The sequence below is a fragment of the Actinomadura barringtoniae genome, from assembly GCF_017573505.1.
Classification (GTDB): Bacteria; Actinomycetota; Actinomycetes; order Streptosporangiales; family Streptosporangiaceae; genus Spirillospora; species Spirillospora barringtoniae.
The window spans coordinates 340,516-398,186 of the sequence record NZ_JAGEOJ010000012.1; the positions used below are offsets into that span (position 1 = coordinate 340,516).

Annotated in this window: 48 protein-coding genes and 1 pseudogene (2 of these 49 only partly in view); 21 read left to right on the forward strand and 28 right to left on the reverse strand. The window is 71.4% G+C overall.

All coding sequences use genetic code 11. The features are described 5' to 3' along the window. Positions 1-621: the 3' portion of a lysophospholipid acyltransferase family protein gene (locus J4573_RS29525; RefSeq protein WP_208259146.1), read on the forward strand. It extends 54 nt beyond the left edge of the window; only the last 621 of its 675 coding nucleotides appear in the window; its start codon lies beyond the left edge, outside the window; its stop codon occupies positions 619-621. A gap of 96 nt (positions 622-717) precedes the next feature. Next, a complete protein-coding gene (locus J4573_RS56735; RefSeq protein ID WP_208259147.1) occupies positions 718-1,602 on the forward strand; it encodes an ATP-binding protein in 885 nt (294 codons plus the stop codon). A gap of 17 nt (positions 1,603-1,619) precedes the next feature. Here J4573_RS56735 and J4573_RS29535 read toward each other — a convergent pair whose 3' ends face one another. Beyond that, positions 1,620-3,077 (reverse strand): MFS transporter, encoded by a 1,458-nt coding sequence (locus J4573_RS29535; protein ID WP_243773731.1) that lies wholly within the window; start codon positions 3,075-3,077, stop codon positions 1,620-1,622. Positions 3,078-3,190: 113 nt separating this feature from the next. On the opposite strand from J4573_RS29535, the gene J4573_RS29540 reads away from it, so the two are divergent. Both J4573_RS29540 and J4573_RS29545 read left to right on the forward strand, forming a co-directional pair. Beyond that, entirely contained in the window at positions 3,191-3,772 is a 582-nt protein-coding gene (locus J4573_RS29540) for a TetR-like C-terminal domain-containing protein (protein WP_208259148.1), read from the forward strand. 100 nt (positions 3,773-3,872) lie between these two features. Continuing rightward, positions 3,873-5,198 (forward strand): alpha/beta hydrolase family protein, encoded by a 1,326-nt coding sequence (locus J4573_RS29545; protein ID WP_243773732.1) that lies wholly within the window; start codon positions 3,873-3,875, stop codon positions 5,196-5,198. 71 nt (positions 5,199-5,269) lie between these two features. On the opposite strand, the gene J4573_RS29550 is transcribed toward J4573_RS29545, so the two are convergent. Further along, positions 5,270-6,346 (reverse strand): mechanosensitive ion channel family protein, encoded by a 1,077-nt coding sequence (locus J4573_RS29550; protein WP_208259149.1) that lies wholly within the window; start codon positions 6,344-6,346, stop codon positions 5,270-5,272. Positions 6,347-6,501: 155 nt separating this feature from the next. On the opposite strand from J4573_RS29550, the gene J4573_RS29555 reads away from it, so the two are divergent. The 3 genes from J4573_RS29555 to J4573_RS29565 all read left to right on the forward strand — a co-directional run bounded on the left by J4573_RS29555 (position 6,502) and on the right by J4573_RS29565 (position 7,563). Further along, positions 6,502-6,876 carry a DUF2255 family protein gene (locus tag J4573_RS29555; RefSeq protein WP_208259150.1) on the forward strand — a complete coding sequence of 125 codons (375 nt, stop codon included), beginning with the start codon at positions 6,502-6,504 and terminating at the stop codon, positions 6,874-6,876. A gap of 241 nt (positions 6,877-7,117) precedes the next feature. Then, positions 7,118-7,264 carry a hypothetical protein gene (locus J4573_RS29560; RefSeq protein WP_208259151.1) on the forward strand — a complete coding sequence of 49 codons (147 nt, stop codon included), beginning with the start codon at positions 7,118-7,120 and terminating at the stop codon, positions 7,262-7,264. Continuing rightward, positions 7,261-7,563, forward strand: a complete 303-nt coding sequence (locus J4573_RS29565; RefSeq protein ID WP_208259152.1) for a hypothetical protein — start codon at positions 7,261-7,263, stop codon at positions 7,561-7,563. Before J4573_RS29560 ends, J4573_RS29565 begins: the two co-directional genes overlap by 4 nt. 135 nt (positions 7,564-7,698) lie before the next feature. On the opposite strand, the gene J4573_RS29570 is transcribed toward J4573_RS29565, so the two are convergent. Next, positions 7,699-8,301: an RICIN domain-containing protein gene (locus J4573_RS29570; RefSeq protein ID WP_208259153.1), complete on the reverse strand. Its 603-nt coding sequence runs from the start codon at positions 8,299-8,301 to the stop codon at positions 7,699-7,701. 97 nt (positions 8,302-8,398) lie between these two features. Between J4573_RS29570 and J4573_RS29575 the strand changes: the two genes are divergently transcribed. Then, positions 8,399-9,442 (forward strand): permease, encoded by a 1,044-nt coding sequence (locus tag J4573_RS29575; RefSeq protein ID WP_372442911.1) that lies wholly within the window; start codon positions 8,399-8,401, stop codon positions 9,440-9,442. Continuing rightward, complete coding sequence (locus tag J4573_RS29580; RefSeq protein ID WP_208259154.1) at positions 9,439-10,155, forward strand: TIGR03943 family putative permease subunit; 717 nt, start codon at positions 9,439-9,441, stop codon at positions 10,153-10,155. Before J4573_RS29575 ends, J4573_RS29580 begins: the two co-directional genes overlap by 4 nt. 7 nt (positions 10,156-10,162) lie before the next feature. Here J4573_RS29580 and J4573_RS29585 read toward each other — a convergent pair whose 3' ends face one another. Continuing rightward, the gene (locus tag J4573_RS29585) at positions 10,163-10,951 is read right to left on the reverse strand and encodes a CPBP family intramembrane glutamic endopeptidase (RefSeq protein ID WP_208259155.1); all 789 of its coding nucleotides are present in this window, start codon (positions 10,949-10,951) and stop codon (positions 10,163-10,165) included. A 116-nt stretch (positions 10,952-11,067) separates the two neighbouring features. On the opposite strand from J4573_RS29585, the gene J4573_RS29590 reads away from it, so the two are divergent. Next, positions 11,068-11,595 (forward strand): hypothetical protein, encoded by a 528-nt coding sequence (locus J4573_RS29590; protein ID WP_208259156.1) that lies wholly within the window; start codon positions 11,068-11,070, stop codon positions 11,593-11,595. A gap of 51 nt (positions 11,596-11,646) precedes the next feature. Here J4573_RS29590 and J4573_RS29595 read toward each other — a convergent pair whose 3' ends face one another. After that, a complete protein-coding gene (locus J4573_RS29595; protein ID WP_208259157.1) occupies positions 11,647-12,192 on the reverse strand; it encodes a hypothetical protein in 546 nt (181 codons plus the stop codon). A gap of 106 nt (positions 12,193-12,298) precedes the next feature. Next, positions 12,299-12,847, reverse strand: coding sequence for a DUF1062 domain-containing protein (locus J4573_RS29600; protein ID WP_208259158.1), 549 nt, complete (start codon positions 12,845-12,847; stop codon positions 12,299-12,301). Positions 12,848-13,067: 220 nt separating this feature from the next. Here J4573_RS29600 and J4573_RS29605 point away from each other — a divergent pair, with 220 nt between their 5' ends. Beyond that, complete coding sequence (locus J4573_RS29605; RefSeq protein ID WP_307796986.1) at positions 13,068-14,711, forward strand: CocE/NonD family hydrolase; 1,644 nt, start codon at positions 13,068-13,070, stop codon at positions 14,709-14,711. Positions 14,712-14,715: 4 nt separating this feature from the next. Here J4573_RS29605 and J4573_RS29610 read toward each other — a convergent pair whose 3' ends face one another. The 3 genes from J4573_RS29610 to J4573_RS29620 all read right to left on the reverse strand — a co-directional run bounded on the left by J4573_RS29610 (position 14,716) and on the right by J4573_RS29620 (position 17,204). Further along, positions 14,716-15,168, reverse strand: coding sequence for a peroxiredoxin (locus J4573_RS29610; RefSeq protein WP_208259159.1), 453 nt, complete (start codon positions 15,166-15,168; stop codon positions 14,716-14,718). Positions 15,169-15,265: 97 nt separating this feature from the next. Next, complete coding sequence (locus J4573_RS29615) at positions 15,266-15,898, reverse strand: histone deacetylase (RefSeq protein WP_208259160.1); 633 nt, start codon at positions 15,896-15,898, stop codon at positions 15,266-15,268. Positions 15,899-15,950: 52 nt separating this feature from the next. Continuing rightward, a complete protein-coding gene (locus J4573_RS29620; protein ID WP_208259161.1) occupies positions 15,951-17,204 on the reverse strand; it encodes a serpin family protein in 1,254 nt (417 codons plus the stop codon). 161 nt (positions 17,205-17,365) lie between these two features. On the opposite strand from J4573_RS29620, the gene J4573_RS29625 reads away from it, so the two are divergent. Continuing rightward, the gene (locus tag J4573_RS29625; RefSeq protein ID WP_208259162.1) at positions 17,366-18,598 is read left to right on the forward strand and encodes a glycosyltransferase; all 1,233 of its coding nucleotides are present in this window, start codon (positions 17,366-17,368) and stop codon (positions 18,596-18,598) included. Further along, positions 18,577-21,528, forward strand: a complete 2,952-nt coding sequence (locus J4573_RS29630; protein ID WP_307796987.1) for a helix-turn-helix transcriptional regulator — start codon at positions 18,577-18,579, stop codon at positions 21,526-21,528. Before J4573_RS29625 ends, J4573_RS29630 begins: the two co-directional genes overlap by 22 nt. Before the next feature lie 6 nt (positions 21,529-21,534). Here J4573_RS29630 and J4573_RS29635 read toward each other — a convergent pair whose 3' ends face one another. From J4573_RS29635 to J4573_RS29660, 6 genes are all read right to left on the reverse strand, one after another. Next, a complete protein-coding gene (locus J4573_RS29635) occupies positions 21,535-22,560 on the reverse strand; it encodes an NADH-quinone oxidoreductase subunit B family protein (RefSeq protein ID WP_208259163.1) in 1,026 nt (341 codons plus the stop codon). Further along, the gene (locus J4573_RS56255) at positions 22,557-24,614 is read right to left on the reverse strand and encodes a PP2C family protein-serine/threonine phosphatase (RefSeq protein WP_208259164.1); all 2,058 of its coding nucleotides are present in this window, start codon (positions 24,612-24,614) and stop codon (positions 22,557-22,559) included. Before J4573_RS56255 ends, J4573_RS29635 begins: the two co-directional genes overlap by 4 nt. Positions 24,615-24,699: 85 nt before the next feature. Beyond that, complete coding sequence (locus J4573_RS54345) at positions 24,700-25,767, reverse strand: NAD(P)H-dependent amine dehydrogenase family protein (RefSeq protein WP_208259165.1); 1,068 nt, start codon at positions 25,765-25,767, stop codon at positions 24,700-24,702. Next, positions 25,764-26,552 (reverse strand): SDR family oxidoreductase, encoded by a 789-nt coding sequence (locus tag J4573_RS29650; protein ID WP_208259166.1) that lies wholly within the window; start codon positions 26,550-26,552, stop codon positions 25,764-25,766. The genes J4573_RS54345 and J4573_RS29650 overlap by 4 nt, the downstream gene beginning before the upstream one ends. 110 nt (positions 26,553-26,662) lie before the next feature. Next, positions 26,663-27,769, reverse strand: coding sequence for an LLM class flavin-dependent oxidoreductase (locus J4573_RS29655; protein WP_208259167.1), 1,107 nt, complete (start codon positions 27,767-27,769; stop codon positions 26,663-26,665). Next, positions 27,766-28,356: a TetR/AcrR family transcriptional regulator gene (locus J4573_RS29660; protein WP_208259168.1), complete on the reverse strand. Its 591-nt coding sequence runs from the start codon at positions 28,354-28,356 to the stop codon at positions 27,766-27,768. Before J4573_RS29660 ends, J4573_RS29655 begins: the two co-directional genes overlap by 4 nt. Positions 28,357-28,476: 120 nt before the next feature. Between J4573_RS29660 and J4573_RS29665 the strand changes: the two genes are divergently transcribed. The 5 genes from J4573_RS29665 to J4573_RS29685 all read left to right on the forward strand — a co-directional run bounded on the left by J4573_RS29665 (position 28,477) and on the right by J4573_RS29685 (position 35,166). Beyond that, on the forward strand, positions 28,477-28,689 hold the full coding sequence (locus tag J4573_RS29665; RefSeq protein WP_208259169.1) for a hypothetical protein: 213 nt from the start codon (positions 28,477-28,479) through the stop codon (positions 28,687-28,689). A gap of 167 nt (positions 28,690-28,856) precedes the next feature. Next, positions 28,857-31,412 carry a class III lanthionine synthetase LanKC gene (gene lanKC / locus J4573_RS29670; RefSeq protein ID WP_208259170.1) on the forward strand — a complete coding sequence of 852 codons (2,556 nt, stop codon included), beginning with the start codon at positions 28,857-28,859 and terminating at the stop codon, positions 31,410-31,412. A 7-nt stretch (positions 31,413-31,419) separates the two neighbouring features. After that, positions 31,420-31,530 (forward strand): SapB/AmfS family lanthipeptide, encoded by a 111-nt coding sequence (locus tag J4573_RS56740; RefSeq protein ID WP_089315262.1) that lies wholly within the window; start codon positions 31,420-31,422, stop codon positions 31,528-31,530. Positions 31,531-31,612: 82 nt separating this feature from the next. Then, the gene (locus J4573_RS29680; RefSeq protein WP_208259171.1) at positions 31,613-33,280 is read left to right on the forward strand and encodes an ABC transporter ATP-binding protein; all 1,668 of its coding nucleotides are present in this window, start codon (positions 31,613-31,615) and stop codon (positions 33,278-33,280) included. Beyond that, positions 33,277-35,166 (forward strand): ATP-binding cassette domain-containing protein, encoded by a 1,890-nt coding sequence (locus J4573_RS29685; RefSeq protein WP_243773734.1) that lies wholly within the window; start codon positions 33,277-33,279, stop codon positions 35,164-35,166. The genes J4573_RS29680 and J4573_RS29685 overlap by 4 nt, the downstream gene beginning before the upstream one ends. On the opposite strand, the pseudogene J4573_RS29690 reads toward J4573_RS29685, so the two are convergent. The 7 genes and pseudogenes from J4573_RS29690 to J4573_RS29720 all read right to left on the reverse strand — a co-directional run. After that, positions 35,098-35,835: pseudogene (locus tag J4573_RS29690) on the reverse strand (response regulator transcription factor); the annotation flags it as partial. The gene J4573_RS29685 and the pseudogene J4573_RS29690 overlap by 69 nt on opposite strands. Before the next feature lie 218 nt (positions 35,836-36,053). Then, positions 36,054-36,806 carry an SRPBCC family protein gene (locus J4573_RS29695; RefSeq protein WP_208259173.1) on the reverse strand — a complete coding sequence of 251 codons (753 nt, stop codon included), beginning with the start codon at positions 36,804-36,806 and terminating at the stop codon, positions 36,054-36,056. A gap of 70 nt (positions 36,807-36,876) precedes the next feature. Continuing rightward, complete coding sequence (locus tag J4573_RS29700) at positions 36,877-37,347, reverse strand: DUF6069 family protein (RefSeq protein WP_208259174.1); 471 nt, start codon at positions 37,345-37,347, stop codon at positions 36,877-36,879. A 1-nt stretch (position 37,348) separates the two neighbouring features. After that, on the reverse strand, positions 37,349-37,975 hold the full coding sequence (locus J4573_RS29705) for an ArsR/SmtB family transcription factor (RefSeq protein WP_208259175.1): 627 nt from the start codon (positions 37,973-37,975) through the stop codon (positions 37,349-37,351). A 106-nt stretch (positions 37,976-38,081) separates the two neighbouring features. Further along, entirely contained in the window at positions 38,082-39,035 is a 954-nt protein-coding gene (locus J4573_RS29710; protein WP_208259176.1) for an ornithine cyclodeaminase family protein, read from the reverse strand. A 45-nt stretch (positions 39,036-39,080) separates the two neighbouring features. After that, positions 39,081-40,295, reverse strand: coding sequence for a chromate efflux transporter (gene chrA, locus J4573_RS29715; RefSeq protein ID WP_208259177.1), 1,215 nt, complete (start codon positions 40,293-40,295; stop codon positions 39,081-39,083). 62 nt (positions 40,296-40,357) lie between these two features. Beyond that, positions 40,358-41,350 (reverse strand): ABC transporter ATP-binding protein, encoded by a 993-nt coding sequence (locus J4573_RS29720; RefSeq protein ID WP_208259178.1) that lies wholly within the window; start codon positions 41,348-41,350, stop codon positions 40,358-40,360. A 330-nt stretch (positions 41,351-41,680) separates the two neighbouring features. Here J4573_RS29720 and J4573_RS29725 point away from each other — a divergent pair, with 330 nt between their 5' ends. Next, a complete protein-coding gene (locus tag J4573_RS29725; RefSeq protein WP_208259179.1) occupies positions 41,681-42,763 on the forward strand; it encodes a S1 family peptidase in 1,083 nt (360 codons plus the stop codon). A 23-nt stretch (positions 42,764-42,786) separates the two neighbouring features. On the opposite strand, the gene J4573_RS29730 is transcribed toward J4573_RS29725, so the two are convergent. Beyond that, positions 42,787-43,947: an agmatine deiminase family protein gene (locus tag J4573_RS29730; protein ID WP_208259180.1), complete on the reverse strand. Its 1,161-nt coding sequence runs from the start codon at positions 43,945-43,947 to the stop codon at positions 42,787-42,789. Positions 43,948-44,109: 162 nt separating this feature from the next. Here J4573_RS29730 and J4573_RS29735 point away from each other — a divergent pair, with 162 nt between their 5' ends. Further along, positions 44,110-44,382, forward strand: a complete 273-nt coding sequence (locus J4573_RS29735) for a hypothetical protein (RefSeq protein WP_208259181.1) — start codon at positions 44,110-44,112, stop codon at positions 44,380-44,382. Positions 44,383-44,394: 12 nt separating this feature from the next. Here the strand turns inward: J4573_RS29735 and J4573_RS29740 are convergent, their stop codons facing one another. Beyond that, positions 44,395-45,132, reverse strand: coding sequence for a thioesterase II family protein (locus J4573_RS29740; RefSeq protein WP_208259182.1), 738 nt, complete (start codon positions 45,130-45,132; stop codon positions 44,395-44,397). A 146-nt stretch (positions 45,133-45,278) separates the two neighbouring features. Here J4573_RS29740 and J4573_RS29745 point away from each other — a divergent pair, with 146 nt between their 5' ends. After that, a complete protein-coding gene (locus tag J4573_RS29745; RefSeq protein ID WP_208259183.1) occupies positions 45,279-46,499 on the forward strand; it encodes an RNA-guided endonuclease InsQ/TnpB family protein in 1,221 nt (406 codons plus the stop codon). A 34-nt stretch (positions 46,500-46,533) separates the two neighbouring features. Here J4573_RS29745 and J4573_RS29750 read toward each other — a convergent pair whose 3' ends face one another. The 4 genes in view from J4573_RS29750 to J4573_RS29765 are tightly spaced (each overlapping or abutting the next) and all read right to left on the reverse strand, a layout consistent with a single transcriptional unit that may run on beyond the window. Then, complete coding sequence (locus tag J4573_RS29750) at positions 46,534-47,163, reverse strand: GNAT family N-acetyltransferase (RefSeq protein WP_307796989.1); 630 nt, start codon at positions 47,161-47,163, stop codon at positions 46,534-46,536. Next, entirely contained in the window at positions 47,156-47,365 is a 210-nt protein-coding gene (locus J4573_RS29755) for an MbtH family protein (RefSeq protein ID WP_208259184.1), read from the reverse strand. Before J4573_RS29755 ends, J4573_RS29750 begins: the two co-directional genes overlap by 8 nt. Then, the gene (locus J4573_RS29760; RefSeq protein ID WP_208259185.1) at positions 47,362-51,282 is read right to left on the reverse strand and encodes a non-ribosomal peptide synthetase; all 3,921 of its coding nucleotides are present in this window, start codon (positions 51,280-51,282) and stop codon (positions 47,362-47,364) included. Before J4573_RS29760 ends, J4573_RS29755 begins: the two co-directional genes overlap by 4 nt. Continuing rightward, on the reverse strand, positions 51,279-57,671 hold the 3' portion of the coding sequence (locus J4573_RS29765) for a non-ribosomal peptide synthetase (RefSeq protein WP_208259186.1). 1,227 nt of this gene lie beyond the right edge of the window; the window shows 6,393 of its 7,620 coding nt (coding positions 1,228-7,620); its start codon lies beyond the right edge, outside the window; it ends in the stop codon at positions 51,279-51,281. Before J4573_RS29765 ends, J4573_RS29760 begins: the two co-directional genes overlap by 4 nt.

The following is a 57,671-nucleotide window of genomic DNA, read 5'->3' on the forward strand; positions in this document are numbered from 1 at the left end:
GCGATGAGGGTCGCCTTCCGGCCGGAGGTGACGGGCCTGGAGAACATCCCCCGCACCGGACCGGTGATCCTGGCCCCCAATCACCTGGCGTTCATCGACTCGTTCGTGGTCCCGCTCGTCGTTCCCCGGCAGGTGTTCTTCCTGGGCAAGCACGAGTACTTCAACCGGCCGGGCCTGCCGGGACGCGTCCAGGCGGCCTTCTTCCGCGGGGTCGGGGCCATCGCCGTCGACCGTTCGGGCGGCCGGGCCGCGGTGGCGGCGCTCGCGGCGTCGGCGGACGTCCTGGAGCGCGGCGAGATGTTCGCGATCCACCCCGAGGGCACCCGTTCGCCGGACGGGCGCCTCTACCGGGGCCGCACGGGCGTCGGGCGGCTGACATTGCGCACGGGCGCCCCGGTCGTGCCGGTGGCGCTGTCGGGCACCGAACGGGTCCAGCCGCGCGGTTCCAAGCTCCCCCACCCGGTCAAGATCGGGATCCGGTTCGGCGAGCCGCTCACGTTCAGCGGCGTCGAACGCGACCGTGAGGCGGTGCGCACCGCCACCGACGAAGTGATGCGGCAGATCCAGAAACTCTCTGGTCAGGAGTACGTCGACTCCTATGCTCCGATGCGCGGCGCATGACCGATCCCGGTCCGCCGACGTTTGCCGATCGTGGCACGGGCACAGGTTAAGGAGAGCAAGGGCCAGAAATAAGCGAAGCCGTATTACGGAGATGACGTGGAGATCAGCCTTACCCTCAGGCTTCCACGAGACGCGGCCAGTGTGCCCATGGTGCGGCAGGTGCTGGACTCGTCTCTGGAAACGCTCGGCGTCGAGGAGCCGGTCCGCGACGACCTGATGCTCATTCTCAGTGAGGCCTGCGGCAATGTGATCCGGCACGCGCAGGACTGCGACGACTACTCCGTGCTGGTGGCGATCGTCGACGACGACTGCCTGATCAAGGTGCTGGACTCGGGTGACGGGTTCGGCGAGGGCCTGGACGCGGCGGAGCGGCCGCCGAGCCTCATCGCCGAGCACGGGCGCGGGATGTTGATCATGAAGGCGCTGGCCGACCAGGTCGAGTTCCGGTCCTCCCCCGAGGAGGGCGTCCTGGTCGCCATGGAGAAGCGGCTGCGGTACGGCGAGGACACCCTCGGCCACCGCCTCACCGCGGGCGAGCCCAAGCCGGTCGATGACGCCGCGTTCATGGACGACGAGGACGACGAGGACGCCGATCCCGAGCTGGAGGAGTTCGCCACCAAGCTGTTCGATCTGGCGCGCGACGGCCAGACCGAACAGCTCGTGAGCTACGTGGACGCCGGGGTCCCGGTCAACCTGACCAACGACAAGGGCGACACGCTCCTGATGCTGGCCGCCTACCACGGCCACGCCGGGACCGTTCAGGCCCTCGCCGCGCGGGCCGCCGACATCGAGCGCCCGAACGACCGGGGACAGCGGCCGCTGGCCGGCGCGGTGTTCAAGAAGGAGCCCGAGGTCGTACGGGTCCTGCTCGACGCCGGCGCCGATCCCGAGGCCGGGGAGCCGTCGGCCGCCGACACCGCCCGGATGTTCGGCCACGCCGAGTTCCTCGAGTGGTTCGAGGAGCGGCGCCCGACCGCTTAGGCCTGCCTGGGATCGGCCTAAGCCCCTGCGGGCTGCTCCTGCTTGCGCTGGGGGCGCAGCGCGACCAGCACCACCAGCAGCGCCGCGAGGGCGAAGGCCGCCCCCGAGGCGAAGACGACGTCCAGGCCGTGCACCATCACGTGCGCCGGGTCGCCGGTGGTGTGGCGCGTGGCGGCGCCGAACACCGTGACCAGCACGGCCGACCCCAGCGAGGCGCCCAGCCAGATCACCGCCTGGGCCACGCCGGAGGCCGCCCCGGCGTCCTCGGCCGGGACCTTCGCCAGGACGGTCATGTTCAGCGGCATGATCGCGATGCCGCCGCCCGCGCCCATCATCAGGAACGGGCCGAGCATCCCGGTCACGTAGCCGCTGTCGGCCGACACCCGGCTGAGCCAGAGGAGGCCGAGCCCGACCAGGATAGCGCCGGTGACGACGAACGGCCGTGCGCCGAAGCGCGGCAGGACCCTCGGCAGGATGCGCAGCACCGTGAACTGCATGCCCACCATCGGCAGGAAGGCGACGCCCGCCCGCAGCGGCCCGTACCCGAGCACCTCCTGGAGGTACTGGGTGAGGAAGAAGAACGCGCCGAACATCCCCGAGACGTACAGCGGCATGGCGAGGTAGGCGCCCGAACGGTCGCGGTCCCGGAACAGCCGCAGCGGAACGATCGGCTGCCGTACGCGGGCCTCGACGGCGACGAACGCGGCCAGCAGCACGATCGAGGCGGCGAACGCCCCGATCGTCAGGCCGTCCCGCCAGCCGTCGGACCCGGCCCGGATGAAACCGAAGACCAGCGCGGTCATGCCGAGCACGGACGTGACCGTTCCGGCGATGTCGAACCGGCCCGGCCGCCTGGGCGTCTCGGTGATGAAGCGCGGGCCGAGCACGGCCAGCGCCAGGCCGACCGGCAGGTTGATGAAGAAGACCCACCGCCAGCTGGCCGCCTCGGTGAGCACCCCGCCGACCAGCATGCCGATCGCGGCTCCGGCGCCGGTCACGCCGGAGAAGATGCTGAGGGCGCGGACCCGTGCCGCCCCCTCGAAGTTGGCCGCGATCAGCGCCATCGCGCTCGGCGCGGCCACCGCCGCCGCGACGCCCTGCAGGGCGCGCGCCGCGATCAGCATCCCGCCCGAGGTCGCCACGCCGCCGAGGAGCGAGGCCAGCGTGAAGACCACCACGCCCGCCGCGAAGACGCGGCGGCGGCCGAAGATGTCGCCGGTCCGGCCGCCGAGCAGCAGCAGGCCGCCGAATGTCAGCATGTAGGAGTTCTGAACCCAGGTCAGTCCGCTGGTAGACAGGTGGAGGGCGTCTCTGATGCCCGGAAGGGCGATGGTGACGACGGAGGTGTCGACACCGATCATGAGCTGACAGCCCACGATGACGGCGAGGGTGATGCCGGGATGAGCGATGCGGGACGGTGCGGCGGGCGAGGCCGCCACCGTTCGCTGCGCCGATGGGGTCGATGGGGTCGACAAGACAGCCTCCGAAGAGCGATGATTTAAGGAACGGAAGCGTTCACTGCAGTGAGAATGTACCGCGCATGCAACCAAAAGGGAACGGTCGCGTTCACTATTTTCCGGAGGCTCCGGTGAGTCCCGGGATTCGACGACGCGGCAGCGAGCTCGAGTCGGCCATCTTCACGGCCGTCATCGGGCAGCTCGAGGCCGTGGGCTACCGCAAGTTCACGATGGAGGGCGTGGCCGCCGCCGCGCAGACCGGCAAGGCCGCGCTCTACCGCCGCTGGGACTCCAAGGAGGAGCTCATCCGGGACGCGTTCCTGCACGTCCTGCCCTCACCCGGGGACGTTCCGGCGCACGAGGACATCCGGTCGGACCTGGTCGAGATCCTCGGGTCCTACCGGGACATGATCAACGCCACCCACGGCACGATGATCGAGGCCATCAAGGGCGAGGGCAGCGACACCACCGGCCTGCTGCACACCACGATCAAGGAGCACGTCTCCGAGCCGCTCAAGGAGCTGCTCTACCAGGCGATCCTGCGCGGCGTGGAACGCGGCGACGTGCGGCCCGCGGCGGGCACCCGCGACGTCGCCATGGTGGGCCCGGCGATGTTCACCTACAGCTGCATGACCATCCGGCCGGACATCACCGAGGAGTACGTGACGATGGTCGTCGACGAGATCCTGATGCCGCTGCTGAGCCCTCGCTGAGCCCTCGCTGAGCCCTCGCCCGGCCCCCTGCGAAAGTCGGGGGTGGCCACCGTCGTTCGGCCATGACCCGGCCCGTCCCGCGCGGGCCAGGCTGTCGATCATGCGTTCACGAACCCTCGCCCTCGCGGCGCTCGCCGTACTCCCGCTCCCCCTCGCCGCCGCCTGCGGCTCGCACGCGTCCGCGCAGCCCGCCGCAGCGCAGTCCAGCGCCGCGCTGACCTCCGGCGTACAGCCCGCCGCCGGACAGCCCGCCGCCGGACGGGCCGCCGCCGGACGGGCCGGAGCTGCGGCTCCGGTGCGGCTCAGCCTGCCCGCGCCGACCGGACGCCAGCCGATCGGCACCACCGAGCTCCACCTGATCGACCAGGGTCGTCCCGACCCGTGGGTGAAGGGCAAGACCCGCGAGCTCATGGTCAGCGTCTGGTATCCGGCGCGGCGGAACGCCCTGCCCCGCGCGCCCTACCTGCGGCCCGGCGTGGCCAAGATCACCAATGGCGCCCGCGCGTTCGACCTCATCCCGCCCGGCACCGTCGACTGGGCGGGCGCCCGCACGCACGCCGCCGAGTCGGCGCCCGTCGACGCCCGGCTCGGCGCCCGGCCCGTCGTGCTCTACTCCCCCGGCTTCGGCGTGCCTCGCGGCGTGGGCACGGAGGCGGTCGAGGAACTGGTGAGCCACGGCTACGTGGTGGTGACCATCGACCACACCTACGAGGCGTCGCTGATCGAGTTCCCGGGCGGGCGGGTCGCGACGCAGACGCTGCCGCCGCAGAGCGCCCAGCGGACCAGGACCGCCATCGACACGCGCGTCGCCGACACCCGTTTCGTTCTGGACCGCCTGAAGGCGCTGCGCAGCGGCCGCAACCCCGACGCCGAGCACCGCGCACTCCCCCGCGGGCTCGGCCGGACGCTCGACCTGTCCCGGATCGGCATGTTCGGGCACTCGGCGGGCGGCATCCAGGCCGCCGAGGCGATGCGCGTCGACCGGCGGCTGGACGCGGGCATCGACTTCGACGGAACGATGGAGTACTCCGACGGCGCCCTTGTCCCGGTCGCGCGGACGGGCCTGAACCGGCCGTTCATGCTGATGGGCGCGGCCACCGGCGGTACACCGCAGACCCATCGCACCAGCCGTTCCTGGAAGGCGTTCTGGGACCACTCCTCAGGCTGGAAGCGCGACCTGAACGTTCCGGCGGGCAGCCACTACAGCTACACCGACCTGCAGACGATCCTGCCCGCCCTGAGCAAGCCGCTCGGCCTGCCCGCCGACAAGGTGCGCGACTTCGTTGGAACGGTCGACCCCGATCGCATGACCTCGGCCCTGCGCGCGTACGTCACGGCGTTCTTCGACCGGCACCTGCGCGGCAGGACCGAACCCCTGCTGAACGGCCCCTCGCCCGCGCATCCGGACGTGCGTTTCATCCGCTAGTCGAGCGCGAGGCGAGGGCGAGGGCGAGGGCAAGGCGAGGGCGGGGGCAAGGGCGTTCGAACGACTCTCGTTCAGTCGAGCGAGGCCAGGTCGAAGTCGCCGGCGGCGTGGCCGTTGCCGTTGCCGTCCGCCCGCACGATCTGGCGGACCGGGAACGGGATGTGGATGCCCTCGGCGCGGAAGCGGCGGTGCAGGCGCTTCACGAACTCGTGCTTGATGCGGAACTGCTCGCCGAACTCGTCGATCCGCAGGATCACGGTGAAGCGGATGGCCGAGTCGGCGAAGGTGTGGAACCGCACCAGGGTCTCGGAGTCCTTCACGCCGCCCTCGACCTCGTTCATGACCTCCTCGCCGACCTCGATCACGATCTTCTCGACCCGTTCCAGGTCGGCGTCGTAGGCCACCCCGGCCTGGATCAGCAGCGACATGTCCTGGGCCGGGCGGTGGAAGTTGGTGAGGATCGTCTTGGAGAAGCTGGCGTTCGGGATGACCTCGATGTTGTCCGACAGCGTCTTGATCGAGGTGTTGCGCCAGTTGATGTCGACGACGTAGCCCTCCTGGCCGCTGCTCAGCTTGATGTAGTCGCCGGGCTCCATGGTCTTGGACGCCAGCACGTGGACGCCCGCGAACAGGTTGGCCAGCGTGTCCTGGAGGGCGAGCGCGACGGCCAGGCCGCCGATGCCCAGGGCGCCGAGCAGCGGGCTGATCGAGACCCCGATGCTCTGCAGCATGATCAGGAACCCGATCCCGATCACGATCACGCGGGTGATGTTGGTGAAGATCGTCACAGACGAGGCCACGCCCTGCCGCGCCAGCGTGACCGAGGTGACGATGCCCGCGATGAGCCGGGCCAGCGCGAACGTGACGGCCATGATGATGACGGCGGTCAGGACCTTGTCGATGGCCCCGTGGATGCGCGTCTTGGGGTCCAGGATGCCCACCGCGATGGCGCCACCGCCGGTGATCGCGACCGGGATGGCGAGATCCTGCAGGAGCTTGGCGATCAGGTCGTCCCAGGCCCATCGCGTATCCCCGGCGCGCCGGGTCAACCGCCCCGCGCCGAGCCGCAGGGCCACCGCCAAGACCAGCGCGACCGCCAAAGTGGCGCTCGCGGCGATGATCTGTTCCCATGACGGCTGGTGCTGCATGTACTGACTCTCCCTCGGGGGCGGCTAGGTCTGCCAGACCGGTATCGCCCCTTTGGCGGCGATACTTCCGGCACCGCCCGATGGTAATGAACGAAGTGCGGTCAATTCCTCGCCAAGCCCACAATCTCCGCGCATCGGCTGGGAACCATGACCACATGACCACATGGAGCAACGACGACCTCGAGCGCCTCGGCGACGCCAACGAGATCCAGATCGCACCCGAGAACGGCAACGGCGAAACGCACCGTCCGATCACGATCTGGATCGTCCGCCACGACGACGACCTGTTCGTCCGTTCGGCGCGCGGTCCCGAGGGCCGCTGGTACCGCACCGCCGGCACCACCCACCGCGGCCGCATCCACGCCGCCGGGCTGACCAGGGACGTCACGTTCGCCGACGAGACCGACCCGGCCGTCAACGACCAGATCGACGCCGCCTACCTGGCCAAGTACGGCAGCACCCCGTGGGCCGAGCCGATGACCCGGCCGGGCCCGCGCGACACCACGCTGAGGCTCACTCCCGCCGAATAGGCGATCGGCTCACGGTGTGGCTTACACTCAAGACATGCCGCACCGCTAGGGACACCACCTCATCCTGGTCACCCGTGCCGACCTTCCTTCCGGCACGCAGGCCTGCCAGCTGGTTCACGCGGCCCTCTCGTTCGCCCTCGCGTACCCCGATCTCGTACGCGACTGGCACGACGCCTCCAACGCACTGCTGATCCTCGCGGCCTCCGACGAGCTCGACCTCGGATGGCTCCGCGACGACGCCTTGGGGGCGGGCCTGCGCGTCTCCGGGTTCCACGAACCCGATCTGGGCGGCGCCCTCACGGCCGCCGCCTTCGAACCGGCCGCGTTCCGCCTGCTCTCGCGCCTGCCCCGCGCACTCACCACCACCGAAGGGAAGGTCCTGCCGTGATCGACGCCGTCCAACCAGCCGATCTCCGTACCCGGCTCGTCGAGGTCACCGCGGAGCGCGACGCGCTCCGCGACCAGCTCGACGGGGAACTCCCCCGTGCCACCCGCTGGCTCCAGCGCAAGGTCTGGCGCCAGGCCGCCGCGCTCGACGCCCTAAACCGCCGGGTCGTCTCCCAGCGCTTCGTTCTGCGCACCCTGGGCGAGCTGGGCCGATCCCTCACCGCCGTGGAGTACCGCACGGCCAGGGACCGGATCGCCGACGCGGACCTCCGCCGCCGCATCGACGAGCCGGACGCCTGACCGTGCACCATGGGATGACCGGTGCGCCGCGGCCACCGGTCATCCCGCCCGCCCCGGGGGCCCGACGGCAGGGCGACCGCCTCTAAAGCGGACCGCAGCGGGTTCGACTCCCGCCTGGGGTACTTAAGGAGGTGGCTACCAGGTCTCGTCGGTGAACGGACGGACCTGGAAGCGCTGGTTGCCGCCCCCGTACCAGGGCCACTGGATCAGCAGCGCGCCGTTGGCAGTGCTCTCGTTGTCGATCGTCAGCACCTTGCCCGAGTGCTTGGCGACGACGCGGTAGTAGTCACCGCCGACCGGGTCGCCACTGGCGCCGTCGACGTTCAGGACCTTCTCCACGTGCGCGGTCACCAGGTGCGCCCGGCCCGGCAGGTCGGTGGCGTACGCCTGCTCGGCGTCGGGAACGTGGAACTCCCAGGTCGGTGTGGCGCCGATGTTGCTGCCCCAGCGGCCCAGCACGTCTTTCATCTGGATGCCGTAGTTACCGGTCACCGTCCAGGTCCCTGCCTGGTAGGGCTGGTTGTCGCTGTAGACGTCGATGGTCTGGGACGACTGGGCGCCGGGGAACTGCCCCTCGAACTTGGTGCCGTCGGGGAAAACGATGCTGTAGTAGCTGGTCTCCCACACCCGGGCACCGTTCGGCGGAGCCTGCCAGCCGATCCCGAGCAGCGCCTTCCACCCGGCCTCCATCCACAGGTGCACGCGGATGCTGCCGTCATCCTGGCCTTCGAGCGACAACTGGCTCTTGAGCCGGAAGTCCTCACGGCCGCGATGACCCTTTGCCTGGTGGCCGTACGTAGTCCCTAGTAACCGCGACCCCGGAGGTTCCTCTGCCGTGACCATCAGCACTGAGACAGAGCCGACCCGGGACGAGCAGCCGGACATCGACGCCCCCGAGCACGAGCGGGACGCCGAAAGCTCTCCGGCTGCGGGACGAGTGGACTCGCTCCTCGTTCTGATCATGTTGCTGATCCTGCTGATGGCCATGCAGGGGCCGATCCGGCGCGGGTTGTCGGCGCCGGTGATGCAGAGCTGGATGACCGTGTTCATCGCGGTGGTCGTCCAGGCGATGCCCTTCCTCGTCCTGGGCGTGGCGCTGTCTGCGGCCATCGCGACGTTCGTACCTCCGACCTTCTTCGCTCGCGCGCTTCCGAGCCGGCCCGCGCTGGCGGTCCCGGCCGCTGGGGTGGCCGGTGCGGTGCTGCCCGGCTGCGAGTGCGCCTCCGTTCCGGTGGCGGGGGCGCTCGTACGCAGGGGCGTCACTCCTTCGGCGGCGCTGGCGTTCCTGCTGTCGGCCCCGGCGATCAACCCAATCGTGCTGACCGCCACCGCCGTCGCGTTTCCTCGCAACCCGGAGATGGTCCTGGCCCGGTTCGCCGCGAGCCTGCTGGTGGCGTGCGCGATGGGCTGGCTGTGGCAGCGGCTGGGCCGTGCGGACTGGCTGCGCCCGCCCGCGCGCCCGTCCTTCGAGGGCCAGGGCAAGGCGGCGGCGTTCTGGGGATCGGTACGGCACGACGTCATGCACGCCGGGGGTTTCCTGGTCGTCGGCGCGATGGCGGCGGCCACGCTCAAGGCGGTCGTCCCGGCGACCTGGCTGCGTACCGCGGCCGGTGATCCCGCGGCGTCGATCCTGGCGCTGGCCGTCCTGGCAGTCCTGTTGTCGATCTGCTCCGAGGCCGACGCCTTCGTCGCGGCGTCCCTGTCGCAGTTCTCGTTGACCGCGCGGCTGGCGTTCCTGGTGGTCGGGCCGATGATCGACCTCAAGCTGTTCGCCATGCAGGCCGCCACGTTCGGCCGAGGGTTCGCGCTGCGGTTCGCCCCGGCCACCTTCGCGCTCGGCGTCCTGGTCTCGGCGGCCGTCGGGGCGGTGCTCCTGTGAACCGCCAGGCGCAGGCCGTCCTGCTCTTCCTCGTCGGCGGGGTGCTGCTGCGCGCCGCCTCCAGCGGCCTCTACCTGCGGTACGTCAAGCCGGGCCTGCAGCCATTGCTAGTGGCGGCCGGTGTCGTCCTGATCGTCGCCGCCCTGGTCACCGTCTGGTACGAGACCCGCGCCCTGTGGCAAGCCCGCAAAGCCGGCCACGAGCATGGTCACGGTCACCGCGAGCCCCGAATCTCCTGGCTCCTGACGCTCCCGTTGCTAGCCATCATCCTGGTCGCCCCGCCCGCGCTCGGCTCGTACAGCGCCAACCGCGTCGGTACCGCGCTCCAACCCCCTCCAGGCTTCCCGCCCCTCCCCAGCGGCGACCCCCTCAAAATGACGGTCAACGATTACGCGGGCAGGGCGGCCTACGACCACGGACAATCGCTCGGCACCCGCCGGATCGAACTGACCGGCTTCGTCTCCCGCGACCCCAGCGGCGGCGCCTACCTGGTCCGCATGATGCTCAACTGCTGCGCCGCCGACGCCCTCCCGGTCAAGGTCCGCCTGACCGGGCAGGTTCCGCCCGTTCTACAGCCCGACACCTGGCTAGACGTCATCGGCACCTTCACCCCGGGGCAGACCAGGGACCCGGCCAACAACGGCGTCATCCCGTTCATCAACGTCACCCAGGCCCGCCCGATCTCGGCCCCGAAGGACCCCTACGAGGACTGAGACTCCGTCACGGCTTAGGCAACCAGGAGACCTTGCCCGCCAGCTCGACCGAACCGACGAACGCCACGATGTCGATGAGCGCGTGCGCGACCAGCAGCGGCATCACCCGCCCCCAGCGGCGGTACAACCGGCTGAAGATCAGCCCCATCACCATGTTGCCCGCCAGGCCGCCCAGCCCCTGGTAGAGGTGGTAGCTGCCGCGTACCGCCCCGCTCGTCACGTCAGCCCGCCAGTCGGGCCAGCCGAACTGACCAAGCCGATGCAGCAGATAACCAAGGACGATGACCTCCTCGAGCACCGCGTTCTGGATCGCCGACAGCACGAGCACCGGGATCCGCCACCACACGTTCCCCAACGTCGACGGCACAACGGTCAGGTTCGCGCCCACCCCGCGCGCCGCCAGGTAGAGCCCCAGCCCAGACCCGCCGATGACAGCCGCCACCCCCGCACCCCGCAGCAGATCCGAACGCCGCGGAACCCAATCGACCCCCAGCGTGCTCCGCATAGGCTCGCCGCCGCACCCCATCAAATGAGCGACCAGCGCCACCGGAACCAGCGCCTGAGCCAGATAGAACACCTGCCAGGAAAGCCCAAGCCACGGACGCCCCGGAGAAACATCGGTGACCAGCGCAGTCGCCTGATGACTCAGCGCCTTATGCGCAGTGGCAGAGCCGACGAACGAGATGAACGCCGACACCCCCGCCGCGCCCAGCGAGAGCGCGAAGACCAGCCAGACCTCACGGGTCAGCACATGCCGTGGTGCAAGCGTCGGAGCAGCCGCATCCTCAGTGGTCACGCCCCAGATCGTCGCACGACCACGGTCCCACCCCTAGGAGGCCCGTTCACCTCCCCGAACCAACCACCACAAAAGCCCGCACTTCCGTAAGCTCGCCAGTCAACCAAGGAGGGCGAATGCTCCGCTTGAACGTGGGATGGCCACGAGGACTCTGGATCTTCCAGCTAGGCTGCGCGTTCCCCGTGGTCATGCTCGCCGAACTGTTTCTGGTCTACGTCGCCACCATGTTCATCAGCTGGGACCAAGCCATCCTCGGCATCCTCGTCCTGGTATTCGCCGTAGCCAGCATCCCTACCTATATAGCGTTGCTGGCCTGGCGTTACGGCCAAGCGTTCTGGCTGGACGGCCGAGTCCTCATCCGCCGCTCCGTGACCGGCCGCAAGCACTACCACCTCCCAGAGGCCAAGGTGAGCGCCGAGAGCGTCGCACCCAATCTGTCGTCCAACCCGTTGCCACGCCTGGTCATCGACCAACCAGGCCGCCCGCGCGTGCGCCTATGGCTCCGAGAGCCAAACCGCAGAGGCGCCCTGCTACCCCCAGAGCAGCTGACGGCCCTAGCTCACGCGATCGACCCCACCCTCCAGCACCCCGTAGCCCGAAGACTCCACGACCTGGCCTCCGACCCCCTAGGCGGCATCTCCTAACGCGCGGAACTACCAGGGTGCCTGTCCAAACCCGGGGGTGGTCGAACGCTCTCAGTGGCGGAGGCCGAAGGGGTCGGCTGCCATCTCGCGCAGGCCTTCCGCGATGTCTCGGATTCCTTCGTCGGATCCGTCCGGACGGTTGCTGACGATGTCGGCGAGGGCGCGGAGATGATGAGCGGCGATGGGCTTGCCGTTCCGATACGGGTCACGTAGCGGAAGGACCATCGGGCGCGTGCCCGTCTCGCCGATGATGAGCCGTGGTGTCTCATCGGCGCGGATCGGCTCGGTCAGGAGGTCGCGGCGACGGTTGGAGCGAATCCGGCGCTCCACCACCGTCGTTCCATCGATCCAGTACTGGTTGCGCCCGAGATCGAGCAGCAATCCGACGATCATCACGAAATCGATGATCACACCACCGAACAAGAACACACCTACGAACGGTCCTTCACCCGAGACGATCAAACCGAGGCCGATCAGCGCGACGAAGGATCCACCCAGCAACAAGATCACCAGCAACGAGGCGATGTAGAGCATGCGTGCCCTAGTGGGGCCGGCCACGAGGAGAGCCGTTTCGCTCGTGTCGCGCTTGTCCGTCATGACCGGTCAGCGTAACCACTCTTGTCAATGGACACGGGCGCGAGCGTCAAGTTGGTGCGAAGCCGCTCAGTGGCGGCTCCGGTTGGGTGGAGCCGCCGCTGAGCGGTTAGAACTCCTGGTCGTCTTCGGGGGTCAGGGTGAAGGTGAAGGGGGTTGTTGTTGGGCGGCGTAGGGGGATGTCGCAGGTGATGTGGCGTAGGGCTTCGTTTCTGCTGAGGCCTAGGCCTTGGGCTATGAGCCAGTCGGGACGGAGGGGGACGGGGTCCTTGAAGAGGACTTGCACTGGGACCGCTTCGTCGGGGGGTGGGGAGTCGAGTTGCCAGGCTCCCGTCCAGTCCAGGGTGAAGCGGTTGCGGCGGGCTAGCTGCGGGTCGATCAGGGTGGACGCGATGAGGCCCGGGTCGTTGGCGTGGTAGCCGTCGAACGCGGGCCTGGCGACGGATCTGACCGGGGTTCGCTCGTGGACGGTGAGCTTGGTCGGGCGATCGCAGGACACGCAGTGGACGATGAGCCACACGGCCAGCCATTTGGGGTTGGCGCCTACGCGGAACCTGGCGTCGCTGGCGGTGGCCGACTCCGACTCGCAGTCTGGGCATCGCAAGGACAGGAGGGGGAGCCTGGTTCGGCGAACGACCCAGGTTGGGGTTTGTGACATGAGCTCTCTTGACCTGACGTTGGGGGCGCTCGGGGCAGCCCGACGGAGCCGATGGTTCGGCTGGAGGGTGATGTCAGGGTCAGAGAGCAGGCGGGGTCACGCGGGGTCCTTTGCGTTGGGGCTGCAGGCAATGTAGGGGAACGTGGGAGGCGGCTCAAACGGTTTTCCGGCGGTATGGGGGTGTCATGGGCTTTTGGGCGTGGCGGTTAAGATCTAGTACGTGGAAGGCCTGGGACTGGTGCGCCGGCTGGGGGTCACGGCGCTCGGACTGCAGAACGGCCCCCATCGCGTCACGGTGCGGCGCGATATCGAGGTACCCGCTGCCGACGGGGTGACGCTGCTGGCGGATCACTATGCGCCGGTGGATGTGGAACGGCCGCCGACGATCTTGGTGCGGTCGCCGTACGGGCGGCGGGGGCCGTTCGGGTTGATGTGCGGGCAGACGTTCGCGTCGCACGGTTTTCAGGCCGTGGTGCAGAGCGTCCGGGGCGGCTTCGGGTCCGGTGGGGTGTTCGAGCCGCTGGACGAGCGCGAGGACGGGCTGGCGACCGTTGAGTGGCTGAAGGCGCAGCCGTGGTTCGGTGGAACGTTCGCCATGCACGGGCCCAGCTATCTGGGGTACGTGCAGTGGGCGCTGGCCGCGGAGGCGGGGCCTGAGCTGAAGGCGTTGTCGATGCAGGTCACGGCGTCCACTTTTCGTGATGCGGTGAATGTGGGGGGCACGTTCGCCTTGGAGTCGGCGCTGATCTGGGTCGATGTCACCGCGCGGATGAAGCATCCGCTGTCGGGGCTGACGACCGGGATCATGTCACCGCGGCGGGCGCGGCGGGCGACGCTGTCGGGGCGGCCGCTGTCGGAGCTGGACTCGCTGGCGACCGGGGAGCCGCAGCGGTTCTTCCAGGAACTGCTCACCAATGGGCCGGACACGCCGTTCTGGGATCGGCGTGACTTCAGCCCGATGGTGTCGCAGGTGCAGGCGCCGGTGAACATGACCGGTGGCTGGTACGACATCTTCCTGCCTTGGCAGCTGAAGGACTACGCGGCGCTGAGGGCGGGCGGGCATCGGCCTTATCTGACGATCGGGCCGTGGTTCCACGCGGACGCGCGGATGATGCGGGGCTCGATCGGCGAGTCGCTGGCGTGGTTCCGCGCGCATCTGCAGGACGATCCGTCGGAGCTGAGAGAGCAGGCCGTACGGCTGTTCGTCACCGGGCTGGGCGAGTGGCGCGAGTTCCCCGACTGGCCGGTGCCGGGGATGCGGGAGCAGCGCTGGCATCTGCAGCCGGAGGGCGCGCTGTCGCCGGACGCGCCGCCCGAGTCCGAGCCGGACGTCTACCGGTACGACCCGGCGCATCCGACGCCGTTCCTCGGCGGGCCGACGCTGCTCGGCGACACCCATCCGCAGACCGACCAGCGGCGGCTGGAACGCCGGCGCGACGTGCTCACGTTCACCTCGGAGGAACTGACCGAGGATCTGGAGATCATCGGGCCGGTGTCGGCGGACCTGTTCGTGCGCTCGGACCGGCCGCACACCGACTTCGTCGTACGGCTGTGCGACGTCGCGCCGGACGGCGAGTCGCTCAACCTGTGCGAGGGCATGCGGCGGCTGGTCCCGGGCACGCCCGAGGAGGACGGCGACGGGGTACGGCGCGTGGCCGTGGAGCTCTGGCCCGCCGGGCACCGGTTCCTCAAGGGGCACCGGGTGCGCGTGCAGGTGTGCAGCGGCGCCTACCCGCGGATCGCGCGCAACACCGGCACCGGCGAACCGATCGGCACCGCGACCGAGATGGTGACCGCGGCGCAGGAGATCTTCCACGAGCCCGGCCGTGCATCGTCCATCGTGCTGCCCGTGATGGACGGCTGAGGGGTCAGCCTCGGTTGCGCAGGGCCTCCAGGGCCTTGTCGGCGTGCACGTTCATCCGGACCTCGCTCTTGATGATCTCCAGGACCGTGCGGTCGGTGTCGATCACGTACGTCTGCCGCTTGGTCGGAACGAGCGCGAAGCCGCGCTTCACGCCGAACTTCGCCCGCACCGCGCCGTCCTCATCCGACAGCAGCGGGTAACCGAAGTCGTGCTTGTCGGTGAACTTCTTCTGCTTGTCGACAGAGTCGGAGCTGATGCCGACGGGATGGGCTCCGAGCGCGGCCAGCTCGGTCTTCAGATCGCGGAAATGGCATGCCTCGGCAGTGCAGCCCGGGCTCAGTGCGGCCGGGTAGAAGAACAGGACGATCGGTCCGTCCTCCAACAGCGTGCTCAGCTTGCGGGGCGTCCCGGTCTCGTCGGGAAGCTCGAAGTCGTCAACCACGTCACCGACGTTCATGGAGGCGACGCTATCCGATCAGGCCCCCGATCGGCCGCGTGAGGACCGTCACTCCGCCGTCGCGTCAGCCCGGCGTCAGGCCGCCGTCGAGCCGCCGTCACCGCGCGCCCAGCAGGGCCGCGACCGAATCGGCCGTCCACGCACCCCGCGCACCTGGGCGTTCGCTCAGATAAAGGGCGGTCTGGGCCGCCGGCCAGCCGTGCGCCTCGCGGAGCCCGTTGCCGAGCATCATCAGATAAGGGGCGGTCGGCGCGTTCAATTCGGCGCGGTCGGCACCGTGCGGCGAGGTGAACGTGAGCATGGGGTGACCGCCCTCCTCCCCCACGTTGACGACCGTCTCGTAGCGTCCCGGCCCGAGTTGCCGGCGTCCGCCATGCCCGCCGTTCAGGACCTCCGACAGGTCCGGGTCCTCGCCCACCTCGCGGCGCATCTCCTGTGACATGACGTCGCAGAACTGTTCACGCGTCAGCAGGTAGGCGCGTGCGGCGGCGTGCCCCGGCAGGTCCGGGTCGTAGAACGCCATCCCGCCGCCCCACGTCAACGAGGTCAGCGCGAAGTAGATCCCGCCGGGCAGGGTGACGGCGCGTTCGGCCCGCGCCGGGCTGGCGTCCCGGCACCCGGTGTAGTGCCGCTGGCCGCCCTCGGGCGTGCCGCCGGCCAGGTAGCAGGCGAAACGCTCGGCGAACAGGTTCGACCCGTACGCCACGTACCAGAGAAGCCCGCCGCCCATGCGGGTCAGGATTTCACGCGCCCCTCACCCGCATGCGCCAGCCCTCCAAGGGTCAGGACTTCGACGGGTCGGCCACTCGGGCGGCGAAGAGCGGGACGCCGGTGGTGTTGTCACGGACGATCAGCACGTAGGGCCGGTCGAAGAAGACGTCGGTACGGGCGGGCGCGACCGCGCTGGTGGCCTCCATGCCGCTGCCCGTGGCGGCGGCGGCCTCGGTGCCCTTCTCGTCCACGCGCATCGTGGCGGCGTGCTGGACGAACTGGAGCTTGCCCGCGTCCGGCGAGATCCCGGTGAAGTCGGCCGGGCCGTTGAACGCCTTGCCCATGCCGAGGCTGGTCAGGAACGGCTTCATGTCGCCCTTGGACTTCAGGTCGACCTTGGGCAGGTGCACGTCGAGGAGCGAGGGCTGCAGCGCCCCGGTGACCTTCCGCAGGGTGGCCGCGTCCAGCGACGGGCAGCCCTGCGCCTTGCTGTCGGGCAGGAGCGCGGTGAGGCTCACCTTGTTGCCGGTGTACGGGAGGTCGACGGCGGTCCAGCCGCCGGTGTGGGCGTAGCCGATCTCGCCCGAACGGCTCATGGTGTCGGTCTTGATCTGCTTGCCGTCGCCGGTGGTGAACGGCTCGGGGTGGGTGCCGGTCTTCTTGAACTCGACGGCCCACTTGGCCTTGAGGTAGACGGCGTCGGTGAGGACCCAGCCGGTGTCGCCCTTGACCGAGCCCTGCGGCAGCAGGTCGCTGATCTTGCCCTGGGTGGACTTCTTGATCGCGTCGTTGATGGCCTTGCGGGCGCCCTCGGGGTCGCCCTGGATGTCGAGCGACTTCAGGCCCGCGTCGTAGGCGGTGGCGACCTTGTCGAGGTAGGCCGAATCGGGCTTGCGCTGCTTGTCGGCCCACACCTGGTCGCTGGTGCTGATGGTGACGTCCTTGCCGCCCAGGCCCTTCAGCGCCTGGTTGCGGGCGTGCAGCCCGGCGAGCGGGTCACCGGCGGGCAGCTTGAGCGTGCCCGCCATGGTCCTGGCCGTATCGCCCTTGGCGGCGAGGTAGACCATGCCGAGGCCGCTGGACAGGCTGCTCGGCGAGAGGACCACGTTGGACTCGGGGTCCTTGCCGCACCAGGCCTTCAGCATGTCGAGGCCGAACGCGGAGTCGGCCGCGGCATAGGGGCGGGGGTCCGCGGCGGGCACGTGCGCCACGGCGCCACGGAGCGTGACCGTCTCACCTCCCTGGGCCTTTCCCGATCCGCACGCGGTCGCGAGCGAGACGGCGGCGAGGCATCCCAGTGCAGTGCTCGTACGCAGGTAACCCATGGACTTACGACGGCATCGCCGGGGTTCCGGTTCCGAGGATCACCCGGGTTTTTTCGCGAACTTGGTTTTGACAAAGCTTGTTCTGGCTACACAATGGGACGAGCGGGTGTCTACGACGCAGATACCTCCAGGTCCCCCCTGTGCGTACCCGGAGGAGCGTCATGAACCGCCCCCTGAACATAGCCCTCGTTTCCGCGTCCACTCTGGACGGCGATGACGCCCACTCGATCCACGTCCGTGAGCTGGCCCGCGCGCTGGCCGCCCCGGACGGCGACGGGCACGAGGAGCGGCAGGTCACTCTCCACACCCGCCGCCAGGACGAGGCGGCCCGTTCGCGGACCCGCCTCGGCCCCGGCGCGACCCAGTACAACCTGAGCGCCGGCCCCGCCAGGCCGCTCTCGGAGAACGAGATGCTGCCGCACGTCAACGAACTCGCGAGCGGCCTGCGGCGCCGCTGGTCGGGCACGGCCAAGCCCGACCTCATCCACGCCCACGGCTGGATCGGCGGCCTGGCCGCCTGCGCCGCCGCCCGCGATCTCGATATCCCCCTGGTGCAGAGCTTCCACGGCCTCGGCACCGCCGACCGGCGCGCCGGCCGCCAGGTCCACCCGGCCCGGATCCGCCTGGAGACGGCCATCGGCCGCGACTCCGACGCGGTGCTGGCCGGGACGTCCGAGGAGGCCGAGAACCTGGTCCGGCTGGGCGTTCCCCGGCCGCGGATCAACATCACCCCCTACGGCGTGGACGGCGAGCAGTTCAGCCAGTCCGGCCCGGCGCTGCCGCGCGGCGACCGGGACCGCCTCGTGGTGGTCTGCCACGACCTGAACGACGACGGCGTGATCACCGCGATCCGCGCCCTGGAGCACATCCCCGGCGCCGAGCTGGCGGTCGCGGGCGGCCCGGCCCGCGAGGACCTGGAGAACGATCCGACCGTGCACCGGCTCCGAGTGCTGGCCAAGGAGCTGCACGTCGCGGACCGGGTGATCTTCCTCGGCGCGATGCCGCGCAAGACCGTTCCGCGCCTGCTGCGCACGGCCAAGCTGGCGCTGTGCCTGTCCCCGCACCACCCCTCGCCCACGGTCTCGCTCGAGGCGATGGCCTGCGGCGTGCCGGTGGTCGCGGTGCCGGCCGGCGGCAACGCCGACTGCGTGCTCGACAAGATCACCGGGATCCACGTGCCCGCCGACCGGCCGGTGGTGATCGGCCGCGCGATCCGGAACCTGCTGAACGAGGACACCACCCTGGCCGGTTACGCGATCGCCGCCGCCGACCGGGCCCACTCGCGCTATTCCTGGGACCGGATCGCGGCCGAGACCGCCCGCGCCTACGACAGGATCTTGGAGCGCGTCGCGCCGATGGAATACTCGGAGGCGTGGGAGACCGAAACGCACTGATCGGAAGGGCCGCGGAGCTGGCGCAGCTCACCGCGGCCCTCGACCGGGCCGCCGCGGGAGAGGCGGGCGTGGTTCTGGTCAGCGGCGACGCAGGGGTCGGCAAGAGCCGATTGGTCGCCGAGCTGGCCGCGAACGCCCGCGACCGCGGCGCCGCTGTTCTCATCGGACAGTGCGCCGAATTGGGCGAGGGCATGCCGTACCTGCCCCTCACCGACGCCCTGTGGACCGGCGCCCGCGATCCCGCGGCCTCCCCCGCCGAACGCGACGCCCTGCGCACCGCCCTGGACGCCCGGCCGGTGCTCGCTCGTCTCCTGCCGGACGGCGACGGAGCCCCGGCCGGGGCCGCACCCGACATCGTTCAGCAGCAGTTGCTCGGCGCGGCCCTGGGCCTGCTGGGCGAGCTGTCGGCCGAACGCCCCGTCCTGCTGGTCCTGGAGGACCTGCACTGGGCCGACCCGTCCACCCGGCACCTGCTGACCTTCCTCAGCCGCGTGCTGCAGCGCGAACGGGTCTGCCTGGTCGGCACCTACCGTTCCGACGACCTGCACCGGCGCCACCCGCTGCGGCCCGTCGTGGCCGAGCTGCTGCGGCTGCCGAACGTGACCGGGATCGAGCTGCGGCCGTTCGACGCCCGCGAGACCGCCGAATACCTGGCCGCTCTGGACGGCGCCCTCGACGGGGCGGCCCTGTCCCCCGAGGTCGCCGAACGGGTGCACGAGCGTTCGGAGGGCAACGCCTTCTACGCCGCCGAGCTCTACGCGGCCGCCCGCACCGGCGAGGAGCTGCCCGCCGGCCTCGCCGACCTGCTGCTGTCCCGGCTGGAAACGTTGTCCGAGCCCGCCCAGCGGGTGCTGCGGGTCGCGGCGGTCGCCGGGCGCCGGGTGAACGACGAGCGGGTCCGCCAGGTGTCGGGGCTGGACGAGGCGACCATCGAGCAGGCGCTGCGCGAGATCGTCTCCAACCGGCTGCTGGTCCCCGAGGGCACCGACGGCTACGTCTTCCGGCACGCCCTGCTCCGCGAGGCCGTGATCTCCGACCTGCTGCCGGGCGAGGCCGTACGGCTGCACGCCGCGTTCGCCGCGCTGCTGGCCCCCGAGGCGGCGGCCGGGCGGCCCGGGACCGCGGCCGAGCTCGCCCACCACAGCTCCATGGCCCACGACCTGCCCGCCGCGTTCGCCGCGTCGGTGCAGGCCGGGCGCGAGGCCGACGAGCTGGGCGCCCCGGCCGAGGCGCACGAGCACTACGACACCGCCCTGTCGCTCTGGGACGCGGTGCCCGACCCGGAGGCGGCGGCCGGGATCTCGCGGATCGACCTGTCGCTCGCGGCCGTCCGCGCCTCCGCCAACACCGGCGATGTCAGGCGCGCCATCTCCCGCCTGCGCCGGCTGATCGAGACGGTGCCGGAGGACGACCGCAGGGTCCAGGCCGTTCTGCACGAGCGGCTCGCCTACTACCTGGGCGACGCCGACCTGGACGAGGAGTCGGCGGAGACGGCCTGGTACGCGCTCGGGCTGGTGCCCGCCGACCCGCCCACCCGGGAACGGGCCGAGGCGCTGGCGACGCTGCTGCGCACCCTGCTGTTCGAGGAACGGTCGTCGGAGATCCCCGCGCTGGCCGAAGAGGCCCTCGCCACCGCCCGTGTCACCGGCGCCGCCGGGGCCGAGGCCAGCGCCCTGGTGTCGCTCGGCCTGCATCTGGAGCCGCGCGAGGCGGCGGCCGACGTCGAGCTGTTCGCGCAGGCCAAGGAGCTGGCCCTGAAGGCGCGTTCCTATCAGACGGCGCTGCGGGCCGCCTTCCACTACGCGCGCGCCAAGTTCGACCGGGGCGACCTGGCCGGTGCGATCGAGGCCATCGACGACGGCGTGCGGCTGACCCTCGTCAACGGGCTCGAGTGGAGCACCTACGGCATCAACAACCGCTTCATGCAGTACCTCATCCACTACACCAGCGGAGACTGGGAGACGGCCGGGCGGCTGGCGGGCGGCTTCGGCCTGCGCGTCGGGCGCACGGCCGAGGCCGAGATCTCCGCGTACGCGCTGTTCCTGGAGGTCGCCCAGGGCGCGGACCGGCTGGCCGAGCGGCTGCGCTGGCTCGAACCGCTCTGGAACGACACCCTGACGCTGACCTACATCGGGCGCGGGCTGGCCGCCGAGCGCGAACTGTGGCGGGGCGACATCGACGCGGCGATGACCCACATCATGGCCGTGCTGAAGATGCTGGTCACCAACGATCCCGGTGCGATCCGCGTCGCCGCGACGGCGTTGTGGGCGCAGGCGGACCGGGCGGTCGCGGCGCGCAACGCCGGCGACGAGGCGACCGCCGAGGCCGCCGCGCGCGGCACCGACTACTTCGTGGACCTGGCGCGCCGCGCGGCGGCCACGACGCAGGACGGGGACCGGCGCGCCTGGCTGGGCCTGGAGGGCCACGCCTGGCTCGCCCGCGCGGAGGCCGAACGCTCCCGCGCACGGGGCGACAACGATCCGGACCTGTGGCGGGCGACGGTCAAGGCGTTCGACTACGGCTTCGTCTACGAGGTGGCGCGGTCGCGCTGGCGGCTGGCCGAGGCGCTGGCGGAACGGGGTGAGCGCGAGGAGGCCGCCGCCGAATGGGAGGCCGCCGTCCGCGACGCCGAGCGTCTCGGCGCGGACCCCCTGCTCAAGGCCCTGCGCGACCTGGGCACGCGGGCGCGGCTGGGCGGCGCCGCGCCCGCGCGCCGTCCGTCCGGGCCGCTGGACGCGCTGACCGGCCGCGAACGCGAGGTGCTGCGGCTGGTCGCCGAGGGCCGCAACAACAAGGAGATCGCGGCGGTGCTGTTCATCTCGCCCAAGACGGCGAGCGTGCACGTGTCCAACATCCTCGCCAAGCTCGGCGTCACCAGCCGGACCCAGGCCGCGGCCGTCGCGCACCGCGAGGGCCTGCCCGAGTCATAGAGGCGATCAGTGCGTGGCCCGCCTGCGGCGGCGCCACTCGGGCTCGGAGTCCACGGCGCGCTGCGTGATGCCGCGCAGCGTGCGGATGAGATCGCCGTACAGCCCGCTGGCCAGCGTGGACACCTTGGCGCCCGCCGGTTCGTCCATGAACGGCATGAACCGGTCGGGGAAGCCGGGCATGGTGCACGCGATGCAGATGCCGCCGACGTTCGGGCAGCCGCCGATGCCGTTGATCCAGCCGCGCTTGGGCACGTTGCACTTGACCACCGGCCCCCAGCAGCCGACCTTCACCAGGCAGCGGGGCGAGCCGTACTCGGTGGTGAACTGCCCCTGCTCGTAGTAACCCGCCCGGTCGCAGCCCTCGTGCACGGTCTCGCCGAACAGCCAGGCGGGCCGCAGGTTGTCGTCGAGCGGGATCGCCGGGGTCTGGCCGGTGACCTGGTAGAGCAGGTAGAGGATCGTCTCCGACAGGTTGTCGGGCTGGACCGGGCAGCCGGGCACGCACACGATCGGCAGGCCCGCCTTGGACGTCCAGTCCCAGCCGAGGTAGTCGGGCACGCCCATGGCGCCGGTCGGGTTGCCCGCCATCGCGTGGATGCCGCCGTACGCCGAGCAGGTACCGGCGGCGATGATCACGGTCGCCTTGGGCGCGAGCCGGTCGAGCCACTCCCCCGTGGTGATCGGCTCGCCGGTCTCGGGGTCGTTGCCGAACGAGCACCAGTAGCCCTCGTCCTTGATGCTCTCGTCGGGGATCGAGCCCTCCACGACCAGCATGAACGGGTCGAGTTCGCCCCGGTCGGCGCGGTGGAACCATTCGATGAAGCTGTCGGGTCCGCCGTCCGGACCGCCCTCGCTCGCCAGGAACGGCCAGTGCATGTCCAGGCGAGGCAGCCCGGGCAGCCCGCCGAGCAGGATCTCCTCGATGCTCGGCTGGGTGGCCGCGGTGAGCGCGACCGAGTCCCCGTCGCAGCTCAGCCCGGCGTTGATCCAGAGAAGATGGACGACGGGTTCGTCCTCCGGTGGCGCGGTCATAGGTCGTCGTCCCCTTCGGTGACGTGCGCGACCATCAGGCATCCGGGTGCTTCGCCCACGTCCTGCCCGGCGCTCTCCAGGAGCGCGACGACGTCCTCGGCGGGCTCCTCGCCGCGGCAGGCCGCCGCGACGACCGGCAGGGCGAGGTCGCCGCCCAACGGGCCGCGCGTGCGGAACACGATGCGGTCGCCGGGCAGCAGGCGCGTCGCGGTGGTGCCGAACCTGGCGTCCAGTCCCGCGCCCAGCAGCGGTCCCTCGGCGACGCGCAGCTCGCGGGCCGTGCCGCCACGGACCAGGATCGGCTGCGGGTTGCCCGCACGCGCCCAGGCCAGCGTGCGCTCCTCGGGGTCGAAGCGGGCGATGACGGCGGTGGCCTTCGGGCCCTCGCCGTGGAAGGCGACCAGGTTGAGGCAGCCGAGTACGCCGGCCGGGTCGGCGCCGGTGAACGCGATGCCGACGAGGGCGTCGCGCAGCCGCAGCGCGCTCTGCGGCCGGTCGTCGCTGGCGTCGCCCGCCCCGAGCAGGACGCGTCCGCCCGGCAGCACCGTGGCCTCGCACCATTCGCCGCCGGTCGCGCGAAGATGGGCGGCGATGCGCAGGCCCGGCAGGTCGTAGGGCACCTGCGGCTCGGGCGCCTCCCAGCCCTCGGCGACCAGTCCGGCCGCCGCGGAGGTCACGTCCTGGACGGCGCCGCGCAGCGCGACGAGCCTTCCGCGGGCGTCCAGCACCGGCTCGGCGTGGACGCGCAGCCGGCACTCGTGCTCGCCGCCGAACGTGCGGAACTCGAACGTGGCGGGGCGGCGTTCCTCGCGCAGGACGGTGAAGGCCTCCGCGACCGCGGGCAGGTCCTCGGGCTGAACGGCGGAGGGCAGCGTCTCGAGCCGGAGCGGCCCCTCGCGGGGGTCGATCTCGAACATCTCGTAGACGCGCGGCGACCAGTAGACCTCGTCCTTGACCAGGTCCCACTCCGCCCAGCCCAGGTGCGCGAGTCGCTCGGTGTCGGCGAGCCGTCCCGCCAGCCGGGCCTGCTCGTCGTGGAACTGCCAGCTGACCAGCAGCCCGTCGCCGATCCGCTGCGCTCGTACGCTGAGGACGGCCGGGTGGATCTCGTCGCCGAGCGGTTCCTCGTAGGGCATCGGGTCGCGTTGCAGCGCCTCCCCGGTCTCCAGGACCTCAAGGTAGGCGTCGAAGATCCCCGAGGCCTCGAGCCCGGGGAAGGTGTGCAGGAGGCGGGTGCCGGTGATCTCGTCCGGCGTACGGCCGCGCAGGTCGGTGGCGAGCTCGTTGCAGCGGTCGATGGTGAACTCCAGCACCCGGCCGGAACGGTCGCGGATCGGGTAGAGCAGCGCCGCCGGGATCGGGATGGCCGCCAGGACCGCGTCGATCCAGGGCGCCCGCAGGTCGCCGGACTGCAGCCGCCTGCTGGACAACGCGCGCAGCCGCCGTCCCGCGTCGGTCACCAGGTCTTCGAGGTAGGTGCGGGCCCGGGCGTCGCAGGGCGGGTCGGCCTTGGACCAGACTGCGCTCACCACGGCGACCAGCCGGGTGTCGGGCTCGGCCTCGGGGGCGGCGGAGCCGAACCAGGCGAGCGTCTGCGGGCCCGGCTCGCTCAACTCGCCCGGCTCGCCCGCGTCGTGCCCCGGTTCGCCCTCGCCGCCGAGCCACCAGGACCGGTCGGCGACCGGGATGCGCACCAGCGGCAGCGCGTACTGCAGCGGGACCCGCGACCACTCCTTGACGGCCTCGCCCTCGGTTCCGGCGACGCCGCTCATCCGCATCGAGCCGTCCTCCTCGATGACCGCCAGCACGACCGCGCCCGCACCGAACGGGTAGAGCAGGGTGTGCAGCAACCGGGCGAGGTCGTCGGCGGTGGAGCAGACGGCGAGCTCGGCGGCGACGTCGAGCGGGTCGGGTTCGGCGAACGGGCCCTCGTGATCGTGCAGGTCGAGGGCGGGTTCCTCGGCCCAGGCGGGGGCGAGGCCTGGCGGCTCCTCGGTCACGAGGTAGCGGGCCGGGTCGAACGCATCGGGTCCCATCCCGAACGGGTCCGGCACCTCTCCGGTGTACCACCTTTGGTGCGCTCCGTTGAGGGTCAGACCGGTTTCGGTGATTTCAGCCCGGCAGTTCGCTCATTTCCGGTCACGACACCAGGCCGCGGCCCGTGATGAGCGGGAGATCGAGCGCCGTGAGCAGGCCCTTCGGCCCCTTGACCACGGCGGGAACGGCGTTCACCAGACGCATTGCGGTCGCCTTCAGCCCGGCGGTGTTGTGGTCACCGTCGCTGCCGAGCAACTGGAGGTCCACGGTGTAGTTGGGCTCGCCGCGCACCTCGACGCGGTAGCAGCCCGCCCCGGCGGGCTGCGGCCAGTCCGGGGCGAGGTCGTCGCGCAGCCGGGTGACGTGCTCCAGCACGATCACCGGGCGGCCGCCGACCATCCCGCGGACCTCGAAGCGCAGCGCCGCGACGGTGCCCTTCTCGATCGTGCCGGAGGCGACCTGGAAGGTCTCGGGCGCGGGCAGCCGGGTGTACCACTCGGCGACCTCGTCCAGCTCGACGTCCAGGCCCGCGGCGAGCTGGCGCACGACGCTGCCCCAGGCCATCGACAGCACGCCGGGCGTCAGCAGCATCGGCACGTCGTCCATCGAGCGGCCGAAGCCCATGATGTCGAACAGGACCGTGCCCTGGTCGTAGGTGGCGTAGTTGAGGATCTCCATGCAGCGCACCTCGTCGATGCGCTCGCTGATCCCGGTGACCGCCAGCGGAAACGCGTCGTTGGCGAAGCCGGGGTCGATGCCGTTGACGAAGATCGAGGCGTTGCCCGCCTCGGCCGCCTCCCGTACAGGCGCCGACATCTCCTCGGGCACCACGCCGTCGGGGAACTGCAGGAAGACCGGGCTGCTGGAGACCACGTTGGCGCCGCTGCGCAGGATGCGGCACAGGTCGTCGATGGCCTCCATGAGCCGTACGTCGGCCATCGCGGTGTAGACGACGCAGTCGGGCCGCAGCGCGAGCACCTCGTCCTCGTCGCCGCTCGCGGCCACGCCAAGGGTCTTGCCGAGCCCGGCGAGGTCGCCCGCGTCCTTGCCGACCTTGGCGGGGTTGGACACCCACACGCCCACCAGTTCCAGCTCGGGATGCGCGTCGATCCCGGCGATCGAGTGCCGCCCGACGTTGCCGGTGCTCCACTGAACGACGCGGTACGTCACAGATCCTCCAGGCCGAGGTCGAGGTTCGGGGTGTCGATGCCGCCGTCCACCTGCAGGATCGACCCTGTCACATAGGCGCCGGCGGGCGAGGACAGGTAGAGGACGGCGGAGGCGACGTCGTCGGGGTGGCCGATGCGGCGCAGCGGCGTGTTGTCCTCCATCTGGGTGCGCAGCTCGTCGTTGGTCATCACGATGTCGAGCGCGGAGGTCGCGACCGAGCCGACCGCGACGGCGTTCACCCTGATCTTGGGCGCCAGGTCGAGCGCGGCGAGGCGCGTGTAGTGCGCGAAGGACGCCTTGCCGCTGCCGTACGCGAGGAAGCCGCGACCCGCCACCCGGCCCATGACCGAGGAGATGTTGACGATCGCGCCGTCGCCGGTCTCCAGCAGGTGCGGGACGGCCGCCCGGTTGAGCGCGTGCGCGATCGCGACATTGAAGTGGAACGCGTTCTTGAGATCGCGCGGGCTGGTGTCCATGAACGCGGCCGGCATGGACCCGCCGACGTTGTTGACGACGATGTCCAGGCGGCCCAGCTCGGCCGCCGCGCGTTCGGCCAGACCGGCCGCCGCGTCCAGGTCGTTGAGGTCGGCCGGAACGACCAGGGCGCGGCGTCCCGCGGCCTCGATGTCCGCCGCGACCTTCTGCAACTGTTCCTCGGTGCGCGCCGAGACCACCACGTCCGCGCCCGCCTGCGCGAGTGCCACGGCGGTGGCCGCTCCGATCCCGCGCCCCGCGCCGGTGACCACCGCGACCTTGCCGTCGATACGAAACCTGTCCAGGATCACGCGGTCAGCCTGGCACGAAGTAGAACGTGTTTCAATGGGGCACTTTCGGTGGGAGACGCCGTCGCGGTCGCCATGGCCCCGGCACTGTCCGCGACGGCGTCTCCCGGCCCTCACCCCCGGAACCGGGGGATGACCTCGGTGCCCATCAGCTCGATCGTGCGCATGACGGACTCGTGCGGGATCTTGTACGGGTTGACCAGGCACAGCAGCAGATCGACGCCCGCCTCCTCGTAGCGGCGGCAGGCGTCCGCGCAGTCGTCGGGCGTACCGACGACGCAGGCGCCGGACTCGACCAGGTAGTCCATCGACAGCAGGTCGAGCAGTCCCTCGTCGTCGGTCTTCTTCAGGTCGGCCGCGTAGCCGTAGTTGCCCAGCTCCCGTTGCTGCTCGGCCATCATCTCGGCGACCGTGGCGATCTGGCGGGCGCCGGTCTTGGGGTACCACTCGAACGACTCGCGCGCGGTGTCGATCGCCCGCGTCCGGTCGGTGTCGCAGAGCGCCATCGTGAACGTCGCCGCGCTGTCGTGCACCGCCGCCCCGATCGGCGCCGCGCAGCCCGCGACCGACTCGCGGTAGAGGTCGATGCGCCGCTTGACCTCCTCGGGCGGGATGCCGACGGCGAACGAGCACAGCCCGAGCCCGAGCGCCCCCACCTCCCGGTGCCCGTCGTCGCTGGAGGTGGCGCCCCACATCGGCGGGTGCGGAGACTGGATCGGCTTGGGCAGCACGCGGCGCCGGGGCATCTGCCAGAACTCGCCGTCGTGCTCGTATTCGTCGTTGGTCCAGGCGCCGACGGTGAACGCGATGGCCTCGCGCCACATCGCCCGCGTCTCGCGCGGGTCGATCCCGAAGCCCTCCAGTTCGGCCCGCGTCGCCGACCGTCCGGTGGCGAAGTCGACGCGCCCGCCCGAGACCAGGTCCAGCACCGCCACCGACTCGGCCGTACGGACCGGATGGTTGTAGGGCTTGGGCATCAGGCGCACGCCGTAGCCCAGCCTGATCCGCTCGGTCTTCGCCGCGATCGCGCCGTACAGCACCTCGGGGTTGGAGCAGTGCGAGAACTCCTCCAGGAAGTGGTGTTCCACGGTCCAGAAGGCGTCCCAGCCGAACCGGTCGCCCGCGACGGCCTGCTCGATGACGTTCTCGTACGCGCGCCGCTCGCTGCCCGCGTCCCACGGCCGGGGCACCGGGATCTCGTAGAAGAGGGCGAACCTCATGCCAGCACTCCTCCCATATGAAGACGCACGAAAGCGCGGACTGCGGCCTCGTCGGAGAGGTCGAGCGCGACGGACGGCATGACGGCGAAGGTGAAGCAGAGCCGGACGATCCACTCGCCGACCTGCCGGTGGTCCAAGCCCGGACGCAGCTCGCCGCGACCGGCCGCCGCAGCCAGGCGCGGACCCCAGAAGTCCACCCAGGCCTCCAGCAGCGGCTCGATGTGAACCGACAGCAGCATCGCCAGCAGAGAGTCGGTGCCGGCGGGCAGCCGGAGCGTGAACTCGACGTCGTCGCGGTGCCCGTGAACGAACAGCACCGCCTCGGCGACCTGGTCGGCGAGGGTCTCCCCCACGTCCACCCGGGACTCGCTCGCCTCGACGAACGCGACCGCCGTGCGTTCCAGGACGGCCGCGACCAGGTCCTCGCGGACCGGGAAGTAGCGGTAGACGGTCCCGCGCGACACCCCCGCCTCGACGGCGACGTCGTTCATCGACACCCGCTGCAGCCCGAAGCGGCCCATGCACCGTTCGGCCGCGTCGAGGATCCGCGCGGCGGTGCGCTCCCCGAGCGGGTGCTTGGTCTCCACAATTGAACAACATCCGCCTAGTTGTTCAACCGGTCAACCCCTTCGGATCGATTGGCGGGACATCGCGGTCGACCTGGGGTACACCGGAGGCAGCACGTTCCGCGCCGGAGGTGGTCCGCCATGAGCCGAGGCCGAGCTTCACGTCCGCACCGCCCCTCCACGTGCCCCAGCGGCAAGGTCCGCTTCCGCGACCGCATCGCGGCCAACCTCGCCCTCGCGACCATCCAGCGGCGCGATCGCCCTGGCCGGGAGAAGCTCGAGGTGCGCGTCTACCGCTGCTCGGACTGCCGCGGCTTCCATCTCACGAGCCAGCGGAGCCGGGCCGCCCGCTAGCCACCCCGTCCTCCTGACCGGCCGGTATCCCGCCGGTCCGGTGAAGAACGCTCACGGCAGGCCGTTAATCCTTCACGGGTCAGTCATTATCTTCGCTACTGGAAATGGCGATTGGCGTCTGCAATCGTTTGTTTCGCACGAACGATGTCCAGGGAGAGGATTGGTCGGTGGACAAGCGATACGAGCTTTATTGCCTCACCGACAAGCTCTTTTACGACTCCCCGCCGGCCACGCTCGACACCGATTTCGACATTTCTCACCGGCCCCTCCCGGCGGACTGGGAGCAGGTGCGTGGGCAGGAGTGGACCGTCTACGTGCCACCTGGTCAGGACACCCCCACCCAGGGCTGGAAGGTGCACGCCTCGGGCAGCGTCGACAGCGCCGGGCAGATCCTGGAACGCTGCTGGGATTACTGCGTGCCGAACGGCATCGAATTCAAGCATCTGCGCGGCCCGGGAGCCCTGAAGCTACGCAATGCCAAATACGCTCCGCGCGGCGCCAGCGGCAAACTGGTGACCATCTATCCGGCGAACGACGAGCAGCTCGAACGCGTCCTGACCGAGCTCGGCGAACGGCTGAACGGTCTTCCCGGGCCGTACATCCTCAGCGACCTGCGCATCGGCGAGGGACCACTGTTCGTGCGCTACGGCGGCTTCGCCGAGCGCCGCTGCCTGGACGAACGCGGCGAGCTGGTGGCGGCGATCGAGACGCCCGCCGGTGACCTGGTGCCCGACAAGCGCGGCCCGGTCTTCGCCGTGCCGGACTGGGCGCCCGTCCCGGCCTTCCTCGAACCGCACATCGCGGCGCGCGGCGCGACCACCACGACGGACATGCCGTACCGGATCGAGAAGGCGCTGCACTTCTCCAACGGCGGCGGCGTCTACTCCGCCATCGACACCCGGACCGGCGAGAAGGTCGTGCTGAAGGAGGCCCGGCCGTACGCGGGGCTGGCCGCGGACGGCGCGGACGCGGTCGTCCGGCTGGAGCGCGAGCACGCGACGCTGCGGCGCCTGGAGGGGATCGACGGGGTCCCGCAGGCACGCGGGCTCTTCACGCTCGGCGAGCACCACTTCCTCGTGCAGGACTTCGTCGAGGGCCGCACGCTCAACACCTTCTTCGCCGAGCGCCATCCGCTGCTGGACCCCGAGCCCGAGCCGGGCAAGGTCGCCGCGTACACCGAGTGGGCGCTGAGGGTCTACGCGGGCGTGGAACGCCTCATCGACCAGATCCACGAGCGCGGCGTCGTCTTCAACGACCTGCACATGTTCAACATCATGGTCGCGCCGGACGACTCGGTCGCGCTGATCGACTTCGAGGTCGCGGCGCTCGCCGCCGACCAGGGCCGGCAGACGCTCGCCAACCCCGCGTTCCTGGCGCCGCCCGACCGGCGCGGGGCCGAGGTGGACCGCTACGGCCTGGCGTGCCTGCGGCTGGCGCTGTTCGCCCCGATGACGACGCTGTTCATGCTGGACCGCGGCAAGGCCGGCCACCTCGCCGACCTGATCGAGGGCTATTTCCCGGTGCCGCACGCCTTCCTCGACGAGGCGGTCACCGAGATCACCCGCGGCAAGCCGGTCGGCCCGGCCCCCGCGTTCACCCCCGACGAGCGCGGCTGGCTGCAGGCGCGCGAGCAGACCAGCCGGGCCATCCTGGCCAGCGCCACCCCGGGCCGCCGCGACCGGCTGTTCCCCGGCGACGTGGAGCAGTTCGGCGGGGCCTCGCTCGGCCTCGCGCACGGCGCCGCAGGCGTCCTGCTCGCGCTGGAGGCGACCGGCGCCGGACGGTGGCCCGAGCATGAGGAGTGGCTCGTGGGGCGGGCGATCAAGCCCGCGCGCGGCACCGGACTCGGCCTCTACGACGGGCTCCAGGGCGTCGCGTACACCCTGGCGCGGCTCGGTCACACCGACGCCGCCCTCGCCGCGGTGGAGCACTGCCTGGCGGAGAAGTGGGAACGGCTCGGCAGCGACCTGTACGGCGGCCTGCCCGGCTACGCCCTGGTGATGGCCCACCTCTCCGACGCCACCGGCGAGAAGACGCTGCTGGAGGCGGCGGGCCGCGCCGCGCAGATCGTGGCGAACCGCCCGTACGGCGAGGAGAGCCCCAGGCCGGGCCTGCTGTACGGCGGCGCGGGCACGGCGCTGATGTTCATCCGGCTCTTCGAGCGCACCGGTGACAAGACCCTGCTCGACCTGGCCGCCGCCGACCTGCGCAGGGACCTGCGTTCCTGCGTCAAGGACCACAACGGCGCGCTGCACGTCGACCAGGGCCACCGGGTCCTTCCCTACCTCGGCAGGGGCAGTGTGGGGATCGGCCTGGTCATCGACGACTACCTGCAGCACCGGCCCGACGAGGAGTTCAGCCGGGCCCGCGAGGCGATACGCGTCGCCGCGATGTCGCACTACTACGCGCAGCCCGGCCTGTTCAACGGGCGGGCGGGGATGCTGCTCTACCTGAGCCGGCAGGACAGGGCCGACCCGTGGGTGGCGCGCCATGTGCGCTCGCTCGCCTGGCACGCGCTGCGCTACGGCGGCGGCCTGGCGGTCCCCGGCGAGCACCTGTTCCGGCTCTCGATGGACCTGGCCACCGGGACCGCGGGCGTCCTGCTCGCCCTCGGCGCGGCCCTGCACGACCGTCCGGTCGGACTGCCGTTCCTCGGAACGGCCCATGGATCCTCCGTGGAGCCCTCCACGGTGGTCACCTCTATCCAGCCCGAGGGGAGGTAACAGCACAATGGCGCTTCTTGACCTTCAGGGAATGGTGAGCGAAAACGGCGGTGGCGGCGGTAACAGCAGCCTGAGCCTGCTCTGCCACAGCTCCCACAGCATCACGATCTGCCTGTAAAGGCACCCTGCCTCTAAGGCACCTGTTGGTGGCCATGGCCCACTCCCTGTGAGGGCCATGGCCACCTCCATAGGAGATCACAATGAGCGCGGACCGCCTCCTGATGCGCGCCGCCCTGCGGGGCGGCGGCTGGAGCGCGCTCCTGGCCGTCGCGACGCTGGCGGACGCGGCGGCCGTCACGATCCTGCCGATCACGCTGGCCCGCGCGATCGACGGCGTGCTGACCGGTTCGGGGACCGCCGCCGTGTGGGCCTGCGCCGCGCTGATCGCAGTCTCCGCGACGGCCGACATGCTCATTCAGCTCGCGGCCGGCGCGGGTGCCGCGCACGCCACGGCCTGGCTGCGCCATTCGCTCGTCCGGCACCTGCTCGCCGCCGGACCGAACCTCGACCTTCGCGCCGGCGACGTGACCAGCCGGGTGGTCGGCGGGGCCGCCGAGGCGGGCGTCGCGCCCGCCGCCGCGACGCAGGCCGTCGCCGCCCTCGTGCCGCCCGCCGGTGCGCTGATCGTGCTCGGCGTCGTCGACTGGCGCCTCGCCGCCACGGTCGCCGTCGCGCTCCCGGCGATCGCCGCCCTGCTGCACGTGCTGGTCCGCGACATCTCCGCGACCGTACGGCGCTACCTCGACGTTCAGGGCACGATCGCGGCGCGGCTGGCCGAGGCGCTGACCGGAGCCCGCACGATCGCCGCCGCCGGGACCGCCGAACGTGAGGTCGAACGGATCCTCGCGCCGCTGCCCGAGCTCCACGCCGAGGGGCAGGCGATGTGGCGGGTGCAGGGCAGCGTTGCGGCGCGCGGGCTGCTGTCGCTGACGCTGCTGCAGATCGCGGTGGTCGGCGCGGCCGGGATGGAGCTCATGGCGGGCCGGATCAGCCCGGGTGAGCTCGTCGCCGCCGTCCAGTACGCCGGGCTCGCGGCGGGCTTCGGACCCGTCGTCACCCAGGTCCTGCGACTCGGGAGGGCGCGCGCCGGAGCGACCCGCGCCGAGGAGGTCCTCGCCCGGCCCGTACGCCACCACGGCGCCGAGGCCCCTCCGCCCGGCCCGGGAACGCTGGAGTTCCGCGGCGTCACGGCGGGCGGCCTGCAGAACGTGGACCTGACCGTGCCGGGCGGCCAGGCCGTCGCCGTCGTCGGACGTTCGGGCGCCGGGAAGTCGCTGCTCGCCGCACTCGCGGGCAGGCTCACCGACCCGGACCGGGGCGAGGTCCTGCTGGACGGGGTGCCGCTCCCCCGGCTCAGCCACGCCGCCCTGCGCGACGCCATCGGCTACGCGTTCGCCCGCCCCGCCCTGTTCGGGGAGACCGTCGGCGACGCGATCGGCTTCGGCCGCGCCGCCGTTCCGGAGGGACGCGTCGAGCAGGCCGCCGTCACCGCGTGCGCGGACCGCTTCATCGAACGGCTACCGGGCGGCTACCGGACCCGGATCGAGGACGCGCCGATGTCGGGCGGCGAGCTGCAGCGCATCGGGCTGGCCAGGGCGTTCGCCCATCCGGGCCGGCTGCTGGTGCTCGACGACGCGACCTCCAGCCTGGACACCGCGACCGAGCTGCAGATCTCGCAGGTCCTGCTCGGGCCCTTGAGCGACCGGACCCGGCTGGTGATCGCGCACCGGGCCGGTACGGCCGCACGGGCGGACCTGGTCGTCTGGCTCGACGACGGCCGGGTTCGCGCGTGCGGTCACCACGCGGACCTGTGGCGCGACCCCGGCTACCGCGCCGTGTTCGGCGGCGGTTCCGGCGATCCGTCATGACCTGCCCATGGTCGGGGCTCCGCCGCTCCAGGTCATGGCGGCGCGACACCCTGCGGCTGCTGACGCGGACGTTCGCCCGGACCGCGCGGTCGCATCCGCGGCCGGTCGCCGCCCTGGTGTTCTGGTCGATGATCGAGGCGGCGCCGACACTGCTGTTCGGGCTGGCCGTGGCGCGCGCGGTGGACGCGTTCCGCGCCGACCATCCCTGGAACGCGGGCGCGTGGCTCGGCCTGCTTGCCGTGACGGCCCTCGCCGGGGCGGTCGGCAGCAAGCGGCTGTACGGCCCGCTCGCGGCGATCGTCGAGCCGTTCCGTGATGACCTGGTCCGCCTGGTGACGCGCGGCGCGCTGTACCGTTCGCTGAACGGGCGGCCCGACACCGGCGCGGTCGCCCGGCTCACGCACCAGGTGGAGATCGTCCGCGACACGTTCGGCGGGCTGCTGGTGGTGGTGCGCGGCTTCCTGTTCGCGGCGGCCGGGGCGGCGATCGGCCTGCTGGCGCTGATGCCGCAGGTCGCGCTGCTGGTGGTGGCGCCGCTGGTGCTGGGGCTCGGGCTGTTCACGCTGGCGTTCGGCGCCGCGGCGGCCCGTCAGCGCGACCTGGTGGTCGGCGAGGAGGAGATAGCCGAACGGACCGGTGCGCTGGCCGAAGGGCTGCGGGACGTGGTCGCGTGCGGCGGCGAAGAGCGCGTACGGGAGCGCCTCGCTCAGGTGGTGGACGGGCAGGCGGCGGCGGGACGAGCCGTGGCGCGCATGACGGCGGTGCGCGTGCTCACCATCGCGGTCGGCGGCTGGATCCCGCCGCTGCTGATCCTGATCTGCGCGCCGTGGCTGGTCCGGCACGGCGCCACGGCGGGCACGGTCGTCGGCGCGCTCACCTACGTTCTGCACGGCCTGCAGCCCGCGCTGCAGTCCCTTGTGCAGGGCATGGGCGGCAGTGGCCTGCGGCTGGCGGTGACGCTCGGCCGGATCCTCGAGACCGCCGCGGCCCCGCCTCCCCCGGTGCGGCCGTTCCCGGACGGCAGGCGCGCGCCGGTGAGCGGCACGGCGATCGAGCTGCGTGACGTCACCTTCGCGTACGGGCCGCACGCGCAGCCGGTCATCAGCGATCTGGACCTGTCCATCCCGGCGGGCGACCACGTGGCCGTGGTCGGGCCCAGCGGCATCGGCAAGTCCACGCTCGCCGCACTCGTCGCGGGCGTGCTGTCGCCGGACGCGGGCCGGGTCCGGGTGGGCGGCCGCCCGCCCGGCGACCCGCGACTGCGCGTGCTCATCCCGCAGGAGGCCTACGTCTTCACCGGCACCCTGCACGACAACGTCGCCTACCTGGCGCCCGGCGCCACCGACGACGCGGTCGTCGGAGCCGGGGACGCGGTCGGCCTCACCACGCTGGCGGCGCGGCTCGGCGGCTACGGCGGGCTGGTGGACCCCGCCGCGCTGTCGGCCGGCGAACGCCAGCTCATCGCGCTCGCCCGGGCCCATCTCGCGCCGGCGCCGGTGATCATGCTGGACGAGGCGGGCTGCCACCTCGATCCGGCCGCGGAGGCCCGGGCGGAACGGGCGCTGGCCCGCCGCCCGGGCACCCTGATCGTGATCGCGCACCGGATGAGCTCGGCACTGCGGGCGCGCCGCGTCCTGGTGCTGGACGGGACGCGGGCGCGCCTGGGGAGCCACGAGGAACTGCTGCGGTCCTCGCCCCTCTACCGCGACCTGGTCGGCCACTGGACCGGCTCGGGATCACAGCCACCCCGACTTCTCGGCGATGCGGATGGCGTGCACCCGGTTGCGCGCGCCGACCTTGCGGTTGATGCGCGAGAGGTGGTTGCGGACCGTTCCGATCGTGAGCACCAGGCTCTCGGCGATCTGCGCGGCCGTGAATCCCTGTGAGGCCAGCGTCAGCACCTCGAGCTCGCGGTCGGTGAGCGGGTTCTGCGCGGCGCCGAGCTCGGTGAAGGCCAGGTCGGGGTCGACGAAACGGCGGCCGCCGGCCACCCGGCGGATCGCCGCCACCAGGCCGTCCGGCGAGGTGTTCTTCATGACCAGTCCCGCGGCCCGAACTGCGACGGCCCGCCGCAGATCACCTGGTCTGCGACGGGCCGCCATCAGTACGGTCCGGCAATCGGGCAGGGCCTCCTGAAGGGCACGCGAAGCGGCGAAGCCGTCCACCCCCGGAAGGTCGACGTCGATCAGCCCCACCTCCGGCTGAAAGGCCAGCCCGACGGAAACGATCTTCTCCCCTGATCCGATCGAGGCGACCACCTCGACGTCGTTCAGTCCACCGAGAAAGGCGACCAGCCCGCTGCGCAAAAGGGGGGCCTCCTCGGCGATCAATACTCGAATCATTTCTGGTCTCCCGAGGCCCGCCATCCCGCAGGGCCGAGACTCGCCGTAGTTGACACATCTCCTGTGGAAGACGCGAGTACGGCGGGGGGCGGGAGAAGAAATCGGGGGCACGGCTGGGCAGGGCGTCCATGACCTCCACCTTGACGAGGGGCTGGGGCAGGCAGGGGGCGCACCACTGAGTGAAGTCAAAAGATTTCGCCGAGTCAACCTCATGTGGAGACAAATTTCAACAACCCCCGGATGTACTCCAGGCGTTTAAAGCCGGTGCCCTATCCACGCGAGCAAAACGGAAGCGCGCCGCCTCTTCCACTGACGGGTGAGGCGGCGCGCTGCCGGTACCGAACGGCTTCATCGGTGTCATGCGAGAGGCCGTTCCTCCTTTCGGCCGGAGGGATTTCCGGGAACGGTGGTCCGGAATCGGACGGTGATTTTCAGGCGACGCTCAGACCGTTCAGCCAGGACTGCCAGGCCTGCTCGGTCGACTCCGCGCCGGCGCCGCCGAACACGTGGTGGCCGAGGACCAGGACATTCCCGCGGTCGGCTCCGGAATGGATGAAGCGGTAGAGACCGTCGCCGGTGCGCACGCCCAGGAAGGTGGGCATGTCGACGTAGTCGACGATTCCCTCGGCCGGGGCGAGTCCCTCGATCTGGAAGCGCACGGCGTCTCCCACGGCGACCTTGTCACCCAAACCGAGTTCGGTCCTGACAGCCGCCCATGACTCCGAGGCGTCCGCTCCGGGGCGGAACGCGCTGACGACGTCGGCCGTCTGCCCGGCGAAATGGGAGAGGTATTCGCCGAGGGAGTGCAGGTACATGTCCCAGCCGGTCTTCATCGCCTCGTACTCGGTCTCCCAGTCCCCGGTGAGGACGCCGCTCTGCACGAGGCGGAGCACGGTGCTGCCGCCCTCGCGGCCCTCGATCAGGTACTCGAAGGCCATGAACGCGCCGTCGTCGCCGTCGGCGGTCCGGGAGCCGAAGCGCTTGCCGGGCTCGTAGTGGGTGACGGTCGCGGTCTCGGTCTGGCCGGCCATCGTGAGGCTGGTCGTGCCGCCCTCGCGGGCCTCGATCTCGTTGCGGCCCATGAACCAGGCGTCCATCCCCGGTCCGGTGGCGATGGCCTCCCAGACCTGCTCCGGGGTGGCGGCCAGTTCGATCTCCTTGTGCAACTCGAACGCGTGCGACATGGCTGTTGCTCCTCTGAGTCTCGTGTGGTCGGGCAATCGGCGATGAGGGAGTGAGCAGGGTGCGGGTCGTTCAGGAACGGCGCGCGGTGTGGCGCAGCATCGGCAGCAGCGCGGCGGCGACGACAACGTGGATCACGATCAGCGAGACGCGGGTCGCGGCGCCGGCCTGCTCCAGGAAGATCGGCGCGAACGACAGGGCCAGCACGGTGCCGGCGAGCGCGGTCCAGATGCCCTTGGCGTGCCGCGTGAAGCGCTCCAGCAGCGCCAGCGAGCCCCAGCCCAGCAGCGCGAACACCAGGGAGAAGACGGCGATCTCCGGCAGGATCAGGTGGTGGCCCTCGGGGCTCGCCGAGTCGGTCAGCATGAAGTCGACGCCGAGCGCCGAGGCGGCCAGGTAGATCGCGCCGTTGGCGGCGACGGCGACGCCGGCGGCCTTGGCGCGGGCGCGCCGGACGGCCTTGCGCGCGGCCGGAACGGTCTGGGGCTGGGCGTGGGTCTGGGACTCGGCCTGGGGCGGCTGGGTGATGGTGGTGGCGGTCATGTCAGTTCTCCTCGGTCTCGTTCTGGGGGGACGTCTCGGAAGAGGTCTCGTTCTTGACGCTGGGGTGCAGGGCGATCACCAGGCGGTGGTCGCGCCCCTGCGGCGCGTTCTCGGCGTGGTACTTGGACACCAGCGCGGTCACCGCGCCGGTGAGCTCCTCGGCGAAGGCGGCCCGGTCGGCCGCCGAGGCGAACCGGATCTCGCCGTCGACCGCGAGGGTCGCGACCCGCTGCCGGGCCCGGTCGGCGCCGGTGATGAGCGCGCCGACGTCCTTGACCAGCTGGGCCGCGACGGCGAGCAGCCAGCGCGCCGACAGCCGGTCGGGCGAGGCCGCGGGGTCGGGCTGGACGGCGGCCAGGGCCGCGGGTGAGATCACGTAGGACGCGGCGGTGGCCTGCATCACCCGCTCGGTGACGTTGCCCTTCCGGCGTTCCTCCACGACCTCGACGAGCCCGTGCCGCTCCAGCGCCTTCAGGTGGTAGTTCACCTTCTGCCGCGCCAGGCCGACGCGCGCCGCCAGCATCGTCGCCGACGCGGGCTCGGCGAGCTCGGCCAGCAGCCGGGCCCGCATCGGGTCCAGCGAGGCCTCGGCCGCCGCCGCGTCTTCGATCACCGCTACTTCGAACATGCCCTCACTCTCCCAGCCGACAAATCATCTTGTCAAGACAAAAAAAATTGTCGGTGAGTGGCAGGGCGACCCGAACCCTGGCTGACCAGGGGTTACGAGCCTGGAATCAGTGCAGGAAGTCGAACTCGGCGCCGAGACCCGCATCGCGGGCGGCGGCGTAGGCGGCCCAGGCGAGCGCGAGGTCCTGCCAGGGCAGGCCCACCGGGGCGTAGACGGTGATCTCGCTTTCCTTGACGCGTCCGGGGACCTCGCCGCACAACACGTCGCGCAGCGTTCCGGCGGCGTGCTTGACGCCCAGGCCCGCGCCCGCCAGCACGCCCATCTCGACCGCGAGCGGGATGTCGTCGACGACCACGCGGGCGTTCTCCAGCAGCTCGGGGCCGAGCTCGTTCTTGCCGGGCTCGTCCGCGCCGAGCGAGGTCACGTGCGCGCCCGCCGCCACGTCGCCGGCGTTCAGCAGGGGCCGCCGCGCCCACGTCGCGACGACGACCACCTCGGAGTCCTGGGCGGCGGTCGGCGCGTCGGCGGCGACGGAGGGCAGCACGCCGAGCCGCCGTCCGTGCCGTTCGGCGAAGTCGGTGGCGCGGCCCGCGTCCAGGTCGCAGACGGCCAGCGCGGTCACCGGGCGCAGCGCGGACAGGCCGTGCAGCACCAGGTCGGCCTGAGCACCCGCGCCGACCACCGCGACCGTTCCGGCGTCGCGGCGGGCCAGGGCGTGCGTGCCGAGCGCGGCGGCCAGGCCCGTACGCCAGGCCGTGATGGTGGCCGAGTCCAGCAGCGCGAGCAGCTCGCCGGTCTCCAGGTCGTGCAGGCACACCACGCCGCGCAGGGCCGGGCGCACGCCGGGGAACTTGGCGTTGACCTTCACCGTGTAGGCGGGGATGCCGGTGATCAGGCCCGGGATCAGCGCGGTGGCGCTGCCGGGCCCCGGGAGCGAGGTGACGATCCGCCGCGCCGTGAGTTCGGCGGCTTCGGCGGTGAAGCCCCGGCGCAGCGCGGCGAGGCAGTCGGCCGGGTCGAGCAGGCTCTCGAGGTCGGATCGGTTCAGCAGGAGCGTCACCCGCCCCATTCTCTCCACGGGTCCCTGGTCCGTCGAGACGGGGTATCAGGTGGCGGAAAGGCCCACCAGTGTGGCAGCGACGCCGAGTGCGGCCGCTCCGAGCAGCGTTCCGACCACGCCGCGCCGCAGCAGGACCAGCCACACCGTCGCGGCGGCCAGGACGCCGGCCTGCCAGGGATGGTCCAGCGCCATCGCCAGAGTCAGCGCGGAGCCGCCGATCGCGCCGATGGTCGCCGGTCCGGCGCCGTCCAGGAACGCCTGAACGGTCGCGCTGGCGCGCAGCCGGTCGAAGTGCGGCCCGCCGAGCAGCACGAAGGCGAACGAGGGCGCGAACGCCGTCAGCGCCGCCAGCAGCCCGCCGCCGATCCCGGCCGCCGCGTAGCCGACGACCGAGACCGTCTGCACGACCGGTCCCGGGGTGATCTGGCCGAGCGCGACGGCCGTGGTGAACTCCCCCGCCGTCATCCAGTGGTAGTGATCGACCGCCTCGGACTGCATGAGCGGGATGATGACGAACCCGCCGCCGTACGACAGCGCCCCGACCTTGAACGCGACCCACGCCAGCGCCCCGAGCCCGCCCGCCGCCGCCGGGGCCGCCATTACGAGGGGCACGGCCCTCGCTCTCCCCGCGCTGCGGCGCCGTAGCGTCACCTCGGCGAGGCCGCAGACCAGCAGCACCAGGACGAGGTACGGGCCGATGGTGATGGCGGACAGCGCCCCGATCACCAGGTAGGCGTACCAGCGGGCACGGTGCCGGGAACGCTCGTGGCTGGCCGGGATCAGCTCGGCCGCCGCGTGGACGGCGACGGCCGCCACGGCCGCTCCGGCGCCCGCCGCCGCGCCCCGAACCCAGGTCGGCGCGTCCTCGGAGAGGAAGAGCACCGAGAGCGCGAGGATCAGCAGCAGGCCGGGCACGATGAAGCAGAGCCCGCCGACGATCGCGCCCGCCGGGCCGCGCAGCCGCCACGCGCAAAAGATGGCCAGCTGTGTGGAGGCTGGGCCGGGCAGCAGGTTGGCCGCGGCGATCCCGTCCTCGAACTCGGCCGCGCCGAGCCACCGCCGGTCCCGTACGCACAGCCGCCGCAGCAGCGAGATGTGCGCGGGCGGCCCGCCGAAGCCGACGCACCCGATCCGCCCCCACTCGCGAGCGATCGTGAGCAGACCGGGAGCGTCGGCCGGAGCCGCCTCGGCCTCAGCGGCGTCAGGCGTTCCGTCGTCAGGCGTTCCGTCGTCGGGCTGGGCGTCGTCGGGCGAGGTCACGGGGTCATCCTGCCCCGAGATCACTTCCCGGTGGCGCCGCCGGAGCCGACTTCACCCGGCGTTCACTGGGGGCGTTCACCCGCCCGGGTCAGCTGGTCCCACTCGGTGAGCCAGTTGCGGCCGTTGTCGTCGATGAACGAGCCGGGCGGCGGCTTCACCTGGTGCTCGCGCAGCCACACGCCGGGGCGCTTCATCCCGGGGCGGAGGCTTCCGTTGGTCGGCATCAGCTGCGGCGGGATCGGGGCGGGCATCGCCTGCGGGGCGTCCCCCTCGCTCTCCACCTCGGCCTGGTCCTTCTCCTCCGCCATCCCGATCGGGCCCTGGCGCCGGGCGTTGAAGAACTGGTTCACCGCGGGATGTGTGCTGGACAGGATCATCTCGCGCGGCCCGAACATCACCAGGCCGCGCCGGAACAGCAGGCCGAGGTTGTCGGGCAGCACCCGGGCGGTGCCGATGTCGTGGGTGACGATGAGGAACGTGGCGCCCATCTCGGCGTTCAGGTCGACGAACAACTGGTTCAGATAAGAGGTGCGCACCGGGTCCAGACCCGAGTCGGGCTCGTCGGCCAGGATGATCTCGGGGTCCAGGACGAGCGCGCGGGCGAGGCCGGCGCGCTTCTTCATGCCGCCGGAGATCTCGCCGGGCAGCTTGGACTCGGCGCCGCCGAGCCCGACCATGTCCATCTTCTCCAGCACGATCCGGCGGATCTCCGCCTCGCCCTTGCGGGTGTGCTCGCGCAGCGGGAAGGCGATGTTGTCGTAGAGGTTCATGGAGCCGAACAGGGCGCCGTCCTGGAAGAGCACGCCGAACTTGCGGCGCATCGAGTAGAGCTCGTTCTCGCGCAGGTGCGGCACGTCGCCGTCGCCGACCCACACATGGCCGCGGTCGGGCCGCAGCAGGCCGACCAGGTTCTTGAGGAAGACCGACTTGCCGGTGCCCGACGGGCCCAGCAGCGCGGAGATCTCACCCGCGGGGATCGTGAACGACACGTCCTCCCAGATGACCTGCCGCCCGAACGACTTCTTGAGCCCTTCCACCCGGATCTCGACGCCCATGGCCACTCCCAGGCGGGGCGTCCGGGGGCGGGATGTCCGCAGCTTTCAGCCGGTCCCCCGCCGTTTTCGACGATACGTCGGGCGGGGCGCGGCGGGGAGACCCTGATCGCAATCGGCATTGGACATCACGTCGATAGAGCTCTGACGTGGCCTGGTCCGGCCAAAGGGGTCATCTTGCCCGATGTATCGAGGCCAATCCCCACCCATAGTGACAATTTCCCGAACGAACTTGGTCAAGATCTCGACTTACGGCCACATCCGAAACTCTTTCAACATTGCGGGTACCTCCGGCGTGCCGCACGGGCACGCCCAACCCCCACTGGAGGCAGTGTGAAGCTCCCACACGTCCGCGGTTACATCGCCGTAGGCGCGGCAACCGGTCTGACGGCGACCACCCTCATCGCCGCCGCGGCCGCCCAGGCGTCGACCGGCGCACACGCCGGTACCGCCACCCCCTCACCCGACCCGCAGGTGAAGCAGGCCGCCATGGCCCACTCGCTCGCCGGTCAGCTCGGCGGAAAGACCGCCGGGTCCTACATCCAGAACGGCAGGCTCGTGGTCACCGTGACCGACGCGTCCGCCGCCAAGGCCGTCACCGCGGCCGGTGCCCAGGCCAAGCTGGTCACCCGCAGCGGCAGCGACCTGAAGAAGGTCCAGAAGGCGCTGAAGCACGAGGTGACCACCCCGGGCACCGCGTACGCCGTCGACCCGAGGACCAACAAGGTGGTCCTCTCGTACGACGCCAGCGTCACCGGCAAGTCGCTCGCCAAGGTGAAGGCCGCCGCCAAGAGGCACGGTGCCTCGGTCAGCACCAAGAGGGTCGCCGGCACATTCCGCACGTTCACCATCGGCGGCGAGGCCATCTACTCGGGCGGCGGCCGCTGCTCGCTCGGCTTCAACGCCAAGAAGGGAAGCGACTACTACTTCATCACGGCAGGTCACTGCGCCGAGCTCGCGGGCAAGGACTGGTACGCCGACCAGGGCCAGACCCAGAAGCTCGGCACCGTCACCGTGGACAAGTTCCCCGGTGAGGACTACGCCGTCGTGAAGTACGACGCCGCTCCCGCCGACACCCAGGGCGCGGTCAAGGACACCGGGGGCGCCGTCGACATCACCGGTGCCGCCGACGCGACCGTCGGTCAGACGGTCAAGCGCAGCGGCAGCACGACCGGCGTGCACGACGGCACGGTCAAGGCGCTCGACCAGACGGTGAACTACTCCGAGGGCCAGGTCGACGGCCTGATCCAGACCGACGTCTGCGCCGAGCCCGGCGACAGCGGCGGTTCGCTGTTCGCCGGCGACAAGGCGCTCGGCATGACCTCCGGTGGCAGCGGCGACTGCACCAACGGCGGCGAGACGTTCTTCAACCCCGTGAGCGACGCCATCCAGGCGTCCGGGGTGGAGATCTACTAAGCCCGCCTGAGCAGGTGAACCGCTCAGCCGGATGACCCGGTGGCGGCCCGCGAACCCATCGCGGGCCGCTGCTGGGTCGCGCAGTGGATGCCACCGCCGCCCTCGGCGACCATGTCGATCGACACCTGCACGACCTCACGCTCAGGGTGCAGATCCCCGACGATCGACGCGGCGCGCATGTCGGCGGCGCGGTCTCCGAACTTCGGCAGGATCACCCCGCCGTTGAAGACGTAGTAGTTGATGTAGGTCCCCAGGAAGTCCTCGCCCCGATCCCCCACGTCCACCGGCTCTGGCAGCTCGACGACCTCCAGGCTCTTGCCGCGCGCGTCCGTCGCGTTCCGCAGGACGCCGCGGGCCTGGTCGTACACGCGCTGCCAGACCGGCGGCGTGCCCGGCGGCGGCTTGCTGATGACGACCGTGCCGGGTCCGGCGAACCTGGCCAGCGCGTCGACGTGACAGTCGGTGATGTCCTCGCCCTTGACCCCGTCGAACCAGATCACCTTCGTCACGCCGAGCAGGTTCTTCAGCACGCCCTCGATCTGGTCGCGGCTGCGGCCGGGGTTGCGGTTGGCGTTCACCAGCGAGCTCTCGGTCGCCATCAGCGTCCCGGCGCCGTCGATCTCCAGCGAGCCGCCCTCGGCGACGATCGGCGCCGCGATCCGGTGCACGCCGGCGGTTTCCAGCACCCGCCGCGCCACCAGCGCGTCCCGCTCGTGCCGCTGCTTGCCGCCCCAGCCGTTGAAGCCGAAGTCGATCCCGTCCTCGCGGACGAACGTCGGCCCGCTGTCGCGGATCCAGAGGTCGTCGACCGGGATGGGGATCACCTCGACCTCGGACCCGCACGCCTTCTGCGCCGCCGCGACGTCGGCGGGCCCGGCGAGCAGCGTCACGGGCTCGAAGTCGGCGATCGCCCGCGCGACGCCCGCGATGTCCGAGCGCGCCCCCTGGACGTCGCGGCCCCAGATCTCTTTGGACGGCCACGCCATGTAGGTCAACTTGTGCCGCGTCGACTCCGCGGGCATGCCGCGCGCCGGTTCCGGCGCGGGCGCCCTCCCGGTCCCCCCGGCCGGTGCGGCCTCGGGATCCGAGGTCGCGCACGCGGCGCCGGTGGCGCCCAGCAGCGCGACGCCACCGATCGTCGCGGCACCCGCACGCAGCGCGTCTCGCCTGCTCATCACGCTCATGTCCGCCCCCTCATGTCGCCAGCATACTAACTGAAATTTCAGTCAGGACAAGCGGAGGTGTGCGCCAGCTCACAACTAGGGCTCAGTGTGACGACTGACCTGTTCACTGCCCCGCGGTCGTGGTCATCTGTAACCCATCCCGGCGACGGGAAGGGGGAATTCATGATCGACACGGTGTCCCCGGATCGCCGGACCGCCCGTCCTCCGGGCGGCCGGGTCCGCGATCTGATCCGGGGATCGGGGCGGCGCGCGTTCGCCGTCCCGGACCTGTGCGCCCGCGCGTACGGGCTGCAGGTGATCGAGAGCCCGACCGGCCTGCTGCGCAGCTACCGCGACCCGCGCTTCGCCCACCTGGGCATCTGCGTGGACCTGGGCGAGCACCTCGGACCGCCGGTCACGGTGTGCGGAGGCTGCGGAGCCGCGTTCTTCGGCTGAACGACGCGGGCGTCACGGGCCGGCGGGGACCTCGAGGGTGCGCATGACGTCCGACAGCACCGCGGACTGGTTCGGGACCAGGTAGAAGTGGTCGCCCGGGAAGACCCGGTGCGCGAACGTCCCGTCGGTGACCTCGGCCCAGCGCACGGCCTGTTCCTCGTTCACGTGGTGGTCGGAGTCGCCGATCAGCGCGGTGATCGGAACGGTGAGGCGGGGCGCCGCCCGGTGCTCGTAGTTCTCGATCAGCTTGAAGTCGTTGCGCACGTACGGCAGGACCAGCTCGCGCAGTTCGGGGTCCTGGAGCGCCTCGGCGTCGGAGCCGCCGAGCTTCACCATCTCGGCGACCACGCCGTCGTCGTCCAGGTCGGAGACGCGCTCGGAGTCGCGGTCGTGCGGCGCGCGCGTGCCGGACGCGAACACGTGCGCCGGTGGCGCGCCGCGCTCCTGCAGCAGCCGCGCCACCTCGTAGGCCACCACCGCGCCCATGCTGTGCCCGAACAGCGCGGCGGGCCGGTCCAGCAGCGGCGCCATCGCGCCCGCGATGAGCCGGGCGAGCTGGTGGGCGTCGCCGATCATCGGGTCGGCGAGCCGGTCCGAGCGGCCGGGGTACTGGACCGCGTGCACCTCGACGGCGGGGCTGATCTCCTTGGCCCAGGTCCGGTAGAACACCGCGCTGCCGCCCGCGTGGGGCATGCAGAAGAGGCGCATGGAGGCCCAGGGGCGCGTCTCGGCGCAGCGGAACCAGGTCATGTGTTTCCTCCATAGGAGACTCCGGCCCTGATACCGGATCGGTCCGGCTCTGCCAGGAGGCCCGCCCCTGCCAGGGCGAAGCGACGCACAAGCCTGGAGCGCGGGTGAGCGGTCGGTTGTCGGTGGCTGTAGGTAGGTTGACGAACGTGTCGCGTTACCGACTGTTCCCCACGTCCGCACAGGAGGCGCGGCTGCTGAACCACTGCGCACATGCCCGGTTCGTCTGGAATATGGCCTGCGAGCAGCAGTCGTGGTGGCGACCCGGCCGAGGCAGCCCGCCGGGTTATGTCGCGCAGGCTCGCCAGCTGACCGAGGCCCGAGCGGAGTCCGGCTGGCTGGCGGCGGGCTCGGTGACGGTCCAGCAACAAGCGCTGCGGGACTTCGCTCAGGCCATGAAGAACTTCTTCGCCGGGACGCATCGTCGGCCCACATGGCGCAAGGCCGGTCGGCACGAGAGCTTCAGGCAGGTCGGCTTCAAGCCCGCCCATCTGCGGACGCTGTCGCGCAGATGGGCGGAGGTGTGGGTGCCGAAGGTGGGCTGGGTGCGGCTGCGGCTGTCGCGGCCGATCCCGCCTGGGGTCACGTCCTACCGGATCAAGCGCGACCGAGCGAGCCGTTGGCACGTCGCGTTCGCTCACGTTCCCGATGCCATTCCTTCTCCCGGCAATGGGGAAGTGGTCGGGATAGATCGGGGGGTTGCGGTATCGGCCGCGCTGTCGTCCGGTCGCTTGCTGCATGTGCCGGGTCTGACCGAGGGTGAGACCCGGCGCCTGGCGTTGCTGCGGCGCAGGCTGAGCCGGGCCGTCCGGGGTTCGAATCGACGAGCGCGGCTCAAGGCCCAGATCGCCCGAATGATGGCCCGCGTCGCCGATCGGCGGCGCGACTGGATCGAGCAGACCTCCACCCGGCTGGCACGCGACTTTGATCTGATCGGTGTCGAGGATCTGAACATCAAGGCCATGACCCGTTCGGCGCAGGGCACTCTCAATAAGCCCGGCCGTCACGTCCGTGGGAAAGCCCGCCTGAACCGCGGCATCCTGGCCAACGGCTGGGGCGGCCTGGTCCGCCGTCTGGAGGACAAGGCTCCCGGCCGCATCGTCAAAATCAACGCCGCGTACACATCGCAGACTTGCCATACCTGCGGGCACCGTGCACCCGAGAACCGCGAGAGCCAAGCGGCCTTTCGGTGCGTGGCCTGCGGGCTGAGAGTCAATGCGGACCTCAACGCCGCCCACAACATCGCACACCTCGCCCGGCTGACAGCCGGGTCGGCCGCCGGACGGGCGGTCGCTGCACCGGGAGGCCCCGGGCTGCCGGAGCCAGCGAACCGTGAACCTCGACAAGCGCGCCTCACTTCGGTCGCGTGAGTTGGAATCCCCGTCCACCAGGACGGGGAGGACGTCAAGAGATGAGCTCCTCTTCGTGGGCGGGCCGCATCATGCGGGGGTCCTCGGGGAGCGGCCAGGGGGCGATCCGCGGGTCGGGGACGGACTTGGGCTTGGTGATCTCCTCCGCCACCTTAAAGCCCCGGCGCCGGTAGTTGGCCATCGCGTTCGGATGGTCGAGCGTGCTGGTGCGCAGCCACACCCGAGTGGCGGGACCGGCGTGCTCGGCCCACAGGCTGCCGCGCTGCCAGGCGCGCCGGACGCACTGCTCGACGAGATAACCGCCGTAGCCCTTGCCGACGAACGCCGGGGTGAGGCCGACCAGGTGCACCTCGGTGGCACCGCCGGGCTGGGCCTCCAGCTCGAAGAAGCCCGCGATCGTTCCCTCGGCCATCGCGATCCAGGTGCTCAGCTCGGGCCGGTCCACCCAGGCTCGCCAGTCCTCGAACGACCAGGGGAAGCGGTCGGTCCAGCAGACCCGCGCGCCGACCGCCGCGTACAGGGCGCGGCTCACGTCCGGCGAGGGGACGCAGGACCGGGTGAAGGTCATCTCGACCCCGGGCAGCGGAGCGGGCCGCAGATCCTCCAGGTCGAGCATCTCCATGGCCCACTCGGTGACGGCGGCGACCTCGACTACGTCATTCACCCATGGCCTCGATGAGGCTCTTCGGCCGCATGTCGGTCCAGTTCTCGTTGATGTAGTCCAGGCAGGCCTGCCGGGTGTCCTCGTTCTTGGCCACCGTCCAGCCGGCCGGGACCTCGGCGAACGACGGCCACAGCGAGTGCTGGCCCTCGTCGTTGACGAGCACCAGGTAGGTGCCGTCGGCGTCCTCGAAGGGGTTGGTCATCGGGGGTTTCCTTTCAGCTTTGCCGCCAGGACGGCGCCTATCTCGGCGGCAGGTTCGGGTTCCATCAGCAGGTGATGGTCGACGTCGATGACGTGGTCTTCGATCTCGCCGGTCACGAGCGTGCTCCAGTTGGAGGCGGCCGAGGGCGAGCCTTCGGTGCGGCCCTGGAGCGCGGTGAAGAAGACCAGGTCGCCGCGGAAGGCGTGCGGCGTCCACTGCTCGGCCTGCCGCAGGCCGTTCTCGTAGTTGCGGTAGACGTTGACCAGGTCGTCCTCGCCGAGCGTGGACAGGGCGTCCTCGCGGTCGGCCAGCACCGCCATGATCTGGGTCATGTCCGGGTTGCCGTCGGGGGCGACCATGGTGGCGTCGATGCCGATGGCCTGGAGCAGCTCGGGGAGGATCTCGCGGCGCTCGGACTCCAGGTCCTGGCCGTGGTAGGCGTCCATGAGGGCGAGCAGGCCGACCTCTTCGCCCTCGGCTTGCAAGCGGCAGGCCATCTCGTACGCCACCAGCCCGCCCAGCGACCACCCGGCCAGGTTGTAGGGCCCGCTCGGCTGCACGGACCGGATCTGCTCCAGGTAGTCCTCGGCCATCTCGGCGACCGAGCCGGGCAGCTCAGAGCGGGTGAACGCCCGCGCCTGCAGCCCGTAGATCGGCTGGTCGGGGCCCAGGTGCCGCTGGAACTGGAGGTAGCCCCACGACAGCCCGCCCGCCGGGTGCACGAAGAACATCGGCGGCCTGGATCCGGAGGTGCGGATCGGCAGCAGCACCTCGAAGCCGAGCCGGTCCTCCTCGTCGCCCACCCTCGTCAGCGCCTCGACGGTCTGGTGGGTGAACACGTCGCGCGCGGTCAGCTCGATGCCCGCCTGCCGCGCCCGGCTGACCAGCTTGATCGCGGCGATGCTGTCGCCGCCGAGGTCGAAGAAGCTGACGTCGGCGCCGACCCGTTCCACCCCGAGGACCTGCGCGAACAGGTCGCACAGCGTCTCCTCCTCGGATGAACGCGGCGCCCGTCCACCGGCCGCCGCCTCGAAGTCGGGCGCGGGCAGCGCACGCCGATCCAGCTTGCCGTTCGGGTTCGTCGGGAAGGTGGCGAGGACGACGAACGCGGCCGGGACCATGTACTCGGGAAGGCGTTCGGCGACCCACCGCTTCAGCACGGCCGGGTCCAGCGCGTCCGGGGCGATTCCGCCGGTCGGGACGACGTAGGCGGCGATGCGCTTGGTGCCGGGGGTGTCCTCACGGGCGATGACGGCGACGTTGGCGACGCCGGGGTGGGCGGCGAGGGCCGCCTCGATCTCGCCCAGCTCGATCCGGAAGCCGCGCACCTTGACCTGGAAGTCGATCCGCTCGACGTACTCCAGGCAGCCGTCCGCGTTCCAGCGGACCAGGTCGCCGGTGCGGTACATGCGGTCGCCGGGCGCGCCGAACGGGTCGGCGACGTAGCGTTCGGCGGTGAGACCGGGCCGGTCGAGGTAGCCGCGGCCCAGGCCCGCCCCGGCGATGTAGGCCTCGCCGACGACGCCGGGCGCGACCGGCCGCAGCCCCGCGTCCAGGACGTACAGGAGCATGTCGTCGATCGGCCGGCCGAGCACCGCCGACCGCGCCCCGGCGTCCAGCGGGGCGCGCATGCCGACGATCGTGGTGTACGTGGTGGCCTCGGTCGGGCCGTAGACGTTGCCGACCTCGGTGTCCGGGCAGGCCGCCAGCACCTTGCGCATGGCCGCCGGAGACCCGGCCTCGCCGCCGGTGAGGACCTCCTTGGCGCGGGCGAACGCGCCCGGCCGTTCCTCGGCGACCAGGTTGAACAGCGTGGTGGTGAGGAAGAGGCCGGTGACGTCCTCGGCCTCGATGATCTTCTCGAACGCGGCGCCGTCGAGCTGGCCGGGCGGCGCGACCACGACCGAGCCGCCGTGCAGCAGCGGCGACCAGATCTCGTACAGGGAGGCGTCGAAGGCGTGCGCCGACTGCACCAGGACGCGCTCGTGCGCGCCGCTGCGCATGACGGCGTCGTGGCTGAGGTCCACGACGTCGCGGTGGCGGAGCATGACGCCCTTGGGCACCCCCGTGGAGCCGGAGGTGAACAGCACGCACGCGAGCTGCTCGGGGTGGTTGACGATCCCGGGGTCGGTGGTCGGCTGGGCGGCCAGATCCGGGTCGTCGTCCACCACGACGATGCGGGCGGAGGTGTTCAGCTCGGCGACCCGGTCCTTCATCGCCAGGTTGACCAGCAGCACGGGCGCGTCGACCTCGGCGACGGCCCAGGCCATGCGGTCCGGCGGGTAGCCGTGGTGGATCGGCGCGTACGCCCCGCCCGCCTTCAGCACCGCGAGCGAGGTGACCACCTGGTCGGCGGACCGTTCGAGCAGCACCGCCACCCGGGTCTCAGGCCGCACGCCGAGCCCGATGAGCCGGTGCGCGAGACGGTTGGCGCGGGCGTCCAGCTCGGCGTAGGTGTACGACTCGCCGCTCGCACGCATCGCCGGCGCATGGGGGCTTTCCGCTACGCGGTCGGCGAAGCGGCCCGTGATGGTCTCGGGGCCGGCCTGGCGTCCCGTGACCGTGCCCTGCCACTCCCCCATGACCTTGGCGCGCTCGTCGTCGGCGAGAACGTCGATGCGGCCGAGCGGGAGGTCGGGCTTGTGGGCGATCGCGGTGAGGATGCGGACGAGCCGGTCCATCATCCGCTGCGCGGTCTCGGCGTCGTAGACGTCGGTGCGGTAGTCGATGCGCAGCGACAGCTCCCGCCCCGGCACGGCGGCCAGGGTGATCGGGTAGTGGCTGGCATCGTGGCCGTCCACGTCGTGCAGTGTGAGCCCGCCGAGGTCGGTCCCGGCCGCGTCGGGGTCGAACGGGTAGTTCTCCAGCACCGTCATGGTGTCGAAGAGCGTCCCGATCCCGGTGAGCTTCTGGATGTCGGCCAGGCCCAGGTGATGATGGGCCATCAGGTCGGCCTGCTCGCCCTGCAGCCCCTTGAGCGCCTGGGCGACGGTGTCGGCGGGCCGCACCCGGACGCGGATCGGCAGCGTGTTGATGAACAGGCCGATCATCTGCTCGACGCCGGGCAGCTCGGGCGGGCGCCCGGAGACCGCCGCGCCGAACACCACGTCGGTGTTGCCGGTGATGCGGCCGAGCAGCGTTCCCCAGGCCAGCTGGAGAACGGTGTTGAACGTGACGCCCTGTGCGCGGGCGCGGGCGTTCAGCGCCGCCGTCAGGTCGGCCGACAGGCGGGTGCGGACGCGGTCGGCGACGCCGGACTTGGCCGCCTCGGGCGCGACCAGCGTCGGCTCCTCGATCCCGTTCAGGGCAGTGCGCCAGGCCTCCTCGGCGGCGCCGCGGTCCTGCTTGGCGAGCCAGGCCAGGTGGTTCTTGTACGGGGTGACGCGCGGCATCCCGGTGTCGTCGCCCTTGGCGAGATAGAGCGCGAACAGCTCGGTCTGCAGAACGGGCGTGGACCAGCCGTCCAGCAGGATGTGGTGGTTGGTGAACACCACCCGGTGCCGGTCATCCGCCAGCTTGATCAGCACGAAGCGCAGCAGCGGCGGGCGGGCCATGTCGAACGGCGTGGTCCGCTCGCGTTCAGCGACGGCGGCGGCCTCGGCGTCCTTGTCTGCGTCCGGGCGGCCGGACAGGTCCAGTTCCTCCCAGGGCAGTTTCACCTGGCGGTGCACGACCTGGACCGGCGAGCCCTCCTTGCGCTGCCGGAACCCGGCGCGCAGGTTGGCGTGGCGGCGCAGCAGCGTCCCCGCCGCGGCCTTGAACGCGGCGGCGTCGAACGGGCCGTCCATGTCGAAGACGATCTGCGCGGTGTAGACGTCCTGCCCGGTGTCGTACAGCGCGTGGAAGAACAACCCCTGCTGCAGCGGCGACAGCGGCAGGACGTCCTCAAGCTGAGACTGCTTCTGCTCGGTGGTCAATCGAGCTCCCATTCGCCGTCGAGTTCCGCGGCCAGCGCGTCGATCTCGTCCTGGTCGATCTCCACCAGGGACAGGTCGGAGGGGGTGAAGCCGCCGACCGGCCCGTCGCCCGGGCCCTCGACGACGTGCGCGACCAGCCCGCGCAGCGCCTCGAACCACTTGGTCGCCAGGTCCCCGATCTCGCCTTCGGTGAAGAGGCCGCCCGCCCACGTCCAGGTCGCCGACAGCTCGGGGCCGCCGGGGAGGTCGCGGGTGTGCGAGTTGACCTCGATGGCGTGCACGAGGGCGAGTTCGTCGCTCTGGCCGCCGCCGAGCGCGTCGCTGTCGGCCTGCGCGGCCGGTCCCCAGTCGGTGGCCTCGGGCACCGCCGAACGACCCAGATAGTTGAAGGCGAGCTGTGGGCATCCGGCCGGGGCGAGGTGGCGGAGCAGGCCGTAACCGATCCCGTTGTCGGGGATGTCGCGGAGCTGCTCCTTGATCAGCTTCAACGCGGTGCCGGTGCCCTGACCGCCCTCGCGCACCTCGGCCCAGTCGAGCGCGCCTGGGTCGAGGCGGACCGGGTAGATCGAGGTGAACCAGCCGACGGTGCGGGACAGGTCCACGCCCGGGACGATCTCCTCGCGGCCGTGGCCCTCGAGGTCGAGGAGAACGGCCGGCTCGTCGGTGGTGCCGCGTGCGCGCCGCCACTCGGCGACGGCGAGGGCCAGGCCCGTGAGCAGCACGTCGTTGACGCGGCCGTGGAACGCGGCGGGCACGTCGGTGAGCAGCGGCCCGGTCACGTCGGCGGGCAGGTCCAGGGTGAGGTGGCGTGCCGTGCCGAACGTGTCGGTGGCGGGGTCGAGGGAGCGTTCGCCGAGGACGGGATCGGGCGTGGTGAGGATGTCGGTCCACAGCGGCAGCTCGGCCGTGCGGGCGGGGTCGGACGCCTCGGCGTTCAGGCGCTGCGCCCAGCGGCGGAACGAGGTGGCGACCGGTTCCGGCTGCGCGCCGCCCCACGCGGCGACCAGGTCGGGAAGCAGGATGCGCCAGGAGACGCCGTCCACGACCAGGTGGTGGAGCGTGAGCAGCAGGCGGCCGGACCGCTCGGGGCCCGCGTCGAACCAGACGAGCTGGGCCATCGTGCCGGTGGCCGGGTCGAGACGCTCGCGGGCCGCGCGTGCTTCGGCGGCGAGGGTGGCGTGGAGGTCGTCCTGGCCGGTGACGTCCACGCGACGGAACAGCGGCGTGGCGTCGACCGTGCCGGGCTCGGTGACCTCGAAGTCGTCACCGTCGACGCGGAGCCGGAGCATGTGGTGGTGGTCCAGAACGGTCTGCAGTGCCTTGGTCAGCCGTTCGACGCCCAGGCCGGGCGGCACCTGGAGCAGCATCCGCTGGCTGTAGTCGCCGGTCGGGCCCCGCAGCTCCTGGAACCAGCGCATGATCGGCGTCGCCGGGACCGGGCCGACGCCCGCGCCCGGAGCCTCGACCTCGACCTGCTCGCCCTCACCGACCGGCTGGGCGATCGCGGCGAGCTCCTCGACCGTCTGGTGCTGGAACACGTCGCGGGGCGAGACGACCAGGCCGGACTGGCGGGCGCGGGAGACGAGCTGGATCGCGATGATCGAGTCGCCGCCCAGGTCGAAGAACCCGTCGTCGATCCCGACCCGTTCCAGGCCGAGCACCTCCGCGAAGAGCGCTGCGAGGGTCTCTTCGTTGGGCGTGCGGGGCGTACGGGAGGAGACCTTGGCCGCGTAGTCGGGGGCGGGCAGCGCCTTGCGGTCGAGCTTGCCGTTGACCGTGAGCGGGAGCGCGTCCAGCGTCATCACGACGGCCGGAACCATATAGTCGGGCAGGTCCTTGCCCACGTGGCGGCGGAGATCATCGTCGGTGGAGCCGACCACGTAGGCGACCAGGCGGTCGTCCCGGACGATCACGGCCGCGTCGCTGATGGCTTCGTGGCGCGTCAGGGCCGCCTCGATCTCGCCCAGCTCGATCCGGAAGCCGCGCAGCTGCACCTGCTGGTCGGCGCGGCCGAGGTATTCGAGCCGGCCGTCCTTGAGCCAGCGGCCCAGGTCGCCGGTGCGGTACATGCGGGTGCCGGGCTTGCCGTACGGGTCGGCGACGAACCGCTCGGCGGAGAGGGCCGGCCGGTTGAGGTAACCGCGCGCCAGGCCCGCGCCCGCCACGTACATCTCCCCCACCACACCGGGCGGAACGGGCTGGAGGCGATCGTCGAGCACGTAGACGCGCAGGTCGGGGATGCCGACACCGATGACACTGCCCACGTGCTCACGGTCGACCTCGACGTAGGAGACGTGCACCGTCGTCTCGGTGATCCCGTACATGTTGACCAGCCGCGCGTTCTCCCACCCGCGCAGCCGTGCGGGCTCCAGTGCCTCGCCGCCGAAGATCACGTAACGGACCGCGAGGTCGTCCCGTTCGTGCGGCATGAGCTGGTAGAACGCCGACGGCGTCTGGTTCAGGACCGTGACGCGCTCGGCCGCGAGCAGCTCGGCGAACTCCTCGGGAGAACGGCTCGTGAGGTACGGGACGACGACGAGACGGCCGCCGTACAGCAGCGAGCCCCACAGCTCCCACACCGTGAAGTCGAACGCGTAGGAGTGGAAGAGCGTCCACACGTCATCGGGGCCGAAGTCGAACCACTGCTCGGTCGAACGCAGTAGCCGGACGACGTTCTGATGCGGGATGACGACGCCCTTGGGACGACCGGTCGAGCCGGACGTGTAGATGACGTAGGCCGGGTGGTCCGGGGAGATCGTGATGCCCAGGTCGGAGTCGTCGTAGCCGTCCGGGATCTCGACACTCTCGATCGTCAGGACCGGGTTGGAGTCCTCGACCATGTAGGCGATGCGATCGGCCGGGTAGTCCGGATCCATCGGCACATACGCGGCGCCCGCCTTCAGCACCGCCAGGATCGCCACGACAAGGTCAGCCGAACGCGGCAGCTTCAGCGCCACGAACTGCTCAGGACCGACGCCCCGCGCGACAAGGTGACGAGCCAATCGGTTGGCCCGCGCGTTCACCTCACCGTACGACAGCGAGACGCCCTCGAACGTGACGGCCGGGGCTCCGGGACGGATCTCCGCCTGCTCCTCGAACAGTGCCGGGATCGTGGTCCGCTCCACCGGCTCGGCCGTGCCGCCCGCCCACGTGCGCAGGATGGCGCGGCGCTCGGCGCGGTCGAGGATCTCGGCGGTGCCGATCGGGGCGTCGGGCGCGTCGACCAACTCGTGCAGCAGCCGCTCGAAGCGGGTCGCGATCGACTCGGCCGTGGCCGGGTCGAAGAGGTCGAGCGCGTACTCCAGGCCGCCCTCGATTCCGGCGGGCGCGCCGTCCTCGCCGTGCCGTTCCTCCAGGTAGAGCGACAGGTCGTACTTGGCGACGCCGGAGGCGAGCGGCTCGGCTCCGCCGCTGAGCCCGTCGAGCTCCAGCTTGGCCTCGGGATTGTTCTGGAACGACAGCACGACCTGGAAGAGCGGGTGCCGCGCCATCGACCGGGCCGGGTTGAGCACCTCCACGAGCCGTTCGAACGGCAGGTCCTGGTGGGCGTAGGCGGCGAGGTCGGTCTCCTTGACCCGGGCGATCAGGTCGCGGAACGACGGGTCGCCGGAGGTGTCGGTGCGCAGCACCAGCATGTTGACGAACATGCCGACCAGGTCGTCCAGCACCTCGTCGGTACGGCCTGCGATCGGCGAACCGATCGGCACGTCCGTTCCCGCGCCCAGGCGCGTCAGCAGCGCTCCGTACGCCGCCTGCATGACCATGAACAGGCTCGCGCCGCTGTCGCGCGCGATCTTCAGCAGCGCGCCGTGCAGGTCGGCGTCCAGCTCGAAGGCCAGCGTCTTGCCGCGGTAGGTCGACTCGGCGGGGCGCGGCCGATCGGTCGGCAGCTCCAGCTGGTCGGGCAGCCCGGCGAGGGTGTCCTTCCAGTACGCGATCTGCCGCGAGACCAGGCTCTCCGGATCGTCCTCGGACCCGAACAGCTCCTGCTGCCACAGCGTGTAGTCCGCGTACTGCACCGGCAGCGGCGCCCACACCGGGGCGTGGCCCTCGCTGCGCGCCGCGTACGCCACGATCACGTCGCGGGCGAGCGGCGCCATCGACCAGCCGTCGGCGGCGATGTGGTGCAGGACGAGCAGCAGGACGTGCTCGTCCTCCTGCTCCTTCTCCTGCTCGTTCTCCCCGACCGTGAACAGCCGCACCCGCAGCGGCGGCTCGACCGACAGGTCGAAGCCCTGCCCGGCCGCCGCCGCCAGCGCCATCGGCAGTCCGGTCTCGGTCGCCTCGGAGACGACCAGGCGCGGCCGGGCGGCGGCGCCGTCCAGAACGAGCTGGCGGGCGGTCCCCGACCCGTCCGGGAAGATCGTGCGCAGCGACTCGTGCCGCGCGACGACGTCGCCGAGCGCGGCCTGCAGCGCCTCGTGGTCGAGGTGTCCGTTCAGGCGCAGCGCGATCGGCATGTTGAACGTGGCGGACTGGCGTTCGAAGCGGTTGAGAAACCAGAGCCGCTGCTGCGCGTACGACAGCGGGATCACGTCCGGCCGCTCGGCCCGCACCAGCGCGGGCCGGACGCTGCCCGACGCCTCGGCGATGCGTTCGGCCAGGCCCGCGACGGTCGGCGCCTCGAACAGCGCGCGGACCGGCAGTTCCGCGCCGAGCGCGGTCCGGATCTTGCCGACGAGCCGGGTGGCGGTGAGGGAGTCGCCGCCGAGCGCGAAGAAGCCGTCGTCCACGCCGACCCGCGCCACGCCGAGCACCTCGGCGAACAGGCCGCACAGGATCTCCTCCTGCGGCGAACGCGGCGCCCGTCCCGCCACAGCGCCGCCGCCGTCGGGGGCGGGCAGCGCGGCGCGGTCGAGCTTGCCGTTCACCGTGAGCGGCAGCGCGTCGAGCGCGGTGAAGGACGGGACCATGTAGTCGGGGAGGCTCTCGGCGGCGTGCCGGCGCAGCGCCGTGAGATCGACCGGCCCGACGACGTAGGCGGCGAGGCGCCTGTCGCCCGGTGCGTCCTCGCGGACGGCGACCGCGGCCTGGATCACGCCCTCGAAGGCGCCGACGACGTTCTCGATCTCGCCGAGCTCGACCCGGAACCCGCGGATCTTGACCTGGTCGTCGACGCGGCCGAGGTATTCGATCGTTCCCTCGGGCGTCCAGCGGACCAGGTCGCCGGTGCGGTACATCCGCTCCCCCGGCGCGCCGAACGGGTCGGCGACGAACCGCTCGGCGGTCAGGCCGGGACGGTCGAAGTAGCCGCGCGCGAGCTGCACACCGGCCAGGTAGAGCTCACCCGGAACCCCCACCGGGACCGGCTGCAGCGCCGCGTCCAGCACGTAGGAACGCGTGTTGCGCTGCGGGGCACCGACGACCGCCCGCTCACTGCGCTCGACGACCTGGTTCATCGTGTCGATCGTCGACTCGGTCGGCCCGTAGAAGTTGCGCGTGGTCAGCCCGGGGGCGGCGGCGCGCAGCTCGTCCCACAGCCCCTCGCCGATGCCCTCACCGCCCAGCAGGAGCTGCGACGGCCGGTGCCGCCCGTCGCCCTCCAGCAGCCCGGCCTCGCGCAGCGAACGGAAGTGCGACGGCGTGGTGTTGACCAGATCGATCCGGTGCTCGCCCACGTAGGCGACGTAGGCCTGCACGTCGCGCCGGGTCTCGTCGTCGATGAGGTGCAGCTCGTGGCCGTACATCATCCACAGCAGGCCCATCCACGAGGTGTCGAACGAGAACGACGCCAGGTGCGCGAACCGCATCCGCCGCCCGCCGACCGCCTCGATCGACGGGTCCATGAACCCGATCCGGTGCGACTCGAAGTAGTTGAGCACCCCGGTGTGCGGGACCGCCACGCCCTTCGGCCGCCCGGTCGACCCGGAGGTGTAGATGACGTACGCGGTGTTGCCCTGGACCAACCGCCGCTCCGGGTCGTGCGAGGGCCGGCCCGCGACCTCCAGCGGCCCGTCGATCGTGAGGGCGGGACGGCAGTCGTCGAGCATGTAGGCGATGCGGTCGGCCGGGTACTCGGGGTCGATCGGCACGTAGGCCGCGCCCGCCTTCAGCACGCCCAGCAGCGAGACCACGATCTCGGGCGTGCGCGGCAGCACGAGCGCGACGCGGTCCTCGGGCCCGATTCCGCGTGCGATCAGCTCGTGCGCGAGCCGGTTGGCCCGGCCGTTCAGCTCCGCGTACGTCAGCGACTCCTCGCCGCAGACCAGCGCCACATCATCCGGGGTCCGGGCGGCCTGCCGCTCGAAGAGATCGGGCAGGCATTCCGGGCGGAGCTCGGCGGCGGTGTCGTTCCAGCCGTCCAGCCGGGCCCGCTCATCCTCGCCCGCGAGCTCCACGGCGCCGATCGGCTGCTCGGAGTCGTTCGCGAACGCCTCCAGGAAGCGGCA

What these genes read in the sequence shown, in the direction of transcription:
- J4573_RS29700 (WP_208259174.1), bottom strand. Translation starts at nt 37,347, where the DNA reads ATGACCGCCACCACCATCACCCAGCCGCCCCAGGCCGAGTCCCAGACC.
- J4573_RS29685 (WP_243773734.1), top strand. Translation starts at nt 33,277, where the DNA reads ATGACCTGCCCATGGTCGGGGCTCCGCCGCTCCAGGTCATGGCGGCGC.
- J4573_RS29610 (WP_208259159.1), bottom strand. Translation starts at nt 15,168, where the DNA reads ATGAACGTCGGTGACGTGGTTGACGACTTCGAGCTTCCCGACGAGACC.
- J4573_RS56740 (WP_089315262.1), top strand. Translation starts at nt 31,420, where the DNA reads ATGGCGCTTCTTGACCTTCAGGGAATGGTGAGCGAAAACGGCGGTGGC.
- J4573_RS29635 (WP_208259163.1), bottom strand. Translation starts at nt 22,560, where the DNA reads ATGACCGCGCCACCGGAGGACGAACCCGTCGTCCATCTTCTCTGGATC.
- J4573_RS29615 (WP_208259160.1), bottom strand. Translation starts at nt 15,898, where the DNA reads ATGGGCGGCGGGCTTCTCTGGTACGTGGCGTACGGGTCGAACCTGTTC.
- J4573_RS29740 (WP_208259182.1), bottom strand. Translation starts at nt 45,132, where the DNA reads ATGACCTGGTTCCGCTGCGCCGAGACGCGCCCCTGGGCCTCCATGCGC.
- J4573_RS29705 (WP_208259175.1), bottom strand. Translation starts at nt 37,975, where the DNA reads ATGTTCGAAGTAGCGGTGATCGAAGACGCGGCGGCGGCCGAGGCCTCG.
- J4573_RS29735 (WP_208259181.1), top strand. Translation starts at nt 44,110, where the DNA reads ATGATCGACACGGTGTCCCCGGATCGCCGGACCGCCCGTCCTCCGGGC.
- J4573_RS29555 (WP_208259150.1), top strand. Translation starts at nt 6,502, where the DNA reads ATGACCACATGGAGCAACGACGACCTCGAGCGCCTCGGCGACGCCAAC.
- J4573_RS29625 (WP_208259162.1), top strand. Translation starts at nt 17,366, where the DNA reads ATGAACCGCCCCCTGAACATAGCCCTCGTTTCCGCGTCCACTCTGGAC.
- J4573_RS29600 (WP_208259158.1), bottom strand. Translation starts at nt 12,847, where the DNA reads ATGTCACAAACCCCAACCTGGGTCGTTCGCCGAACCAGGCTCCCCCTC.
- J4573_RS29730 (WP_208259180.1), bottom strand. Translation starts at nt 43,947, where the DNA reads ATGAGCGTGATGAGCAGGCGAGACGCGCTGCGTGCGGGTGCCGCGACG.
- J4573_RS29595 (WP_208259157.1), bottom strand. Translation starts at nt 12,192, where the DNA reads ATGACGGACAAGCGCGACACGAGCGAAACGGCTCTCCTCGTGGCCGGC.
- J4573_RS29755 (WP_208259184.1), bottom strand. Translation starts at nt 47,365, where the DNA reads ATGACCAACCCCTTCGAGGACGCCGACGGCACCTACCTGGTGCTCGTC.
- J4573_RS29720 (WP_208259178.1), bottom strand. Translation starts at nt 41,350, where the DNA reads ATGGGCGTCGAGATCCGGGTGGAAGGGCTCAAGAAGTCGTTCGGGCGG.
- J4573_RS29680 (WP_208259171.1), top strand. Translation starts at nt 31,613, where the DNA reads ATGAGCGCGGACCGCCTCCTGATGCGCGCCGCCCTGCGGGGCGGCGGC.
- J4573_RS29545 (WP_243773732.1), top strand. Translation starts at nt 3,873, where the DNA reads ATGCGTTCACGAACCCTCGCCCTCGCGGCGCTCGCCGTACTCCCGCTC.
- J4573_RS29550 (WP_208259149.1), bottom strand. Translation starts at nt 6,346, where the DNA reads ATGCAGCACCAGCCGTCATGGGAACAGATCATCGCCGCGAGCGCCACT.
- J4573_RS29665 (WP_208259169.1), top strand. Translation starts at nt 28,477, where the DNA reads ATGAGCCGAGGCCGAGCTTCACGTCCGCACCGCCCCTCCACGTGCCCC.
- J4573_RS29695 (WP_208259173.1), bottom strand. Translation starts at nt 36,806, where the DNA reads ATGTCGCACGCGTTCGAGTTGCACAAGGAGATCGAACTGGCCGCCACC.
- J4573_RS29590 (WP_208259156.1), top strand. Translation starts at nt 11,068, where the DNA reads ATGCTCCGCTTGAACGTGGGATGGCCACGAGGACTCTGGATCTTCCAG.
- J4573_RS29655 (WP_208259167.1), bottom strand. Translation starts at nt 27,769, where the DNA reads ATGAGGTTCGCCCTCTTCTACGAGATCCCGGTGCCCCGGCCGTGGGAC.
- J4573_RS29620 (WP_208259161.1), bottom strand. Translation starts at nt 17,204, where the DNA reads ATGGGTTACCTGCGTACGAGCACTGCACTGGGATGCCTCGCCGCCGTC.